The following is a 56600-nucleotide window of genomic DNA, read 5'->3' on the forward strand; positions in this document are numbered from 1 at the left end:
CGATCCTCTGGGAACCGCGGTTCGCCGCCTACCCACTCATACGGGAGCATACCTCCCACATCCACTACCGAGACCCACACTAGGTCTCAACCACCCACAGCCCAGAGACGCGTGTCTCTGGGCTTTTTTCATATCACCAACCCGACCAGCCACAGCACCCGCTAACCACTTCCAAAACTAGCAGTTTAGGCCGGTGAACCGCTCGTGTCGGGGAGCGCGAGACGGTGGTCAACGACTGTCCCGTCCGGATCGAGCGTGACTGTCCCGAGCGAGATGGTCTCACCGGTTTCGAAGCGCTCTGCGATGGTGTGTAGCGTCGATTCTTGATTGAGCTGCTCCCAGACAGTGTCGGCAACGAGCGTTTGGAACGTCTCTGGGTCGGTCCATCCCGAATCGATCTCTGAGGGAACGCGAACGACGAACTGGAGTTCGTCCTCAGTGAGGTGGATCCCCACACCGAACGTGTCTGCACACATATCTCTTGATTTGCCGGTGGCGTGTTAAGTGTCGTCGGTTCACTTTGATCGACCGCCGCTTATATGCGCGGAACGCTGGTCTCACGACCAGACACGTGTCTTGGCGTTCTCGGCAACGATATTTTTGACTCAAGTTTCAAATGGACTGGCGCAGACGAGTTGTCATGCACAGACGCTCTGTCGTCACGTTTGTCGGTGACGATCCGGGTGTTCGCGACTGCGTGGGGCGTGCGATCGAGTCCGCGTGGGGCGGGTCGCGTGTTCCGAAGTACCGGAATCTCGGAACGACTGAATTGACCGGAACGGGCATAGATAAGGACGAGCCGTTCCTACTAACGGACGCATGTGGGATTGTCACTACTGGCCGCGCAGTGGCAAACGACTCGGTCGCCGAGGAACTCGCGAGAATGCCCGAAGGCGTCCCCGTTATTGTCGTTCTTGAGGAGTCAACTACTGATGCGTTTCGCTCGGTTCTGCGAGTCAGCCCGTCCGATGTCATCACGCAAGCAGATCTGGGCGATCAGATCGAAGACGACGACGCCGGCACCGATCTGTTCGCACGACGGCTCGCGGAAAACATCTCGCCGCGTCGGATCCGATTTCGAATCGGAGACGCGGACCGTCTCCGCGCTGTTCTGCTAGATGCCGGGTCGACGCTGATGAGTACGAGAACCGACGAGGTCGACACGAAGATTACGTGGACGATGGCGAATGTCGGTGAACACGCCGAAGTCGACCGCATCGTCTGCTACCTTCGCGACGGCGACACCTTCGATCCACGCTACGTCTGGTGTCCTGACGGGTGTGATACCGCGAGGCGGTCACTCGACGAATTCCCGCAGTCGAACAGTCTTGCGACCTTCGAGAACGTGGTTCATTCCTCTGTCCAGTTGGAGTCGGAAGACCGTCCAGACGGTTGGGAACAGACGGCACATGAAACGCAGGGTGAACCGCCCGCAACAGTTCACATCCCACTCGTGGCCGATTGGGAACTGATCGGCGTGCTCTCGCTTGAGACGGACGCGTGGCGCACTTGGATCGAAGAGGAAGTTGATCTGTATCGGACGTTCGCCGACTTGATCGCCTACACGATTGCGCGGAACGAGCGCAGACTGGAACTCCGGCAACGGACCGAACAACTCGAACAGTTCAGTTCCGTAGTCTCTCACGACATCAGAAACCCTCTTAATGTGCTTTCGGGGTATCTAGATATGATCGACGATGATGTCTCACCGTCGACACACGGGCCGATGGATCGCGCCGTCACGCGGATGGAAACCCTCCTCGACAACTTGCTCATGTTGGCGAAACGCGGAGAGACGATCGGTAAGACGGAACCGACCCCGGTCTGTCAGGTTGCCGAAGATGCGTGGACGTCGATCCGTGCGCCCCGTGCGACGCTGACGATCATAGACGAAATTGGCGATGTAGAGGCCGATCCGCTCCGCCTTCGTCAGTTGTTCGAGAACCTGTTCCGAAACGCCGTCGAACACGCCGGACCGCGAGTCGACATCGAGATCGGACCGCGAGACGTCGCCGACGGGGTCGGAATGTTCATCGCCGACGACGGGCCGGGAGTGCCGGTGGACGAGGACGACTCGATTTTTGACTCCGGAGTCTCGATCGCGGACAGTTCCGGTATCGGACTCGCAATCGTCGATCGCATCGTCGACGCCCACGGATGGGACCTCGACGTCTACAACGACGACGGCGCGGTGTTCGATATCTCGTTCGGAGCCGAGACGACTGCCAAGTTCGCGTGAGATCGCGGTCTGACGCCCGTGGAAACCTACGGATCGAATCGATCGACGGTGCGGCGGTGTCTGTCTCGAAACATGCCCTCGAAGCCGACCTTCGCGAACGGACCGGCGGCGTCTCCGAGAAGACCGAGCGGGAGTCGATAGTCGATTGTATCGACGAGGAGCGTCTGATCCCCGTCTGCATAGAACGCGTGCGTGTGCGTCCACCGCCGAAAGGGCCCACCCTCCATCTCGTCGACGAATTGTGCGCTCTTCCCGACGGGCGCGTCACTGTCGGGCGTTCGTTCGACGATCCGCGAGATCCACCGCTGCCGCGGACCGACTTCGAAGGGACGGATCGACATCCGTATTCGCGACCCCTCGACGAGCAGTTCGGGCTCGGCGTCTCCCTCGGGTCCCTCTACGCCGTCGATTACGAGGTTCATCCAGTCGGGAGTGAGCGCTCGGAGGCCGTCGATCGTCGAGTGGAACACCCACACTTGGTCGATAGGAGCAGGAACGCGGGTCGTTCGGCGGTACGTCGGCATAGCGTGTGTATGGTCTGATCGGACAAAAACCTCTTCGCCCGATCGACCGGAGGTCGCTTCCCCGCTACCGAAACCCCGATACGACCGCGTCGCTAGGCAGTTGGTATGGAACGAGGCGCGGTCGACATCGCCGATCTTGCCGGGCCGTTCGATCTGCAGGCGACAGTCGAGAGCGGACAGAGCTACCTCTGGAACCGCGCTGACGGCGGCACCTACAACGAACTCCACGCCTACGGCGGCGACGAGTGGTACGAGTCGGTTGTCGACCCGGTTCCCGGTGTCGTCGACGAGCGGGTCCCCCTGCGGGTCAGACAGACCGGCGGCGCTCACGACGGAACTCTCCACTGGGAATCGTCCGTCGACGCCGTTCCGCTCGTGTATCACTTGTTCCGTCTTGACGACGACCTCGACGCAATCTTGGGATCGACGCCGAATCTCCCTCTCCTCGATCGGGCGTACGACGCCTACGAGGGAATGCGACTCACGCGCGATCCGGTGTTCCCCTGTCTCATCTCGTTCATCTGCTCGGCACAGATGCGCGTCGCACGCATCCATGGGATGCAGCGTCGACTCCGCACGACGTACGGCGATACCGTCACCCTTGACGGCACCGAGTATCACGCGTTTCCGACGCCGGATCAGCTCTCTTCGCGGACGGAAGCCGAACTCCGCGACCTCTCGCTTGGCTACCGAGCCTCCTATGTCCAGCGAACGGCGGAGATAGTCGCCTCCGGAGAGTCCCACCCGCGAGAGGCGGCGGACCACCCGTACGAAGAGGCTCGCGAGTCGCTGACGCGGTTCGTCGGCGTCGGCGACAAGGTAGCAGACTGCGTGCTGTTGTTCTCGCTGGAATTCCTCGAAGCGGTGCCGATCGATACCTGGATCCGGACGACTATCGAGGAGTACTATCCCGACTGTGAACGCGGGAACTACACCGAGACGTCGCGAGCTATACGCGAGCGGTTCGGCGGCGAGTTCGCCGGATACGCACAGACGTACGTCTTCTATCACCTCCGGGCCGGCGGCGACTGACCCGTGACGGTTCTGTCGGCCGAAGTTTCATGCTGATTCGTGTGGTACACTGACTCGTGATGGACTGTCGAGTCGTCGTCGAGGCCGCCGTTCCGGTGTACGATGTCGAGACGCCGGACGAGGCGGTCCGGATCGCGATCTCGAAGACGGGGCAGATGCTGAATCCCGACCTCAACTACGTCGAGATCGAGACAGGAACCCGGACCGCGCCGAGCGGCGAGGAGCTTGCGCCCGCGTTTGTTGCTGCTGACGAGGCGCTCGTCGCGCTTGCGCTTCAAATGGACGTATTCAACGTCGATCGCCCGGAACACGCGAGCCGTGTCGCCCGGAAAGAGATCGGACAGCGCCTCCGCAACATCCCGCTAAAAGTCCTCGATGTGGAAGTGATCGACGATAGTGAAGATCACGAGGCCGACAACCCCGAGTCGGAGACGGAACCCGATTCGGCGTGAGTCCATGTGACTCCCGGTCATCTGTGACTCGACAGGGAGGTTCGCCGTCGGCTATCGCGTCGCTACTCGGAAGTTGACGTACGGCTGCAAGTCGGCTGTGAAAGTCAGTCTGCGGTCGGGGCCAGCGGCTCCGACTCGGATTCGTCCATCGGCTCGGTGATTCCCTCAGTCAGTTTAAAAACGGCGGCTTTGTGGTCGGTCTTCGATTTGTGTATCGATGTCGGCTTCACGCCGAGTTCTTCGTAGGCGTCGAGGTCGACGTCCTCGTTCCAGAATTCGCACTGTTTTCGTACTTCTGCGAGGAGGCCGTGAAGATGGATGAGCTCCTGCTTCTTCATGAGTACCAGTTCTTTGCTACCGGAGGTTTATATTATTATCTTGAGTCACGTTATCATGGGTAGCTCGAATAGAACCGCTGTACGGCCGCAAACACCCAGTTCTGCGTTATCGATCGATATAGTTCTCCGAGGCTGTCTTCGTCCCGAGGCGGTCACTGGAACTGTTTGACCGCCTCGAGGTCGCGTTCGGTTCGCATGAACTCCGTCAGTCGGCGGGTGGCGTGACAGCCGGGACAGCTGAAGTTCGATCGGAGTTGCTGTAGCTCTGCGGGATTATCCTGCCACTCTTTACCACACTCTGGACAGACGAGCCTGACGAACGCGTCCACCATGTGCCGTGGTAGACGCCACCAGGTTAAAAACGTACGTGACGAATTGGAGCTCGCAGCCGGCCGGTATCGTCCGTGAGATATAGAGCGGGAAGCGCCGGCTTAGACCGTGATTTCCTCGCTCGTTTCGAGGAGTTCTTTGTATCGGTTCCGGATCGTCACCTCGGAGATGTCGGCGACGGCCGACACCTGACTCTGCGTGACCTTCTCGTTGGAGAGCAGCGCGGCAGCGTACACGGCGGAGGCCGCGAGCCCAACCGGCGACTTTCCGCTCGTGATACCCTCGCTTTTCGCGGCATCGAGGAGGTCGCGCGCGAGTCGCTGCGTCTCCTCTGAGAGGCCGAGCTTGGAGACGAATCGCGGGACGTAGCTCTCGGGGTCGGCGGGCTGGACGCGCAGTCCGAGCTCGCGGATCACGTAGCGGTACGTCCGGGTGAGTTCCATCTTGTCCACGCGCGAGACCGCGGTGAACTCGTCGAGGCTCCGCGGATTCCCGACCTGCCTAGCGGCGGCGTACAGCGACGCGGTCGCGACTCCCTCGATCGAGCGGCCGGGCAAGAGGTTCTCACTCAGTGCGCGGCGGTAGATGACCGAAGCGGTTTCCCGAACGTTCTTGGGGAGGCCGAGTGCCGAGGCCATACGGTCGATTTCGCCGAGAGCTTGTTTCAGGTTGCGCTCCTTCGAGTCGCGAGTGCGGAACCGCTCGTTCCACGTGCGCAGACGCTGCATCTTCTCGCGCTGGCTGCTTGACAGCGACCGGCCGTAGGCGTCTTTGTCCTGCCAACCGATGTTCGTCGAGAGCCCCTTGTCGTGCATCATGTTCGTCGTCGGGGCCCCCACGCGCGACTTGCTGTCGCGCTCGCTGGAGTCGAACGCCCGCCACTCCGGTCCGCGGTCGATACCGTCCTGTTCGACGACGAGCCCGCAGTCGTCACACACTGTTTCACCGTGTTCTGTGTCGGTGATCAGCGACCCGCCGCACTCGGGACAGGTCGTCGTCCGCTCGCCAGACCGCGCTGTCTCGTCTCCTTTTGTCTCCCGCTCGGTTGTTCGACCGTCTGCTGTACGTTCGCGTTTCGTCTCTCCGCTGTGGCTTCGTGTGCGTGTTTCTGTCATGGGTTCTCCGATCGAACTCCCGATAGAAATACTGGTGTCGGGCACGCCGATTCGTTAACTAACAGTAAGTCACGAGAGTATATAAATATGTCGCCACATTTACCTAGACTCGCATCACAGATCCGATGTACAGCGGATATAACGTCGTAATTCGTCTTCACCGTATTCGATCTATCGTCTGTCGATCCGCCTCGATTTCGATGAGGGTATATATACCTTGCTAGCCAGTCACACCGTTGAGGCGGGGAGTAGACCGCCACCGGCGGCGTCCCACGGATTCCAGCGGTCGGTCACCGGTTCCGACCGAGGGGGAACGCCACCCTGTCCGGTTCCTCGTTGAACCGCGCGAGTATCCGCGTGTACAGTTCGTTTTTGACGCGCTGCCCTCGACGCGGATGCGTGAGGTAGCGGAGGCGGAGTTCGACCCACGACTCCGCCTGTGTCACGTTCACCGTGGGGCCGTCGTGTACCTCCAGTTCGACCGGGGTCTCCGCGAGCGACTCGCGATACGCCGCGATTCCGTCCGCCATATCGTCGCCGAGCAGATCCGTCGCCTCCGTGACCATCACCGACCGAGCGAACGCGAGATCGGTCTCGTACGAGACTTGGATGCCGATCTCGTTCCAGACGTACGGCGATCCGCCGCCGCCGAAGTTGACGACGTTTGATGAGAGCACGACGCTGTTCGGCACCGTCACCACGCGTCCGGAGGGCTGGTTCGTCGTGACGAGGTCGCCGTTGATCTCCCACAGCGTCGTCACGAGGAAGTCGACCTCGATCACGTCGCCGTTCGCGTCGCCTATCCGAACGCGGTCACCGACGCCGTATGGCTGTTTGGCCGCGATATACACCCACGCGATCAGCGACAAGAGCGGCTGTTGGAGCGCGAAGGTGATAGCGAAGCCGACGACGCCGAGCGAGAACAACAGCCCGAGCCAGTTGGCCGTCAGCACAGCGAGCGTCGCCACGACCCCGACGAGTCCGAACGCCAGCCGAAGTAGGTTCCGTGTGTTGTGCGCCCGACGCTTGTTCGTTGAGCGCCACACCAGCCCGACCGCGAGCAGGTAGACGCCGGAGAGAATCCCGAGCACGCTCCCCACTTGGAGCCCCTTCGTGATCACTGCGTTCGCGGGGTAGCCGGCGAGGGGCGGCCATCCCGCGAGCGGGGCGGTGGCGTCGACGTACGCGCCGCCGATTCCGGCCGAAATTCCTAGGAGAACCGTCGCGACTGCGGCCGTGCGTCTCACAGTCGATGCTCGCCCGCCGCGGTCAAAACCGTTCCGCCGTCCGGGTCGAGTCCCAAGACACTTGCCGGTTCACTGCGTGCGCTGGATCGCAATGTCCCCGATACTGTTGCAGGGCGCGGCCGGCATTGTCGCCCTCCTGTTCAGCCTCCTCGCACTGCTCGTCCACCTCGGCATCATCGTCTGGGTCTACTCTGACGCGCAGAAACGAAGCGACCAGCCGGCCTTTTTGTGGGCGATCGTCGCCTTCCTCGCACCGCTCCTCGGGTTGGTGCTTTACTTCCTCCTCGGTCGGAGTCGCTGAACGGGCGCTGGAATCTCTCACACGCCCCTGAGAACCCCTGTCAGACCGACCGTCTCGGCGACGACCCAGCCGACGAACAGCAGGTACGCGGCCAAGAGCCCGTACGACTCGCGGCTCGTGAGCTTGAGATCGGTCCGGAGCAGCGTGAAAAGCAGGACGGTCGCCACGGTGAGGACGCCGAGCATCGGGACCGCCGTGGAGAAGTTGATCTCCGCGCTGCCGACGATCAACACGCCGATCGGAATCGCCACGAGCAGGTCGAACGTGTTCGATCCGAGGACGTTTCCGAGGCTCGTCGCGCCCCTGTTTTCGCGGGCGGTCCGGACGCTGACGAGCGCATCGGGTAGGCTCGTCGCGGCCGCAACGATCGTGATGCCGGCGAGGAACTCCGGGACGCCGAACGTCACGGAGAGCGCCTCGACCGACGCGACCAGCCGCTCCACCGTGACGACGATGACGAGCAGTCCGGCTGCGAGTTTCCCCCACTCGCGGCGGATGTCGACCCCCGTCTGGGTGCGGTCCATCGCGGCGTCGCCGACGTCCTGGTACTGGATGAATAAGTAAAGCCCGTACAGAAGCAGCGGGATCGCGGCGAGCGGCCGCGTGAGTTCGCCGACGATCGGGTCCGCGGAGACGGGGAAGTAGATGACCGCGAGCGCGAACGTGACGACGAGCCCCGAGACGGCGATCATGTAGAACTGCGCCTCCTTATACACGATGGCGCGGCTGGCTTCGAGCGAGTCGTCGGTCCCGAGTCCCGAAAGCGCCGGGATGACGAGGATGTTGAAGATGGCGGAGCCAACGAGCGCGCCGACGCCCATGTCGAACACGCCGACTGCGGCCGTGACGAGGACGCTCACGAGCTCCGGGAAACTGGAGCCGATGGCGACGACGATCGATCCCTGTACGACCGCCGGCAGCCCGTAGTACCCCGACAGCGTCTCCGCGGACTCTTCGAGCCATCCGCTGCCGACCCAGATCGCGGCCGTCGCCGCGACGATGACGAGAACGTGAACGAGTGGTGTGTCGGGAACGAACGGTGTGTCGGGAACGAGCGACGCGCCGACCGCGATCACTCCGACCATTAGCTCACCGGACGTGTTTCCCGGCCAGCTCCCACAGCCGGTCTGTGATCTCGTCGTCGAGCGCCTCGCGGGACACGCGCCACTCCCAGTTACCGTCGACCGTGCCGGGCTCGTTGAACCGGGCGTCGCTCCCGAGTCCGAGCAGATCTTGGACGGTCGTCATCGCGAGGACGGCCTCCGACCGCCACACCTCCTCGATGATCTCCCACTCGACGGCGCGGTCACCGTCCGCGCCCACGTTGTACCGGAAGCACTCGCGCTGTTCGCCCGGTAAGTCGTCGTAGTAGCCGACCCAAGTGTCGGTGTCGTGCGTCGAGGTGTAGCCGACCACGCTTTCGGGATAGTGCATCGGCTGGTACCGGTTCCCTTCGGTACACCAGTCGGCGTACTGCGGCACGCGCATGCCCGGAAACTCGAACTCGTGCAGTAGCTCGTCCATCTCCGGATCCTCGAAGCCGAGGTCCTCGGCGATGAACGGGGCCTCGCCGAGCTCGCGCTCGACCGTCTCGAACAGGTCACGACCCGGTCCGTCACGCCACTCACCGTCGGCCGGGTCGTCGCTGTCGGCGGGGATCTCCCAGTACCGAACGAACCCGAGAAAGTGGTCGAGCCGCGCCACGTCGGCAAGTTCGAACAGTCGGCGGAACCGCGCGATCCACCAGTCGTAGTCGCGCTCGGCCAGCCGGTCCCAGTCGTACACCGGGTTCCCCCATCGCTGTCCGTCGTCGCCCGGATTCGGCGGGACGCCGGCAACCGCGGTCGGCCGCCCGCCCTCGTCGAGGCGGAACGCCTCCGGGTTCGCCCACACGTCCGCGGAGTCGAGCGCGACGTAGATCGGCACGTCGCCGACGATCGAGACACCCTCGGCGTCGGCCACCTCGCGAAGGTCTCGCCACTGGCGGTCAAAGGTCCACTGCACGAACTCGCGGTAGCGGACCTCGTCTGCGTGGCGCTCGCGAGCCGCTGACAGCGCGTCCGGCTCGCGGGTCCGCAGGTCCGCGGGCCACTCGGTCCACGTCGCTTCGGGGCGCGACGCCGATATCGCGCGGAACAGGGCGTAGTCGTCGAGCCACGGCTCACGCTCGCGGAACGCCTCCACGTCCCGCCGGCCGCTCGCCGAGGCCGATTCTTCGAACCGTTTGAACGCCGTCCGCAACAGCGGCAGTTTGTATTCGCGGACCGCGTCGTACTCGACGCGGTCCTCGGGAAAATCCGGACTCGGTTCGAGGTCGTTCTCGTCGAGCCAGCCGTCGTCGACGAGCCCGTGCAGATCGATCAACAGGTGGTTGCCGGCGAACGCCGACGGCGACTGATACGGCGACTCGCCGGCCCCGGAGAGCGTCGGACCGATCGGGCAGATCTGCCAGTGGTCGATGTCGGCGTCGCCGAGGAACGAGAGGAACGCGCTCGCGCCGTCGCCGAGGTCGCCGATCCCGTGGTCGCCCGGCAGCGAGGTGAGGTGACAGAACACGCCGCCGGAGCGGTCGAATCGCATACGACCTCCTGTGGCCCCCACCGACTCAAGCGTTGCGTCCGACGGACCCGGCGGTGATCGTCGTCATCGGTCGCCACGGCTCTAGCCCGCGCCGCTCGTCACGTCTCTGCGCGAACGACCGCGACCTCGTCGACTCGGATCCGCTCGCGACCCTCGCCGTCGACGACGACGCATGACTCGCCGGTGACGAGGTCGCGGTTGCCGTGCGCAGTCTCGACGGCGACGCTCGCCGGCTCCGGCGCGAAGTTCAGCGCGACGATCAGCGATTCGTCGCCGTCGCTCCGATGGAACGCGACCACGTCCTCCGGATGCACGTCTCCGCTTGCGGCGATCGGCCGTTCGTCGAGGTCGCCGCTCGCGACGTGGTAGTCCACGCGGTCGAGGTCGCCGTCGGGACCGAGCGCCGGGTGCACCTCGCGGGCGGCGAGCAGCCGTTCGTAGCGATCGCGGACCTCCTCGCGGGCGTGCTCCCACGCGATCGCGTCCCTGCGTCCGCGCTGGCCGATCTCTTGGCCGGCGTAGATCATCGGGACGCCGGGAAGGACGAACGTCGCCGCGCCCGCCGCCGCCGCGGCCGCGTCGCCGCACTCGACGCGGTAGCGCGTCTCGTCGTGGTTCTCGATGTACTGGAGGAACCCGGCGTGGTCCGGGAACCCGATCTCCGCGCGTTGGGCGACCGCGTCGAGGACGCTCTTCGCCGGCGCTGCCCCCCGACCGACCTGCCTGAGCTGGAAGTACAGCGTCGCGTCGAAGTGCACGTCGAACATCCCCTCGTGGAAGTCGGGGATGTAGGGGATTGTCTCGTCCATCAGCAGGAACTCCCGGTCGATGTCTTTCACTCGGTCGCGAAGCTCCCGCCAGAAGGCATCCGGAACCGCCCACGCCATGTCGCAGCGGAACCCGTCGACGAGCGGGGCCCACTCGTCGATCACGTCGAGGAGGAACCGCCGGACGTGGAGGTTCGCGTGATTCAGGTTCGCGATGAGCTCCCAGTCGAAGTAGGTGCCCGGCTCGCCGGATTCCTGCCACTCGTAGCGGTCCCGGTACGGCGATTCCGGATTCCGGTACGCGTCCTCGAACCACTCGTGGTCGCGGGCGGTGTGGTTTGCGACGAAGTCGAACAGCACGCGCATCCCGTGGTCGTGGGCGGTCTCAACGAGCGCCTCGTAGTCGTCGCGGTCGCCGAGATCTGAGGCGGTGTCGAAGAAGTCGGTGATGTTGTAGCCGTGCGGTTTCCCGTCGTGTTGGAGCACCGGCGTGAGCCACACCGTGTCGACGCCGAGGTCGGCAATCTCGGGGATCCGCTCTGCGAGCGCGTCGAACGCCTCGCCCTCCTCGGTGTCAGAGAACGTCCGAACGTACACCTCGTAGACGGTAGTCTCTGCGGCCCACGACGGCGGATCGTTGAGCCGAACCGTCTCAAACGTCGACATCTCGGCGTCGAACGCGCCCCCATCGAACGCGTCCGCGGTCGTCCGCTTGACGGCGACCGCGTCGGCGACACTGACGCGCGGATCACCGCCCGGTTCGCGGGCGACGGCGACGGCGTGAACGCGCAGCCGGTCCGGGACCGCCTCGGCGTCGATCCGGAGCGTCCGTCCGTCGTCGGTCCGCCGCATAGCGTCTCGGGGGTTCGTGCGGCCGGTCGCCACCGCGGTTTCCACGTCGCGGTCGTCGACGACGAACCGCACGGCCAACTCCTCGGCGTCGAGCGCCGATTCGGGGTTCGGAGTCGGGGTCGCGCGAACGACGACCTCGGCGGCCTCCGCGTCGCTTTCGCTCCCGTCTCCGCCGCCCCGGTCGCTGCCGCTCCTGCTCTCGCCGGCAACGTCTGCGGACTCGTCGCCGAGCTCGACGGTCGCGTCGAGCCGGATCCGCGGGCGACCCTCTCCCTCGCGCTCGCGGTGGGCGGCGTAGCTGATCGCGTCGGCGTCGCCGGCGTCGGCGTCGCGGTCGCGAATCGCAGTTCCGCTTCCGCCAGCGACATCGACGCCCGCGTACTCGGCGGCGAACGCGCGGACGGTCAATCGGTGGTCGCCGTCGGGCGCGTCGAGACCGATCAGAAACCGACCGGGCACGTCCGGCGTGAACTCCGTCACCGGTCCCTCGCCGACAGTCGCGTCGCTGTCTGGCGGCGCGTCGGCGACGCGCCAGCGGTAGCTCGCGTCCGGGTCCGGGTCTCGCGGAGCCAACTCGGTCGTCTCGCCGGTCGAGAGGAACCGCGGCGGACCGGGGTGGTGCTGGCCGACCCGTGGCGCGCCCGTGTGTGGGTCTCCCTGCTGTGTCATGTCACACCCATCGACGCCCGGGGTCTTCGGTGTTGCTCTTCGATCGACTTCCCCACCCCGTTCCACCACTCCGCTCCCCCACCCCGTTCCACCACTCCGCTCCCCCACCCCGTTCCACCACTCCGATCCTCCTCCCTCTCACCCCGCTCTGCTCCGGTGGACCGCCTCGGTCGTCAAGACTTTTACCGCGGGTATCACAGGGTGACCATGCGACTGCGAACCGCTCTCACAGAGCACGAACGTCGCCGTGACGAGCGCTACCCGGCGGAGCGCCCCACAACCGCCGGCGCGTTCACGGGTGACGACGGGCGGTTGGTCCACATTGGGCCTGACGGCACCGTCCACGACTGTTCGTACTCCCTGTCGGGAGTCGGCGGAGCCGACCGGCTTCGCATGGGGATCACGGCCGGACGCGGCGTCCGCTGGTTCGACGAACTCACGACGACGCGCCAGCATTACGACGGCGACACACCGCTCGTCGAGACCGAGTACGACGCCGGTCGGTACACGATCCACCAGTTTGACCTCGTGGTCAGCGACACGCACCTCACGCACGTCGAACTCCGCGGCGCGCCGCCCGCGGGGGCGGAACTCGTCGCCGCCTGTGCGTTCTCCCCGAACATGGTCGAGGGACGCATCGGAAACCTCGTCCACGAGTCGGCCGGTCCCGACGACGGGAGCGTCGTCGAAGTGTACCACCGCACCGAACACGACTTCTTCACCGCCTCGACCGGCCTCTCGGCGGCGCACGGCCAGCGTCTCCGCACGATCCCGGAGCTTCTCGGCGAGAATGGCGACGGGTTCCCGCACCGCGGCGAGATCGACCAACGCGAGGACTCGCGGCTCACCCCTGACGTGGTCATGCGCGCGCCGTTTGAACGCGACGGCCGCATCGAACGTGTCACGCTCGCTAGCCGCGCCGTGATGGACCGGCGAGACGCTCGTGACACGGGCGAAGACGGGATGGACGCGCTCTCTGACGGTCCCGACCGCCAGCGCCGAATCGACGAGATCGCACGAATCGCGACCGCGTATCCCGACGCAGCCGACCTCCGCGAGGCCGCCGCTGGACGGGGCCCGACCGTCCCCGACGACGTGCCGCGGCGGGACCTCGTCGCCGGCGATCTCCGAACTCTCGACTTCCTCACGGCGGAGTCCGGCGCGCGGATCGCCGCCCCGGAGTTCGACCCCTTCTACTCGACGTCCGGCGGCTACGGATACACGTGGTTCCGCGACGAGGCGGAGGTGTCGATGGCGCTGCTCGACGCGAGCGAGGAGATCGGACTCGACGCCGACGAGGAGTTGCTCGCGACGGCCGTCTTCTTCTGCCGGACGCAGGACGCGGACGGCTCGTGGCCCCACCGAGTCTGGGCCGACTCCGGGAAGGTCGCCCCAGGGTGGGCGAACGCGCGCATCGAGGGCGCAAACGGGACGGTCGGACCGAACGACCAGCTCGACCAGCCCGCCTCAGTCGTCGCGTTCCTCGCCCGACTTCGGCGGACGACCGACCTCCCTGCGGAGTGGCGCGATCGGATCGACGCCACCGTCGCCGACGCGGTCGCGTTCCTCCGTGAGACTGTCGAGGACGACGGGCTTCCCCGCCGCTGTCAGAACTGCTGGGAGAACGCCCTCGGGCGGTTCACCCACACCGGCGCGACGTACCTCCGCGCGTTCGCCGCGGTCGCGCGCGCTCCGGTGGACGACGAGACGCGCGTCGCCGCGGCCGCCGCTGCCGACGAGGCGATCGCCGGTCTCGACGACCGGTTCGACCCCGAGACGGGGCGCTTCCCGCAGCGCGAGAGCACCGACAGTCGCGACGGTCGTGCCGACGCGAGCACGTTCGCGCTCGCGAGCGCGACGACTGAGTACGCGGCCCTGCGCGCCGAACGCACCGAGGTCGACGGCGCGGCCATTGACGGATCCGATGCGACGGTCGCAGCGGCTGACTTCGAGCGGTTCCTCGACCGCGTGCGAACGCACGTCGGGAACACGATCGACGCGCTCCGCCGAGAGACCGAGAACATCGAGGGGCTCGTCAGGTTCACCGGTGACGATTGGCGAACGGCTGAACAGGGCGCGGCGAAGGTGTGGTCGCTCGCGACGCTGTGGGGCGCGACGGCGGCAGCCGAACTCGGCGGACTCGTCGCCGACCGCGGCGGGGACGCGGCAACGCTGTTCGCAGACGCAAGGGACCTGTACTCGCTTTGCGAGTCTGACGGGCCGTTGGTCAACGATGCGGGCCTGTTCGCCGAGCAGGTGTTCGACGACGGCGACCTCGACAGCGCGACTCCACTCGGGTGGTCGCACGCGCTCCGGATCGACGCGACCGTGACGCTTGCGGCGCACGGCGCGCTCCCGGTCCCGCACGACCGACCCACGGGGCCGGACGAGGCCCCGCACTGGACCACCGGGCGGAAGTTCGGCGTCGGGACGCCGGCGGATCACCAGACTGAGCAGCCCGTTCCGGTCTGGTATACGCTGACGGAGGGGGCGCTCACCGAGGCGCGGTTCCCCCGAATCGACGTGATGAACGTGCGGACGTTCGACTTCCTCGTCGCCGATCCGGAGACGGGGTACACGATCCGCACCTTCGACGAGACGAGCCACGTGACGGCGACCGAGACCGTCGAACGCACCACCGAGCCGACCGTCGGCGACGCGCTCGTGTACACGCAGACGATCCGCGAGACCGGGGACGGTCACGGCCACCGATGGACGCTGACTGTCGAGTACGCGGTCGACACAGAGGGGAACGCGATCCTCGCCGACGTGGCGTTCGAAGGGAGCCGCGAGTATGACGTGTACGCCCTCGTCGACACGACGATCACGAACGTCGGCACGAACGACCGCGGCACCCGCGTCGGCGACGAGGAAGGCTATCATCTCCTCGCTCGCAACGACGACGCGACGGAGCGCGACACGGGGAAACTGGTCGACGACGACGGCGACTCGTTCGAGGTCGCGCTCGCGCTCGCCAGCGAGGGGCGCTTCGAGTGGGCCAGTGCGCTCGCGGCCGGCAGCCACGAGGCCGACGCGCTGTTCGGTGAGGGCGCGCGCGGCGAGGGGATCTCGGAAGCGGTCGGCAACGTCGTGCTGGCCGGACTCGTCGGGAGCGGCACCGATATCTCCGACACGCTCGCGCTCGGATTTGCCGAGGAGGCCGACACCGCGGCCGCGCTCGGCGAGGCGGAGGGGGCCATCTCGCGCGGCTTCGAGACGGTCAGCGGCGACTACGTCGAGACGTGGCGCGACTGGCTCGCCGACCGGGCGTTCCCCGACTCGGTCGCCGGCGACGCCGACGTGGAGACGCAGTATCGCTTCGCGCTGATGACGCTCGCGGCCGTCGAAGACAAACGGCACGACGGTGCGGGGATAGCGAGTCCGTCGGTACCGTGGGGCGAGACGGAGTACGCCGCTGAAGACCGCGGCTACGGCTACAACTTCGTCTGGTCGCGAGACCTCTATCAGGTGTTCACCGCGCTCGTCGAGATCGGAGAGGTCGAGCGTGGCGCGGACGCGCTCGCGTACCTCTACAACACCCAACAGGACGACGACGGATTCCTCCCGCAGAACACCTACATTGACGGGCGCACCCGCTGGGGCGGCGAACAGATGGACAACATCGCGTTCCCCTCGGTGATGGCGTGGCAGCTCCACGAGCACGGCGTCGCGCTCGACGACGCCGACTATACATACGATCAGGTCCGTCGGTCGCTCGGATACATCGCCGTCAACGGCCCCGAGACGGCCCAAGAACGCTGGGAGGAGGAGGCCGGATTCTCGCCGTCGAGTATCGCCGCCGAGATCGCCGGACTCGTCTGCGGGGCCGCGCTGGCGCTCTCGGAGGCCGACCGTCGCGACGCGCATGGGCGAAGCGCCGACGCAGGCGATCTGTTCGACCCCGACACGCTCCGCGCCGACGCGCTCGCGTGGCTCGCGCTCGCGGACGACTGGGCCGACCGCGTCGAGGAGTGGTGCGCGACCGCGACGGGGACGGAGCGACACGCCGAGACCCCCTACTACGTCCGGATCACCGCCAACGGCGACCCCGAATCCGGGCGGCCGCGGACGATCGCCAACGACGGCCCGACGTACGACGAGCGGGAGATCGTCGACGGCGGCTTCCTTGAGCTCGTCCGTCTCGGCGTGAAGCCCGCCGACGACGACGTCGTCCGAAACTCTGTCTCCGTCGCCGACGACTCGATCCGCGTCGACACGCCGCACGGTCCCGCGTGGTACCGCTACGTCGGCGACGCGTACGGCGAGATCGCGACCGGTGACCCGGGCGCGCCGTGGGCTGGGACCGGCGACGGACGTGGTCGCCTGTGGCCGATATTCACCGGCGAGCGCGGCGAGTACGAACTCCGTGCCCGCGCCGACGGCCCTGACGGGTTCGGCGGCACCGACGAGGGCGCGCTCGACCCCGACGCGCTCTTGGAGACGATGGCCGGGTTCGGTAACTCTGGCCGAATGTTACCTGAACAGGTGTGGGACCGTGAGCACCCGACCGACTACGGCTGGGAGTTCGGCGAGGGAACCGGGGGAGCGACCCCGCTGGCTTGGTCGATGGCGGGATTCATCCGTCTCGCTCACGGCGTCGACGCCGGCGAACCGGTCGCGACGCCGTCGGTCGTACGCGACCGCTACGTCGAACGCGATCAGTTCGACGAGCCCGCCCTCGACGCGACCGCGGAGTTCATCGCCGCCGACCTCGTGATAGCGGGCGAGACGTCCGCCGACGTGGTCGCCGTGCACACGCCGACCAGCTCGACGCTAGCGACGCCGCGGGACGGGTCGTTTGAGGTTCGGATCGACGCCGATATCGACGCACACAGCATCTCTGTCGCCGCTGCGGCGTCGGCCGACGATGTCGATCTCGGCGGCGACGCCGACGGCGACCATCCGCTCGCCGGGCTCCGCGACGCCGCCACCGCGATCGAGCGAATTCGTCTGTAGTCGCCCGACGTTTCCGTCCCGAGCGATCGTCTCACACCCTATTTTCAGCCGAGCGCGGTCACGTCGACCTCGTCGCTCGCCTCGGAATCGCTCGCGCCGTCGACATCGAGCGTCACCGCGTCGGCGATCGACCCGCGCACGCGTTCGCGCCACGCTTCGACCGCCTCGCCGTGGCGTCGCCGTCGGGTTTCCACGTTGGCATCCGGATGATCTGCGGCCGTCTCGTCGACCTCGGGGTACGCCGGTAGGTCCGCAACGAGGTCGCGAGGGTCGACGTGAATGGCATCCGACTCGGCGGCCGAAGCCGTCGCGTTTCTCCGTGATTCCGCCGCGTCAACGGCGTGCAGTCGCGCTCGCATCCGCCCGGAGAAGGGCGGGGTCACCCGCAGGACGACCTCGCGGTCGGTCCGGAGCGTCGCTTCGAGGGCGTTCGCCACGTCCTCGCGGTGGACGGCGATCGACCGGATGCGGGTCGGGTCTGCGGTGTCGCCGGTCATGCTCAGTTGTCGCCCTCCGACCACTCGGCGTCGGAGAGCGTTCGCTGGACCGCCTCCTCGCCGACGGCCCCGGCGAGGTGCTCGAACCCCGCACGGACCCCGCGGTCGCTCGCGTTCGCGACGAGCCGCGAGACGATGAACTCGGGCGTCGACTTCCCGACGGTGCCGAACCGCGGCTGGTAGTCGACACGCAAGGCGAGGTCGCCGGTGAGCCCCTCCGCGAAGATGCCGTCGATCCGCGCGGCCTCGGGCAGCGGGCTCAGGTCCTCCGCGAGGTGCGTCACGTACACGCCGAGCGCGCCGCGGTCGACGGTGAGCGTGACGAGACCGTTCAGGAGGTCGGCGGCGCGCCCCGGCTCCGTGATTGCTTCAAACTCGTCGACGAGCATGAGCGTCCGCCCGTCCTCGACGAGCGGGGGGACCACGGACTTCAGCGTCGACTCCAGCACGCCGGCGTTGAACGAGGCGTGCCGCCGGTGGAAGACGATTCGGTCGAACGAGCCGACTTCGGCCGCGTCCGCGGGCACCGGAAGCCCCATCGACGCGAGCAGCGCCACCGCACACAGCGTTTCGAGCAGGGTCGTCTTCCCGCCGGAATTCGCCCCCGTGAGCACGCTCACCCGGTCGCCGCTCGGGGGCGCGTCCCCCTTCGCGACGCCGGCGTCCTCCGCGAGCGAGTGGGTTCCGATCCCGTACGACACCGGCTGCACGTCACCGGAGACGAAGAGGTTCCGGGCGTTTCGAATCGCGATCCCGTCGTCGACGATCTGCGGCCGAACGAGGTCCCGATCGGCTGCGAACCGCCCGAGCGACAACAGAAATGCGGCGTCTGCGACCGCTCCTGCGGCGCGGGCCACGTCGCTTTCGGCCTCGCCGTGGTCGTCGCTGTCGTCGCTGTCGTCGCTGTCGTCAGAACCGACGCTGCCGTCGCTGCCGCCGATCGACTCTGCGCCGATCCGCGCTCGGATGTCGCCGGCCACGGTCGCCTCGCGCTCGTCGACGGCCGCCTCCAGTTCCGCTTCGAGGTCGCGGAGCGTGGCGGAGACGAAGTCGGCAGCGTCGAGCGCGTCGGACGGCGCGGCCGCCCGCACCGTCGCCCGGTCGACGCCGGTCTCCGTGGCGACGTGGTCGATCGTCGCCGACTGCAAGGCCTCGAAGTCCCGCAGAGAGCCGTCTCGAACCGCCTCCAGTACGTCGAACGCGGCGTTCGAGAGCTCGCGCGCGGCAGCGAGCTGGTCGCGTCGCCGGTCAAGTTCGTCGTCCGCACCCCGAGCCACGTCGATGTCGGCGTCGGGACCGCCGATCGCGCCCCGAACGTCGGCGAGCGCGTCGGCTGCGTCGCGGAGCGTCTCGCCGTCGAGGTCGCCGATCGCCGCGAACGGTCCCGAATCGACACCGACCTCGCGCAGGGCGATCGCTGTCTCGACCGCGGCGCGGTCGGCCCCGTCGGCGTCGTCGTACGCGTCGAACGCCGCGACGACGCGCTCGCGCTCCGCATCGTCGAGCACGGTCCACGTCTCTCTCGCGGCCATCACGTCGTCGAGCCGGGAGTCGACGGCGTCGCGGTCGGCGAGCGGCGTCAGCACTCGGATCCGATCAGCGGCGTGTGCCGTCACCGCCTCGCGGGCCGCCAGCGCGAGGAGGTCGTCATACACGGAGCGCGTGTCGCTCGTCGCGAGCACGTCCATCCCCGACTCGCCGTTCGCCCGGCGGAGGATCCGCGTCGCACGGCCGCGGTGGAGTCCGGCGTCGACGAGCGCGCGCACGTCAGCCGACTCGACCGCCTCGATCGCCCGCTCGGTGCCGAGGGAGCCGGCGAGCTGCTCGCTCGTCTTCGGTCCGATCCCCCAGTAATCCTCGAGTCGCATACCTCGTGGTGTCGTCCCGGCGTCTTTGCGCTTTCGTCGCCGCGACGGCCTACCGACGACCTACCGTTCGCCCGGCGTCCACTCGGCGTCGAGTTCGCGGTGCGTGTACGGGAGCGCGTCCTCGCCGGAGTAGCTCGCGACGAGGTGCCCGTCGCCTTCGAGGTAGTACTTGTACGTCGTCAGCCCCTCCAGCCCGACCGGGCCGCGGGCGTGGACCTTCCCCGTCGAGATGCCGACCTCGGCCCCCAGTCCGTACCGGTAGCCGTCGGCGAACCGCGTCGAGGCGTTGTGGAAGACGCTGGCGGCGTCGATCCCGGTCATGAACGCCTCGGCGGCGTCGAGGTCCTCGGTGACGATCGACTCCGTGTGCTTCGAGCCGTGTTCGTTGACGTGGTCGACGGCCGCGAACACGTCGTCGACGACGGCAATCGACAGCTCCAGATCGCCGTACTCGGTGTCCCAGTCGTCGTCGGTCGCCGCTCCCACGTCGACGATTTCTCGAACCGCCGCGTCGCCTCGGAGTTCGACTCCCGCGTCCTCGTATCGCTCGACGAGGCCGGGGAGGAACTCGGCTGCGACCGACTCGTTCACGAGCAGCGTCTCGACCGCGTTACACACCGCCGGATACTGGACCTTCGCGTCGAACGCCACGTCCTCGGCCATCTCCAGGTCGGCCGCCTCGTCGACGTAGACGTGACAGATCCCCTCGGTGTGCCCGAGAACCGGGATCTGGGTGGTGTCTTGGATGTACGAGACGAATTCCGAGGAGCCCCGCGGCATCACGAGATCGATCTGGTCGTCGAGTTCGAGGAGCCGGTCGACCTCCTCGTGCGCCTCGACGAGCCCCGCCCACCCGTCGGGGATGTCGGCTATCCCCGCGGTCGCCTCGCGGATCACGCGGTGGAGGATCCGGTTCGACTCGCTCGCCTCGCTGCCGCCCTTGAGGATGACCGCGTTCCCGGACTTCAACGCGAGCGCCGCGATCTGGACCAACGCGTCTGGCCGCGACTCAAACACCGTGGCCACGACGCCGAGCGGAACCGACACCCGATACAGATCGAGGCCCTCGTCGAGTTCGCGGGCCGCGAGGGTCCGTCCGAGCGGGCCGTCCTGTTCGGCAACCGACTCGACCATCTCAGCGATATCCTCGATTTTCGCCGCGTCGAGTTTCAGCCGGTCGACGAGCGCCTGCGTGTACTCGCCTTCTTCGAGCAGGTCCTCGGCGGCCGACACGTCGCTGGCGTTCGCGTCGAGGATCGCCGATTCGTTGTCGCGAAGCGCATCCGCGATTGCCCGGAGCGCGTCGTTGCGCACCGCCTCGTCCGCGTTCGCGAGACCCAACGCGGCGCGCTGCGAGTCTCGGACCAGTTCGTCTGTGTCGCGCTCGACCGCTGTCGTGTCACTCATCAGTCTCACCGGTGGGTGGGACGAATAGCGTTCCAGCGGATTTACCGGCTGCGATCCGCGCGAGGACATCGGGTTCGGCCGACCCGGCGATGATCGCGGGGCGACCGCTCTTGGCCACGTCGCGCGCCCCCTCGACTTTCGTCTGTATCCCGCCGAAATCGGTGGTCGTGCTGTCGCCGATAATCGATCGCACGTCGTCGTAGTTCGATCCCACCGCCTCGATCACCGACGCGTCGGGGTCGCGTTTCGGGTTCCCCGTGTACACGCCGGCCACGTCGGTCAGCGTGACGAGCAGGTCGACGCCGAGCGCCAGCGCGACCGAGGCCGACAGCATGTCGTTGTCGCCGATCCGCAGCTCGTCGGTCGCCACCGCGTCGTTCTCGTTGATCACGGGAACGACTCCCCACTCCAGCAGGGTCTCGACGGTGTTCTCGAAGTTCCGTAGCCGCTCGGGACTGTCGAGGTCCTTGCCAGTCACCAGTATCTGTGCGACCGACTGGTCGAAGCGGTCGAAACTCTGCGTGTAGTGTCGCATCAGGAGGCTCTGTCCGACCGTCGAGAGCGCCTGACTCTCCTCTATCTCGTCGCTGTCGCGGTCGAGGTGCGTCTGTTCGAGGTGACCGATGCCGGCACCGACCGAGCCGGAGGAGACCAGCACGACGTCTTTGCCCTCGCGCCGTAAGTCCATCACGTCGCCGACTAACTTGTCCAGTTTGACCCGGTCGAGCTTCGATTCGTCGTCGGTCAGGGAGTTTGTCCCAACCTTCACTACGACGCGGTCGGCCGCCGCGGCCCGCTCGCGTGCACGTTCGACGACGTCTCCGTCGAGCGACTCGACCGTTGCCGTCGTCGTCTTTTCGGTCGTCTCACTCGTCATCGAACGCCTCCGCGAGCTCGCGTGAACGCTCTTCGGCCGCCGCCACCGCGTCCGCGACCGCCGCGTCGGCGTCGCTGTCCCAGAGCACCTCCATCCCCTCGATAGTCGTCCCGTTGGGCGAGCAGACCGCGTCGATCAGCTCGTCGACGCTCCGGTCGTCGCGGAGGACGGTCTCCGCGGCCCCCTTGAACGTCTGCGCGGCCAGCGTCTCGGCCTGTTCCGGTTCGAGGCCGCCGTCGACGCCGCCCCGTTTCATCGCGTCGATGAGGTAGAACGCGAACGCGGGGCCACTCCCGTTGACCGCCGTCGCGACGTCCATCAGCGACTCGTCCACCTCGACGAACTCGCCGAGGTCGCCGAGCAACTCCCTGACCTCGTCCGTGAGGCCGTCCGTCGTCGCCGCCGCGGCCATGTCGCCGGTCTCGGCCGCGAGGTTGGGCATGATCCGGACCACCGACGCCGCCGTCCGCTCGGCCACGAACTCCCGGGGGAGTCCCGCCGCCAGCGTGACGAGCTGCTGGTCCGCGGAGAGGTCGAGATCGGCGAGCACCGGCTCGGCGATGTCGGGCTTCACCGCGAGGACGACGATATCGGCTTCCTCCGTGCCGGCGTCGGCGTCGTCCGTCGTCTCGTCGGCCGCGTCCGCGACGCTTTCGCGCGCCTCCGGGTCGAGATCGATCGCGGTCAGGTGATATGCGTCGGTCCGGGCGAGTCCGCGGAGGAAAGCACCCCCCATGTTACCACAGCCGATAACGCTCACGCGTGTCATGTTGGCTGTAGAGAGCAGGTTCAGGCTCATACCAACTGCGGTTTCGGTGAACGGCGATGCCGACCGCGATTGGTCGCTCCGTCGGGTCGCGCGCCCTCGGGTCCCCGACGTCTCGCGGGTCGCCCGTGACGTGCCGCGCCTACGCCACTCGCTCGTACAGCGAGCGGTAGCGCTCGGCGATCGCGTCGAGCGAGAACGCCTCGCTCCGGGCCGCCGCGTTCGCACCCAACTGTTCACGGAGATCCGGATCCCGGAGACGGCGAAGAGCGTCGGCAAACGCCGCTATCTCCCCGTCTGCGTCCGTTTCTGCCGTAGAGACTTTCAGACAGTCCGTGCCGTCTTCGAGCCAGTCGAACGTCTCGATGTCGCGGACCACGACGGCTTTTCCGGCGGTCATCGCCTCCAGCAGCGCGATTCCCTCGTTTTCCTCGTGGGTGGGGAACAGGAACACGTCGCCCGCGGCGAACGCCCCGCGAACGTCGTCGATGTATCCAGTAAACGTGCAGTTCTCCGGCGATTCCTCGATGAGCCGGGTCGTCTCTCGCCCCTTCAACGACAGGTCGAGGGGGCCGAACCACGCGAAGTCGATGTCGGGAAGCTCGCGGGCGAGGTCGACGAACGTCTCCAATCCCTTCCGCTTGATCACGTGACCGACGAGGAAGACGGTCGGCGGATCGAGACCGTATCGCTCGCGGTACTCGGCCTCGAGCGACTCGAACCCGTCGAGCTTCTCGCGGTCGACGCCGTTCGATATCACGGTCGTCGGCGCGTCGGTATAGTCGGCGATCACTCTCTCGTTGTACTCGGAGGGGCACACGAGCGCGTCCGCGAGCCCGTACGCCCGACTGAGATACGGTTTGAGCGGCTTCGCGAGCGCGTTGGTAAAGCGGAAGCTGTCGCCGAAGTCCTCCGCGGTGACGTGAGTGTGTGCAACCACCGGCACGCCGCGGTCGCGGGCGCGCTTCGCGTACCACACCGATCGGGGCCCCATCAGGTTGCAGTGGAGCACGTCGGCGTCGAGCGTCGGCTCCGTCGTGTACTCGATGTCAACGCGGTCGAGCATCGTCCGCTGGTGGGCCACGGACTCTGCGATCCCGCCGGTGATCCGGTCTTCGAACTCGAAGTAGTGACTGACCCTCATTGCGACGGAGTAGACGGGTCTCCGCTGTCGGCCCCGGTCACTCGACTTCCAGCCACGGGACCTCCATCAGCGGCGGAATGTGCGTCTCGATGTGGTGTTCCCAGACGCCCTCCTCGCCGAACGCCTCGCCGTGGTCGGCGGTCACGACGACGGTCCCGTCCAGTTCCTCGACGAGTTCGGCCACGGATTCGAGCGCGATCCGGAGGTTCTCCTCGTACAGCCGGAGCGCGGTGACGCGGGTGCCGTCTTTCACGAGATCCGCGGGGTCGAGTTCCAGCCACAGCCCGGCCTTCTGTGCGAACTCGCTGTCGTCGAGCCGGCTCTCAATTTTCGGCCGGATCGAGTCGCTGAGCGAGGACAAGAGCCCGTCGTCGTCCGTGCCGTCGCCGCCACCGTCGCCGTCTGCGGCCGCTTCCTCTTCCTGCCGCTTGATCCCCTTCTGGATCTGTTTGAGCTTCTGTCCCTTCCCGCGCGAGAGGTACGGCGCGTGCGGCTGCATGTAGTGGAGAACAGTCCGGTCGGCAGCCTCGACGGCCTCGGCGTTGTTTCGGAACGCCTCGGCGAGCCCGTCGGGCGGGACCGTTCCGAGGTCGTCGTCCCAGCCGGTCTTCCAGACGTCGTGGATGTCGCTGATGTGCTCGGAGGCGGTCCACTCGTAGTCGCAGCTCGCGCCCCACTTCAGCTCGTTCAGCGGGATTCCGAGGTCGTTAATAAAAGGGTTTCCGGAGAAGTAGGCGATGTCGTGGTCGCCGGTGAACGTCCGATAGGCCCACTCGGGCGTCGACGAGCCGATACTCCAGCGTTTCTCTAAGTCGCCGTCGAGGTACTCGTCGTACACGTCCTCGAACACGTCGTAGCGGCACGCGTCGAGGACCAGACAGTAATCCCACTCCGACTCGAGGAACCGCTGGTCTTCCATAGGTTGTCCGCTCGTACCCGGTCGACGGTTGTATTCTTATTGGTACGGTCGCACGCTCGCGTCCGATCGACTCCGACAGTCCGCCCCGACACCACCAACCCGGCCGCGACCAGATGTTTCAAGGCCGACAGCGCCGCAGGGTGGTCATGGACCGAAATCCGCGACGCGGGATCATCCTCGGTGGCCTCGCGGCCTTCGGGATCCTCGCGGTTCTCTTCGTCGTCGTGGGGGCCGGCCGCGTCGTCGACACGCTCGTCGCCGCGGACCGTCGGCTGGTCGCCGCAGCCTTCGGGTTCGCGCTCTGTTGGCTGCTCGCGTGGAGCCTCATGCTCCGGACTGTGCTCGGGTCGCTCGACGTCTCACTTTCGGTTCCGACCGCCTTTCTCGTGTACGCCGGCGCGGTGTTCGCCAACAACGTCACGCCCTTCGGACAGGCCGGCGGAGAGCCGGTCGCTGCGGCGCTCATCTCGCGCGTGTCGGGCTCGCGCTACGAGACGGGGCTCGTGGGGATCGCGAGCGTCGACGTGCTCAACGTCGTTCCGTCGATATCGCTCGTCTTCCTCGGCGTGGGCTACCACGCGACGACGACCGCCATCGGCGAGCGCCTGAGCGTCGCGGTCGCGGTCGCGGTTGCCCTCATAACGACGATCGTCATCGTCATCGCGCTCGCGTGGCGGTATCGCCGAGGCGTCGTCGCCCGTCTGCCCGCCGGCGTCGCCGGGCTGCTCGGTCGGCTGGACCGGTTCGATCCCGCCTCGCTCGAAGACCGACTCGCCGAGCGGCTCCGGAATTTCTTCGAGGACATCGAGCGCGTCGGGACCAGTCCGGGGCGACTCGCGACGGCCGTGGGGCTCTCGCTTTCGGGGTGGGTGCTTCAGGCGGCGGCGCTCACGGTCGCGTTCGCGGCGGTCGGCCACGAGATATCGCCGGCTATCCCGCTTTTCGTCGTCCCGCTGGCGTACGTCGCGGGTGCCACGCCGCTCCCCGGGGGACTCGGCGGGATCGAGGCCGCGTTCGTCGCGCTGCTCGTCCCCACGACCGGCGTTCCCGCCTCGACGGTCACCGCGGCCGTGCTCGTGTTTCGGGGGGCCGTCTACTGGATGCCCGTCGCCGTCGGCGGCGTCTCGGCGTCGGCGCTCGGCGTTCGCGCGATGCGGTAGCCGGATCGCCAATTGTTCGTCGCGCGGACCGAGGCGCTAGACGTAGCCTTCCTCGACGAGTAGCTCGCCGTTTAACAGGGAGGCACCGGCCGCGCCGCGGATCGTATTGTGGGCGAGGCAGTTGTACTTCGCGCCGTCGTCCGTGGTCTGGACGCCGCCGGCGACGATACCCATCCCGTCGGCGTACGTCCGGTCGAGACGCGGCTGCGGGCGCTCCGGTTCGTCGTCGCCGTACACCTTGATGAGCTGGTCTGGCGAACTCGGCAGGTCCGCACTCTCGAACGACCGCATCGCCTCGCGGAGGTCCTCGGGGGAGGGGGCTTCGGCGAACTCCGCGAAGACGTTCTCCAGGTGGCCGTCGAGCGTCGGGATCCGGTTACACGAGGCGGCCACGTCGGCGTCATGGAGATGGACCGCTGCGCCGTCGAACTCGCCGAGCAGCTTGCGGGACTCCGTCTCCATTTTCTCCTCTTCGCCGCCGATATGCGGGATGGCGTTGTCGATGATCTCCATCGAGGTGACGCCGGAGTAGCCCGCGCCGGAGACCGCCTGCAGGGTGGAGACGTGGATGCTTTCGAGACCGAACTCGTCGATCGCCGCCAGCGTCGGAACCATGGTGATCGTCGAGCAGTTCGGGTTCTTCACCAAGGCTCCGTCCCATCCCCGCTCGTCGCGCTGGACCTCGATCAGGTCGAGGTGGCCCGGGTTGATCTCGGGAATGGTGAGCGGCACGTCCGCGGCCATGCGGTCGTTCGAGGAGTTCGACGAGACGACATATCCCTCCTCCAGAAAGTCCGGTTCGACCTCGCTCGCGACGCTCGAGGGAAGCGAAGAGAAGAGCAGGTCGACGTCGGCGTCGGCGACTCCGGCCGGCGAGGTCTCAGCGACTTCCATCCCTGCGACATCGTCCGGAATAGGCGTGTTCACGCGCCATTTCGCGGCTTCGCGGTAGGTCTTACCCGCGCTCTCCGAGCTCGCGGTCACCGCGGCGAGGTCGAACGTCGGGTGGTCGTCGAGCAACTGGATGAATCGCTGCCCCACCGCACCGGTGGCACCGAGAATACCGACTCGTACAGACATTGCACGGGGGTCAGTCACAGGGACGTAAGTGCGTTCGGATACGCGCCGATTCCGCCGGTCGTCGACAGCACGGCAGCACTGCCACCGCAGCACGCGACGTTTATATACATCCCCGTGTCAGTACGTGTCAATGACCGACTTCGGACTGCTGTCCGTCGTCCCGCCGGTGCTCGCGATCGTGTTAGCGGTGATCACCCGAAAGGCCGTGTTGTCGCTGTTCCTCGGCATCTGGTCCGGGGCGGTGATCGTCACCGGCGGGCTCGGGATCGTCCAGACGTTCGAGTGGATCGTCGCGGCGATCTCAGACGAGTTCCAAGCGACGATTGTCGTGTTCACCCTGCTCCTCGGATCCGGCGTCGCCATGGTGTGGAACCTCGGCGGAACCGCTGCCGTCCGGGACTGGGCGCTCGACCGACTAGACTCCCAACGGAAGGCCGGGCTCGTCGCGTGGGGGCTCGGGATCGTCCTCTTTTTCGACGACTACGCCAACACCGCGATCGCCGGGTCGGCGATGAAAGACGTCTCCGACCGGCTCCGGATCTCCCGAGAGAAGCTCTCGTACATCGTCGACTCCACTGCGGCCCCGGTCGCGACGCTCGGGATCTCCTCGTGGGTCGCGTTCCAACTGTCGCTCATCTCGGAGGGGTACGATTCCGCCGGCGTCGACGCCGCGAACCGCCCGGGCACGTTTGAGGTGTTTGTCTCCTCGATCCCGTTCAACATGTACGCGATCTTAGCGATCGTGATGGTGCTTCTGATCGTGGGGTCGGGGCGCGACTACGGCGAGATGCTGACCGCGGAACACCGGTCGTGGACCGCCGGGAAGGTCACCCGCGACGGAGCGGTTCCAATGCAGGACGTGGCCGGCGAACTCGGCGAACCGCCCGCGTCGACGCCCCGACTCGCCAACTTCTTCGTGCCCGTTGCGGTCCTGATCGCGGTGACGGTTGCGACCGCGCTCTGGACCGGTGAGCTCTCCCCGGCGGGATTCGCGGGCGACCTGTTCGCCGCCGAGTTCGGCGCGGCCGGCGGGCAGCTGTGGGACGCTGCGCTCAACGCCTCCTACGAGGTCGCGCTGATGATCGGATCGTTCGCGATGGTCGCCAGCGGCTTCGCCCTCGGGAAGGCGTACGGGATCTTCGGCGTCGGCGACGCGACCGAGTACACGATCGACGGGTTCGGAATCATGCTCACCGCGGTCTCCATCCTCGCGCTCGCGTGGGGACTCGGGGAGGCCATCGACGCGCTCGGTACGGGCGACTACGTCGCGACGCTGACCGTCGGCACCGTTTCGCCCGCGCTCCTCCCCGCGCTGGTGTTCATCGTCGCCGGCGTCATCGCCTTCTCGACCGGGACCTCGTGGGGGACCATGGGGATCGTCACGCCCATCGCCATCCCGATCGCGTGGGAAGTGAGCGGCGGCGGCGCGGCGGGCCACACCCTTGTGGCCGCGATGGTCGGCGTCATCTTCTCGGGTGCCATCTTCGGCGACCACAGCTCGCCCATCTCCGACACTACCGTCCTCTCGGCGACATTCACTGGCGCGGACCTGATCGACCACGTCCGCACCCAGATCTACTACGCGTTCACCGTCGCGGCGGTCGTCGTCCTCCTGTTGGTGGTGTGGGGGTACACCCGAGTGACGCCGCTCGCGCTGCTCCCGCTCGGTGTCCTGCTGCTCGCCGGGCTCGTCTACCTCCTCTCCGAGATAGACGCCTCCCGTCGGGGGATCGACCCTGTCTCGGTGGCGGAGCCGCAGACGGACGACGGCGAGCGCGTGGTCGTCGCCGGTACCGAGCAGGAGGAGTGACCGGCCCAACGGACCGTTTAAATCGCTCGGGCGGCTACCCGGGGACGCGCGCCCTCAAGTCCCCGCCCGAGTACTCCCCGATGGGAGCGATGACCGCGCGGAGAACCCAGGCGCGCGACATCCGGTCGCACACGCGACCCGCCCGTCGCCGCGCAGGCGACCGCCCGCCACGAGGGTTTCCCGGTCGACGCGGCACGCCGCCGGAGATGAGACCGGACGTTAGTGTCGCGGGCGACATTTCAAATGTACTACTAGAACCACCTATGAATAATATAAATCTTGAGTTGCGGTCTGGTGTTCACAGCCAGTTTCGACTAACGTATTCGAGCATCACGTCGGACTGATCAATATACTCGGAGAGTTCGTGTACGATGTCCCCGACTTCTCGGGCCGAAAGCGCCTGATCCTTCTGAAAGAGAATTCCAGCAGTGTCTTCGACAGCTATCCGAGTGAAAAAGTCATCATCTTGAGTGAGAATGAGGCGGTTCGCCTCGCGTCCATATACGGCAATCTCCTCGTCATCAGCACCGAGGCCGAGTGCTTCGACATCATCGATCCGTTCGACATCGTGCCCGAGTTTCCGCAGATAGTTGATCGTCGCTTGCTCGACGTTTTCGTCAGCAAGAATTCGATACCCCATTACTCACGCACTTCGTCGGGGTCTGTTGTCAGGTGTGCGTGTTCTTCGATTTCAGATTTCCGCTGGCGTTCGACCTGACGCATCTCCTCGGGATGGTCATGGTAGTACGTGAGCGCCCGGTAGACATCAGCCACGTCGAGATCGTGACGATCGGCGACCGTCCTCGGATCCAGTCCCCGTTCTTCGATCTGTTCTTTGACGAACTGAACGGTGATCCGCCGGCCTTCGAGATGTGGCTCGTCGTGGAGTTCCTGCACGATACGTCTTGTCACCTGGCTCATACTCGACACTACACCGCCACCATACTTGAACGTCTGGACTGGGATCCAGCCGATCTTTCACTTTCACAGAGCCTACGAGTAGATAGTCGCCCGGTAGTGTTGCGGGCGTACATCGATCTTTTGCGCTGCGCGAGCGACTGTGTCGCTCGCTCGGCAAAAAGCTCGACCAAAAGCACTCCTCCTTCGCTTCACTTCCTTCCGCTCAGTCGTCGGCCTCACGCTCACGGCCGTTCGCGCGAGTGAACCGGCGATCTACCGGGCTCTACGAGCCGCTCGGTCGCCGGATGCTTGTACTCCAGCTTGTTTCTCTTCCACGGAGCCTACTAGTAGAAACTCGTCAGGCAGTGACGCGGGCGTACATTTCATATTTACGGAAGTACAAGGAGAAAGCCTCGCGCTTCAGCGCGGGGATGAATCCGATACCGCCAGCACAAGCTCTGATCGGCGTGGGTAACGGATATTTTTAAGTAATCACACACCGCATGAACAAGTATCCGAGGCGGTCTATCCGCCCGATTAATTGGACAGTATCGGGATTCCCTCACCCCATCGCAGAAACACCCTTTCTGCGGGACTGGTGTGGATGTCGTCAAAAGTAACTCCGAATCCCATACCGGGATAGGAGTACCGGCTGATTGGCACAGCCAGTAGCTGTCCATTCGGACAGCTACAAACCACAATATCCCACCCCAGCGGCGCGGTGCCGTGGGAATCCTCGCGCTTCAGCGCGGGGAGGATGTCAACATGGAATTATCTGTGAGGAAATTGCTGCTGAGGAGGAGCATGGAATGATGACCGCCGAGAGTGGTTTGTTTCTGTAGCGCTCGATCGTACTGAGTCAGAATAGCCTTGATCGTATCGGCATTTAGAACCCTTCGTCTACAGATGGACCCGAGAGAGCATCCGGGGAAGTCTTTAGTACATCTAATACAAAATAGTACAGATATGCCAATCAGTGCTGATCGGTTTGAGGAGATCGACAACGATGAGGGACAACCGAGGCCCGAGACGAATGCTGCCAGAATACTCGAATTTCTCGAAGAGCGTGCAAGCGAGGCGTTCACCCAGACCGAGATCGCAGAGGCGACCGAGGTCAAGCGCGGCTCGGTCGGACCGACGCTGGTGCGGCTTCGGGAACGCGCGAGAGTAGACCACAGGGGACAATACTGGCGAATCAGTGATCACGGCCGGAGTGTCGACGCTGCAACGAACCACACTAGTGAAGTCGCAGCAAGTCACGAAGAAACCCCGTTCGAGTACGACGAGTGGCAGGAGTACGCGGTCGACCCGCGTGAACAGCGTGAGTGACGCCTATCGCAGGGGGGATGTCTTCTGGGCTCCCGATCCTTTCAGAAGGGGCTCAAACCCTCGACTCTGGTTAACTCTGGTCGCAGAGCATCTACCGTATCCCGGCGAAGAGTACGTGTGTGCTGCACTCACCACGAGCGATCTTCCAGCGAACTACGAAGTCGGCGATGCGTGGATCACGGGGCGAAATCCCGATAAAACATCGTACTGCTCTCCGTGGGTCATCGGAACCGTCAAACACCGTGCAGTAGCGAGCCCGCAGGGACGCGTCACGACGAAGTTCACCGATCAGATAGTTGAACAGAGTAAGGCAGTTCTTGACGGCTCCTGGAAACCGCCGGAGTAGCGCGAGACGTCCGTTCAGGCGTTCTACTTTCATCCAGCCTACGAGTAGAAACTCGTCCGGTAGTGTCGCGCGCACGATTCAAAAATGTAGTAGAACCCTCTACAGTTTGTTTCCGTCAGTCGGCGTCTACTCGGCCAGCTCATCGTATTTGTCGCTGAATTCGCGGATAAACCCACCGTCAGCGGGGAGAAGATTCGGCAGCGTCGTCGGTGGTGTCCGAATAACGTGCTCGCCAGTAGCCTTGGGCGTATGCGCCGAGGAACATCCCGAGAAGCGCCCACAAAATCGGATAGTTCCCGATGCCGACGCTCGCGTACGCCGCCCCCGGACAGATCCCCGACACGCCCCAGCCGACACCGAAGATCGCCCCGCCGACGACGACGTTGCGGTCGAACGCTTTCACCCGGCGCGTGTACTCGCTGGCCGTTACTGGTGCTCGATCGAGGTACCGCGTGGCGACGGCGAAGGCAAGGCCCGTCACGACGGCCGCACCACCCATAACGAACAGGAGACCGAAGTCATCGAACTGCAGGAAATCCAGCACGACCTCGGGACGAGCCATGCCGCTGATCGCTAGGCCCACCCCGAAGATCAGCCCACCTGCGTAGATCACCGGCATAAACAACGGACTGCGCTTGGGGTTGCCTGCGGGTCGCTCCTCTCTGGTCGCACTTTTCGAAGCCTCTCGCTGGTCATTCGTGCCACTCATGGAGCCACCCCTACGGCCTGCACGAGTTGGGCCGTTCCGATCGCAATAGCGAGGAACGTCGCAACGTTCACGAGTGAGGTGTTCGAGAGCGATCCGACGCCGCAGACGCCGTGACCCGACGTACACCCCTTGCCGAGGCGGGTTCCGACGCCGACGAGAAAGCCGCCGCCGAGCAGACGCCACCACTGGACCTCTGTCGTCCAAATCCCGCCCTGAAAGAGGGCTGCGTACACGGCAGCGCCGCTGACGATACCGGCCGTGAATACGAATCGCCAGTTCCGTGACTCGACGTATTTGAATCGGTTGAACCGGGGCACATCGGAGATGTACGATAGCGTCGATTCTAGGAACGTGCTCGCACCAGCGATGATTCCCGTAGCGAGATAGATGACCGCGACACCGAGCCCGACGAGCAGTCCACCGAGGAGATACTGGGCGACTCCGCGCGGGAAGAACTCGGTGAGCGGAAGCACTGGGATACCCTCGATCATCTCAGTTCGTCAACGCCGTTTCGCTCGCTGCACAGTTGTTCGGCCCGAGTTCGAGTTCGAACGCCTCCTCGTCATCGGGTGATTCCTGCCCGAGGTTAGCGGCGATGATCTCCTCGTAGTTCGCCGGGCGCGGTGGCATATCCGAGACGATGAACTCGACGAACGCCGCTTCGTCCACCGAGAGCGCATCCATCGCGTTTCGCAGCTCACCGAGCACAGCGGTGTACGTGCCATCTTCGTTCGGCGTTGCGGATTCGCTGAAGTGGGCGGGTGCAATAACCGTCTCGTCAGGCTGGGTCAGGACCGTCTCGGTGAGTGACTCGTAGAGCGTCCTCGCAGCGTCTCTTACCGCTCCGGGGTCTTCGAGATCGGGACGGGCGACGCTCTCGGTGAACAGTCCGTCGCCGGTGAACAGGACGTTCCCGACCTTGTATGCGGTCATCCCCGTCGTGTGACCTGGCGTGTGGAGCACGTCGATCTCGGTGTCGCCGACGGTGAGCGTGTCGCCGTCTTCGACGGGTTCGTACTGATGGTCGTACGCGACGCCACGCGCTGCAGCGGCGGCGGGCACGACCGGGGTCGCGTCCGTCCGCTCGGCGATTTCTCGGATTCCGGAGATGTGATCCGCGTGGATGTGCGTGTCGAGCGCGTAGGTGAGTTCAGCCCCGAGGGTTCGAGCGTCTCGGACGTAGTCGTCGGCGAACGCCCGGAGCGGGTCGATGACCGCTGCTTCACCGTCGGAAACGACGAGATACGCGAGACACCCGCTCGACGGACGCTGGTACTGTGCGATCGTCGCGTCGCTATCGACATCTAGTTCGGTGTATTCGTAGATGCGCGCCCAGCCCTTCATTCCGCGTTCGAGATGGTTGACATCGAACCCCTCCGCTCTGAGGTTCTCGGCGATCATCTCGCTGGATCCGCCCTTCGCACACAACACGGTTATCTTCCGTTCGTCGGGGAGATCCGCCAGAAGATCCCGCGGAATCCCGTCCAGTAACTGGAAGTACGGATAGTTCACGATCTCGACGTTCTCGCTTTCGATGTGCCACTCCTCGAAGTCGTCTCCGGAGCGCACGTCGAGGACGAACACGTCCTCGCCGCTATCGATCCGCTCTTTCAGCCGCTCTGGTGTAACCAATTCAACATTTTCTCCGGTAGCGGGACTGCCTTCATCGCTCATGGACATCCCTCTCTACAAACCAGTCGCCAATAAAACTTTGCATAGTAATTCTACTACTACACAAGGCTAGTTTAGGAAACCCGATTATAATCACGCATAGGAGCGTATAGCGTGAAAGTACGGATTATGATAATGTATTATCTGTGGTTTACTATCGATGCACTTTTAGCGGAGGACATAGTATTGGGGAGCGTAGTCAATATCATGGCCAAGTACGAAATAACCGAGACGCTCGACGTGAAGGGACAGAATTGCCCGATGCCGGTCGTCAAGACCAAACAGCACATCGACGAACTGGGAGAGGGTGCGGTTCTGGAAGTCCTCGCAACGGATCCCGGAAGTATGAGCGACATCGCCGGGTGGGCGGAGACCACCGAAGGTGTGGCGCTCGTCGATCAAGATGAGGGTGACGAGGTCTTCACCCATTACGTTCGCAAGACGGAGAGACGATGAGTACGGACGCACCACGAACGGCCACTGCTGACGACGAACCCCCGAGCCGCGCAGAACTCGAAGCGCGAATTGTGGAACTAGAGAATCGACTCGGCCACGTCGAGTCCGAACGCGACGACGAACGGCCGAAGATGTCGATCATAGCGACGAAGGGAACCCTCGATATGGCGTACCCGCCGCTCATCCTCGCCAGCACTGCCGCCGCGTTCGGATACGAGGTGACTGTCTTCCACACGTTCTGGGGGTTGGACATCATTCACCAGGAGAAGTCGAGGGATCTGAAGCTGAGCTCCGTCGGCAATCCCAACATGCCGGTTCCAAACGTGATCGCCGCGCTCCCGGGGATGGATCGTATGACGACGAAGCTGATGGAACGACAGATCGAAGACAACGACACGGCGTCGATCGAGGAACTCATCGACACGTCGCTCCAGATGGGCGTCGAGTTCCAAGCCTGTCAGATGACCATAGACCTGATGGACTACGACGAAGACGACTTCTATGACGGTGTCACCGTCGGTGTCGGGGCCGCAACGGCAATTCAGGATATGGCTGAATCCGACATCCAAATTCTGGTCTAACACTGACAGTTCAAAATGTCACGACCATCAGCAAAGGAGATCGACCCGACCGACGCCGAACACAGAGAGATGGGTGAGGGCCTGTTGGAAGAGAACATGGGTCCGAGCTCGGCGACGGCGCACCTCTACCGCGGTGAGATCCACCGTATGAAGTTCTGGCGCGAGCGTCTCGATCGCACGACGAACTGGGCCGTTCTCGTCATCTCTGCAATCATTACGTGGGCGTTCTCACGGCCGGATTCGCCCCACTATATGCTGCTTATGGGTATCGCGACGCTCTCCGTGTTTTTGCTGATCGAGGCACGTCGGTATCGGGGATACGACATCTGGCGGAGTAGAGTCCGGAAATTACAGGAAAACGTCTTCGCGTACGGGTTGGATCCGTCCGCCGGACTCCCCGACCCGGAGTGGCGTGAGACCCTGAGTCAGGATTACCGAGAACCGACGCTTAAAATCAGTACGGAAGAGGCGATAGCTCACCGACTCCGACGGGTGTATCTCCCGCTGTTTTCCGTGTTGCTCGCCGCGTGGCTCGCGCGTATTACTGCTTTCTCGCCGGAGCCAGTACTGAGGAGTGCCGCCGTCGGGATGATACCCGGAGCGGTCGTTGTCGGAACCGTATTGCTGTTTTATCTCAGTGCAGTCGCTGTGGCGATTCGGCCGCGGACGTGGCACGCGAAGGGCGAACTGCGCTCTGAAGACCTGCGACGACGGTGAATCTGGAAATCTGCGACCACAGACGGACGCGGAGCTTGTGATCGTGCACCGCCGCTCGGCTTACCGGGACGAAAACATTTAGACGGCTATCCCGAGTCGAACCGTGTGATGGGAGCGTTGTCTCGGCCGGGATCGTTTTTGATCGGAACCCTGTCAGATATTCGGGAAGACGGACCGGTGTCGATCCTGCTCGTCGTCTCGCTCGGATGGTTTCTCACGCTCGGCGTCCGGATCGTGTACCCGGCGTTGCTACCGCAGGTGACTGCCGAGTTCGGCGTCAGCAACGCCACGACCGGCGCGTTCATCGGCCTGCTCTGGACGACATACGCGCTGTTGCAGTTCCCGGGCGGTGCGATCGCCGACATCGTCGGCGAGCGGCTGGTGCTCGCCGGCAGCATCCTCCTCTCGGCGGGCGCGGTGAGCGTGATCGTGCTCTCGACGACCGTCGAGACGTTCGTGCTGGCGACGGTGCTGCTCGGCCTCGGCACGGGACTGTTCGGTACGACGCGGCTCACGGTCATCTCGGCGCTGTTCGACCAGATGCGAACGACCGCAATCAGCGTGAACCAGGCCGCCGGGAACGTCGGCAACGTCGTTCTCTCGGCGAGCGCCGGGTTCGTGAGCGTCTACCTCGGCTGGCGGTGGGGGTTCGGCTTCTTGCTACCCATGATGGTCGCGTGTGCGATCGGCCTGTGGATCGCGTTGCCTCGACGGGCCTCCCCCGCGACCGGCGATGAGTCCTTTCGCCAGACGATGCGGAAGGTCGCGGCGGCGGTGCGGCGACCGCCCGTGCTGGCCGTCACGGCGCTGCTTTCGCTCAACATGTTCTTGTACCAGAGTCTGACCGGCTTCTTACCGACGTACCTCGTCGCGCAGAAGGGTGTCGACCCCGGCTCGGCCGCGACGCTGTACAGCCTGTTTTTCGCGGCCGCGATCGGCGTGCAGTTCCTCTCTGGAATCGTGGCCGATCGCCGCGGAAATCGTGTCGCTATTATCGTGTTTATCAGCCTCAGCGTCCCCGGGTTCGTACTGTTGACGGTCGTTGAAACGTTTTCGGCGCTGGTCGCCGTCACCGTCCTGTTGAGCTTCTTCCTCGGCGCGATGCCGCCAGTCAACGCAGCGGGTCTCGCGTCGCTGCCGCCGGAGATTCAGGGTAGCGGGTTCGGACTCCTCCGAACCGGCTATATCGCGTTCGGAGCGCTCGGACCGCCGGCGGTCGGTCTCTTGGCGGACGCGGGTCGATTCGACGCCGCGTTTCTGGCTCTCGGCGTCGTCGCGCTCGCGACGAGCGCGTGGGCAATCGTCTTCGAGCGCGTCGGCCGCATGCTCTCGTAGCTCACCGTCCCGCGGTCGCCGTCACTCCCAGTTCACCGCCCGTCTCGAAGCACCAGCGGTCCGATAGCGAGCGTTCGCTTCGCGAGCGTGAGAACCCTGAGCACGTACGAGACGAACAGCACGAACGGTAACAGCGTGACGGCGAACGCACCACCGACTACGACCGTGAGGTGATCGACGCCGAGCGTGCTCCCCGGGAACGTCCCGGCGTCGACGACAGCGAGCATGAGGCCGGCGACGAGAAGCGCCGGCAGGGCGGCGTAGAGGATCAGCCGGGAAAGGTCGATGAGCGCCCACTGGAAGTACAGCGTCTTGACGTGTTCGCGAGCCGGCCCGAACAGCGCGAGCGACTCCCGGAGTTCCCCAAGCGCGTCGTTCTCCGCCTCCGTGAGGCGATCTCCGTACTCGGCTTGGAGGCGGTCGACGCGATGTATCTTCCGGCCGTAGTTGAAATCCAAGGCGGCGAACACCACGTCGAAAGAGCCGAACTGCGCACCGTCGAGCTGGTCGCGCACGGTGTCTGCGTTGCCGGCGACGCTCTCGGCGAGTTCGGCCACGTCGTCTCTCACCGCCTCGTCGCGCTCGTCGTCCCCGGAGACAGACGCTCGAAGCGCCTCTGATCGATCCGCTGCGACGCCGAGGATCGCGTCGAGGAAGCCGGCTGGATCCGTCGGAGCCGGCGAGCCGGTGAGCGCGGCAACGGACTCGCGCACGTCCAGCGTGCCGGCCATCCGCTCCTGCTGGTCACCGAGCGGGCCGTTCTCTTGGGTGAGAACGAGCTGTCCGATCGTGACGACGAGCGTCGCACCGGTGACGATCGCCGTGATCATCGCCGAGAACATCGTCTCGATCACGTCGCTCGACCCGACCTTCTCGGCGAGTGCCGGAGAGAACGCGGCCGCGACGGCAACAAACGCGACGAACAGGCCCACAGTCACGAGGCCGGCGACGAGAGCGCGGTTCGCCCGCAACAGGAGCCAGAGTTTCACTCCGCTCTCGTCGGCACGGTCGCGCATGGTGTCTGCCGTGCCGGGGTCTGACTCCGTGTTCTCGTCCATGCCTCATCACGCTGGGGTATCGTCATAAGGCCACTGTCGGGGTGGTCGGCGGTGTTCAGATACGGTTTGAAAGGTGAGGCAGTGCGTTTTCAAAGTGATCTATGCCCGAAAACGACCGCCTCAGTGGCTGTTTAGACGAAATCAACGTAGACTTTGTGGAGCGAGAGGCAACACCGCGACTGTTGATGAAGCTCAGTATTCAGCTCCATTTAGCTGGACTCTCGCTTTCGAATATTGTTTCGTTTCTTGAGATATTCGGTGTTAATCGGGTTCGATCCACCGTTCATACCTAGGTTCATAAGGCCGATCTACAGCCGGAATCTGGTCGGAGTCCGAATCACGTTGCGGTCGATGAAACGGTGATTCGACTTGATGATGAACAGTATTTGCTGTACGCTGCTGTCGATCCAGAAACAAACGATCTGCTCCACACACAGCTTGAACAACCGATAAATAACGCCCTCGAAGATCGGTTTTTTGCTGATCTCCGTGACAAACACGATATCGATAACGCAGCTGTTCTCGTCGATGGATCAGCCTCACTTCAACGAGCCTGTCGCAAACACGACCTCGATTTCAGGTGCGAACGACATGGAAATCGGAACAGCGTTGAACGTATCTTTCGTGAGATAAAACGTCGAACTACCTGTTTCTCAAACTGTTTCGGCAACGCCGAAGCAGAAACTGCTAACGAGTGGCTGAGATCGTTCACTTTTGCATGGAATCAGCTTATGTGAACACTACCTTACACCGGACGGTCGCCGCGACGAGTATCCCACCGATGGATCGTGATCGGCGCGTTCGGCGTCGACGACTCCGGGATCGAACTGTACCCCGTGTACGTGCTCACCGACCAGTCCGGTGGCGACGTGTCGATCGAAGACAACGAGCCTCGCGGTGCGGTGTTCGACCCCCATCTGCCGGCTCTTCCACTTCTCCCTTCGGTCGTCGTCAAAAGGTCCGGGTGCGAGAATCGAACCCGATTGCGAGACTCGCTAACGCTCGTCTCGCGCGGTTCGATTTCGCCTTCCAGCTTTCTTCGTCACTACGTTCCTCAGAAAGTCCGGGTGCGAGAATCGAACCCGCGTCTCAGCCTCCACAAGGCTGAAGGATAGTCCACTACCCTAACCCGGACACGCACTCTCACGTACCCCGTTTCGACTGATAACCGTTACGACTCGCCGCAGTCCGTGCGAGCAGTTCGCGCGGAGGGCCGCAGCGACCGTGGCCCGACCACCCGATCTCCACCGAATCTCAGACGGCCCCGACCGCACCGCTTTAGGCGCGCGACGGCGTACCTAGGCGTAATCCGTGGCGTTCACCGACAAGATATACGTGAAGAACCACCGCCAGCTCGCCTCCCAACTGGAAACGAACATTCCGAAGGGAGCGTTCGCCGGTGCGACGCTCGACATCCTCTACAGCGGCGATGGCCTCTCGAAGCTCGACTCGACGACGCGGGACCGCATTCTCGACTTCGCCGAGGACTTCCTCGACTGCGACTGCGACGCCAATCCCTACTGCGGCTGTCCCGAGGAGAAGTTCATGCGGTACGTCCTCGAACTCCGCGCCGAGGGGCTCGGCCCGCAGGCGATCGTCGACGTGATGACCGACGACTACATGGTGTACGCGTACACCGGCGACGTGCTCTCGTTCCTCGACAACTCGGTCCGAAACTTGGAGGCGATCGAGACCCTCGCAGACGTCGAGGGCAACGAGGAGATGTCCGATAAGGCGCGACGAGCGAAACGGGAGCTGTCGGGCTGAGGTGTCGGCGGCTGAGGTGTCGGCGGCTGAGGTGTCGGCGGCTGACGGGTCTATTCGATGTACGTCGCCGCCGTTCCCGCTCACACGGATCGTGCGAACGGTCTAAGTACGCGCGAGCCCGAATACGGCCAATGAGTCTTCGGCCCGCGTGGCTCTCGTTTAGGCGATACGCGGCGACGACGACGGGAATGACCCTCGTGTTGTTTTCGCTCGGGGTCTACACCGCAGCGACCGGGTCGGGACTGGCGTGTCAGGCCCAGTGGCCGCTCTGTTCCGACCAGCTCATCCCCACGCTCACGATCAACCCCGACTTCATCGAGTGGTTCCACCGCGTGTGGGCGATGGTGACCGGCTTCCTCATCGTCGGCGTCGCCGGATGGACCTGGCTCGGTGGGTTTGACCGCCGCACGAAGCTGGCCGCGACGCTCGCGGTGGCGATCCTCCCACTGCAGATCACGGTCGGTGCCATCACGGTCACCGTCGGCGGGCTCGTCCCCGGCGGCTACACCGTCTCGACGCACGCCGCGCACCTCGTCGTGGCCCTCTGTATCTTCACGCTGCTCGCGCTCGCGACGATCTGGGGCGACGGTCGCGGCTCGCCGCGACTCCTGCGGATCGCCACAGCGATCGCCGTCGCCGGCATCGTCGCCAGCGCGGTCTTCTCGCGGGCGGTCCCGTTCGTGACTTACTCGCCGGGCGCGCAGGCCGGGTTTTACATCACCGGACTCGCCGGACACCTCGGATTAGTCGCGACGGTCGCGTACGCGACCGAGGCCGTGCGAGGTGGCTACGCCGGCTTCGACCGCTCCACGGCGCGGATCGTGCGCGCGTTGGCCGCGGGATCGATGGTTGCGCTCGTCGGTACGCTGCTTCTGGGCCGCGATCTCGTGTTGTACACCGGTGTCTGGCAACGGATCAACCTCGTCGCGCTCGCAGTCGCCGTTGTGCTGGCCGTCGGTGCGGCGTGGACGGTCCGCGGTGCAGGCGGAACGGGACAGCTCACGGCTTCAGTCAGGGGCGACTGACTGGCCTCTGCCGTGGTCACCCGACCAGTCGCTGTCGGCCGATCTCCACGACGCGTCTCGCGTCGGTACTTTCGGCTTCGAAGCCGATGGAACGCGCCGGTAACCGCGTCTCCTTACCAGACCTGATGTCGCCCGCGAGCGGTAACCGGTCCCAACATAATGTTATTCGAGAAAGGTTTAATAGTCTACATTGCGGGTTGCGATCGTGTGCCACTCGATGGAGCGGCGACCCGGTATCGCGTATCGCCGCCCCGATGGCGACCCCGACCGGTTCGTCCCCGAAGTGGTCGGCGAATCTCGGCTGAACGCCGCGAACCTCCCACAGACCGAGTGGTCGACGGCGGTCGCTGATGCGGACTGCGACCGATTTCGCGCTGCCCTCGATGAGGGGCGAGTCGATATCACCTATCGTCTCACCCTCGATGACACGCAGACGTGGGTTCGCGAGCGCGGGGTTCGAGACGAGACGGGTGACATCGTCGGATACCTCTTTACCGCCGGCGATCGCGTCGAGCGCAACCGCCAGCTCGAACGACAGCGCGAGCGCCTCGAAGAGTTTGCGAGCGTCGTTTCACACGACCTGCGCAATCCCCTGTCCGTCGCCGTCGGCAACATCGAACTGGCGACCGAGTTCGAGGGAGATGCCAGTGCCGAGCGTCTCGATCGCGCACTCGACGCGCTCGACTGGATGGACGATCTCATCTCGGATCTACTGGCCCTCGCGCGCGAGGGGCGGTCCGTCGAGGAGCCCACGCCGGAGGATCTCGCGGTCATCGTCGACGAGGCGTGGCGGACCGTCGGAGCGACCGCGGACGCACGGCTCGTGGTCGAAGCCCCGCTTCCGCGCATCGAATGCGACAGACGTCGTCTCCGACAGGCGTTAGAGAACCTCTTCCGCAACGCGATCGAGCACGGCACGGACGGTGACGCCGGTGATACGTTCGGTGACCGAGACGGATACGGCGCAGCCGGCGACCGATCGGACCGCGTCCCGCCCGGCACGTTCACCAGCGGAGCCGACGGTGACGCCCCGATCGCGGCCGATGAGTCAGATCTCGATCCGGCGTCTGACCCCGAATCTGTGGCCGAGTCCGCCGCCGACCCGACGATTCGGGTGTTCGTCGGCAGACTCGACCGCGGATTCTACGTCGCAGATGACGGCGACGGGATCGATCCGTCGGACCGCGAGTCGGTGTTCGAACCGGGACACACCACCGCCGAGGGCGGTACCGGCTTCGGGCTCGCCATCGTCGATCGAATCGCCGGGGCCCACGAGTGGGAGGTTTCACTCACCGAGAGCCGGACCGGCGGCGCGCGATTCGAGTTTGACGATGTCACGGTGATCGATTCAGTCCGCTCTCCCGATGCGGATGAGATCACGGACGACGACTCTGTCTCCTGATTGTAGCGATCACACGAAATCGCCGAGTCCCGCCTGTCCATCGTCGCCGGTCTCGTCGTCCCCGCTCGCGTCACCGTCGGTCTCTGTGCTGTCGGTCCCGTTTCCGCTAGCGTCTCCTCCTGTAATCCCTCGATTGCCGCCGCCCTCCGTATCCGAATCGCTCCTCTCATTGGCGGCATCACCGTTTCTCCGCCCGGGGCTCGCGGCGAACGCGCCGTCTGCGTTGTCCTCCATTCGCTCGTCTCGTAGCGCCTGTGCGTCCTCGACGATCGACTCTACCTTGTTGGTGGACTCGCCAGAGCCGGTGACGAAGGCGACGCCCGCCTCGTCGAGGTCGTACGCGGCCGCCATCGCGACTGTCGGCTCGCGCGGCTTACAGTGGTGCGTTATCGTTTGCAGGAACGGTAGCACCTCACGGCGAGCGGTGGCGACGCTACAGCCGCTTGCGGCGGCGATCTGTCCTACTACCTTGTCTGCGGTCGCGTCCGATGAGGACCAGAACTGCGGGCGGCCGTAGCGCGTCCATCCACCTTTCGTCTCGTCGCGTGCGGCCGCGACGCCCGCGGCCGCGTTGTCAGTCGCGTACCGCCAGTACGTGTAGTTCTGCGTGGCGCGCACGCGACCGAGCCAGACGTCCGCGTTGGCGAGGGAGTCGTACGCTCGGACCGCCTCTCGGGAATCGTACACGTCGAGGACGTTGTTCTCGATCCACTTCGTCAGGTCGTCGGGCGTCTCGTCAACGGCGTACGCCGACTGTAACGCCTCTTCTGCGGACTCCTCTTTGAGGACCGCATCGAGGAACGGGAAGAGTCCGAGCGCCTTGTCGCGGTCGCCAGTGACCACGTCGTCGACGGTGATCGCGTCGCGCCCTTCCGCCGCGGCCTGGAGGTCGTTGACCGCGCCGCGGAGATCGCCGCGGTTGCGCTCGGCTATCTCGGAGAGGGCGTCCGACTCGAACTCGATCCCCTCCTTCCGACAGATGTCGCGGAGGACGGGGACGATGGAGCGCGCGGAGACATCGCGGAACTCGACCTCTTGGGTGGCGTCGCGAAGCCCGCGAGACATGTCGTAGTAGTCGTTGGCGATGAGGACGATGGGCTGGCCGGACTCTTTCACCAGCTCCGTGATCGCGCTTGCGCCGCCGCGGTCGTAGTTGCCGTGGATGTTGTCGGCCTCGTCCAAGATGACGAGTTGGCGCGACGCCGTGTCGCCGCCGGCGGCCCCGCCCCCGGCCGCGCTCCCGCCGAGCGTGGCGTTTCGGGCGGCCCGTCCCGCGTAGCGCTCGATCACGTCGGCGGTACGCTGGTCGGACGCGTTCAACTCGACCGTCTCCCATCCCATGTCGTTCGCGAGCGCGTGCGCCGCGCTCGTCTTTCCGACGCCGGGACTCCCGTGGAGGACGACCGCCTCGCGGTGGTCGTCCCACGAGCGCGCCCACTCCGCGAACGCGTCGCGGGCCTTGTCGTTGCCGCGGACCTCTGAGAGCGTGTGCGGACGGTACGTTTCGGTCCAGTCGGCCATTGCCGGCGGTAGGCGTGTGCGGCGTTTAGTGGTTCCGGAGCGGTGTGACCGTGCCCCTCTACGACTGCTACCTCGCCGTCGAACTCGACGGGAACGAGTTAGCGTGATCCGCTTCGGCGAGTCGGCGAGCGGCCGCCGCGGAGATGGTCACTCGGCCGTCGCCGACGCTCACGGACTCGCCGGTCACGTCGGCCACCACGTCGCGGAGGTCGTCGAGATACGCTCGCGACCGGTCTTCTTGGATCACCCGTGTGGCCTTCGTGTCGTACGTGAGCGCGCGGTGCCCGACGTAGATCCGCGCGAAGGACTTACGGACCGGTCGCGGCACCTCCCACACGATCTGCGGGAACGAGTCGAGCCCGGTTTTGTCTCCGATCGGTGCTCCGATCGCGACGAGGCACCGACCGAGGACCGAGGCGTCGGTGGTCGGTATCACCTCCGTCGCGCGGTTGTCGATGTCCTCGTTGCGGGTGTGACTATCAACGTCAAGGGCCTCGAAGACCGCGCGCACGTCGTCGGTCGTCACCGACTCGTCGACGGTGACCGCTGGGACGAACGCGTCGTCGATGCTCCCCCCGGCGAGGACGTGTGCGAGGAGGTCGACGAGCGCGGCGGTGATCGCCTCGTCGGAATCGAGCCACCCGTGATCGATCGCGGTTTGGATACCGTGGACCGAGTCGGGCATCCCGCCGTTGAGCCATCCTCGAACGCGACCCGGCGGGAGATCGAGCGCGTTGCCGACGCGCGTGCGGCCGTGGTTCGGGTGTGCCGCGACGTACTCGCGAACGCGCCGATAGTCGAGAACTTTCTGCCACGGATCGGGATACTCGCGGTCGCTGTAGGTCCGGGAGAGGGCCTGCGCCGTGGGGGACATACCCACTAATCGGCTCGGTGACACCTTGAACGTAGCGGAGTAGTTTTCAACGCTGAGATTTGGGCCAACACGTACATATACCGAATCGGCGTACTGTAGCGTAGCCAGCAGCCCGACGGACGCGACCGCACGCAGGTCGTACTCGCGTCTTCGGCCGACGCTGGGTTCAACCATGAAATCATTCAACCAAAACACATCGGACGATCGTGCCGTGAGTCCCGTTATAGGGGTCATACTCATGGTCGCAATCACTGTCATCCTCGCGGCCGTCATCGGGACCTTCGTGCTCGGACTCGGCGATCAGTTAGGTGACAGTGCGCCGCAGGCGAGTTTCGAAATCGAGAGTGCAAACAATTCAACGGTTGACGTTACCAAAACTGGAGGACAATCGATTGAGACGAGTGATCTCACTGTCTCCATCGGTGGTGAAAGATTTGACGAAGCTAACTTTAGTGAACCAACCACTTGGCAGACTGGTGAAACAAAAAGCATCACCGGTTCTGACTTCGGCACCAATGAACAGACAGTTCAGCTCATCCACGATCCGAGTGGAAATGTGATATTCGAAGGTCGTGCCGACTTCGGCAGCTAATTGAGATCACCTCACCGCTAGCGGCTTTCTATTTGGGTTCTGCACTGCAACCCAATCTTGTCGGTGGGGCATTGCTAGGTCGGCGTTGGATCCAATTCGTTGCGGGCGTTGCGAACATTTTCTTCCGACCCGAAGTCGAGATATTACGGCGGTGTTGTCACGGTCGGTTTGAGTCTGTGACCTGGAGATCACGAACTAGACAAATTCCGGAGAGACGCCCACCGGAGTCATTCGCAGGAGGCAGATTTCGGCACACCGTGTGTCTCCGTGAGAACCCTTCGGTTGGGTCCAGTTGAGTCGGGAACTACAGCAATCGCTCCGTCATCTATTTACTCGCGCTGACGTGTGAATTTGATATCACATGAGTCAAGCGACGCTCGGGAGTGGTCCCTACCGAAACTCCGATCTCTTCTCTGGCTACTATCTCGACGAGCGCGTCGCCGACCTCGACGCGTGGGACTGCGACGAGGAGGCCGCAGAAGCCTTCGAGCAGATACGCGACCTCTGGAACAAAGAGGGCTCGCTCCTCCCCTCCTACAACGAGGACGAACTGATCGATACGTGGATCGCCGAGATCGTCGACGTTCTCGGGTACGGCACGAGTTCCGAGGTGACCCTCCCGGACGGTGGCGGGTACGTCGACCGGCTGCTCTTCGAGAACGACGACGTGCGCCGCGAGGGGGCAAAGCGAGCGCTCGACGGCGATCACGAGGGACTGTTCTCGCGGGCGTCGGCGATTCTCGAAGCCAAACAGTGGGATGCAGACTTCGAGGCGCGCTTCGCCGAGCAGCGCTCCTACCGCGACGCTTCGCATCAGATCAAGTACTACCTCGAACGGACGCCGAGCGACCTCAAGTGGGGCGTGCTCACGGACGGGAAGAAGTGGCGACTCTACGGGACGAAAGACTACGAGACACAGACCTACTACGAGATCGACCTCCCGGAGATCCTCGAAAGTGGGAACCTAAAGGCGTTCAAGTACTTTTACGTCTTCTTCCGGCCAGAGGCATTCGTCGAGACGGCCGGAAGTTCGTTCCTCGACGACGTGTGGTCGGAGTCCGAAACGGCCGCACAGGAACTCGGTGAAGACCTCCAAGACAACGTGTTCCGGGCGCTGCGCGTACTCGGAAAGGGATTCGTCGAATCGAACGATCTCGACATCGATCCCGATGACGAGGCGGCTCGCGACGAGCTGAAAGAGCAGTCGCTCGTGCTCCTCTACCGGTTGATGTTCGTCCTCTACGCGGAGTCGCGGGGGCTGATCGATCCGGATGATTCCGACGCCAGCGAGGAGTATCACGAATACTTCAGCCTCGAAGCGAAGCGCGAGGAAATCATCGACGAGGTGGAAGGGCTTGATGTCGAGTCGGGCGACGCGTTTGACGACGAGTTCAGTCAGTACTCTTCGTCGATTTGGGGGCGGCTCTCCGAGCTGTTCGAGCTGATCGACGAGGGCGAGGAGGACCTCGACATTCCGCCGTACAACGGGGGCCTGTTCAGCCAAGACGATCACGCGTTCCTCGACGAACACGAGGTGAAAGATCCCTACATCGCGGAGGTGATCTTCTGGCTGTCGACGACGGAGAACGAAGAGGGCGACCACGTCCCCGCGGACTACGCCGACCTCGACACGCGGCACCTCGGGTCGATCTACGAGGGGCTTCTCGAACACGAGTTCCGGATCGCGGGCTCGGAGGGCGTCGCCGCGGTCTCGGAGGACGGCGGACAGGTGTGGAAGTCGGGCGGCGAGGTGTCGGTCGCGGACGCGGTCGAGGTCGTTGACGAGGGCGGGCTGTACGTCGTCAACGACGAGGGCGAGCGCAAGGCCACGGGCGCGTACTACACGCCCGACTACGTGGTCACCTACATCGTCGAGGAGACGGTCGATCCTCTCATAGCAGAGATCGACGCGGACCTCCGCGAGGAGGGGCTCGAACCGAGCGATCAGGAGTACTTCGTCGAGTTCTACCAAGAGGTGAAGGATCTGACGATCCTCGATCCGGCGATGGGATCCGGGCACTTCCTGACGAAGGCAACGGGGTACCTCACCGAGCAGGTGATGGCGGTCGTGCGTGAACAGGAGATCCAGTCGTACGACGAGCAGGACATCCGTCGGGAGATTTCCAAGGAGGTGATCTACGGCGTCGACCTGAACGGGATGGCGGTCGAGCTGTCGAAGCTCTCGATGTGGCTCGAAACGCTTGCGGCCGACCAGCCGCTCGCATTCCTCGATCACCACCTGAAGGCGGGGAACTCACTCGTCGGAAGCGACATCACGGAAGTGCTCTCGGAAGACGGCGGCGACGACGACACCGGACAGATCACGCTCACGCAGGCGTTCGCTCGCGTGCGACAGGACACGCTCGAACACGTGATGGATCTGATGGCGGATCTGCTCGCATTCGACAACGACTCCTTAGAGAGCGTGAAGTCGATGGAGGAACTGTACGACGAGATCCGCGACGATCCGCTGTATCAGCGCCTCTTCGAGTTGGCGAACGTCCATACCGCCGAGGAGTTCGGCTGCGACGTGCCTGACGACGCCTACGAGCAAATGGCCGGCGCGATTGAGGACGAAGACGACTGGGCGGAGATCAAGGAGACGGACTGGTTCAAGCCTGCGCAGGCGACCGCCGAGGAGCAGAACTTCTTTCACTGGGAGTTGGAGTTCCCTGAGGTGTTCTTTGATCTTGATGGCGAGAAGCTGGCGGGGGCGGGGTTCGATGCGGTTGTCGGGAATCCGCCGTATGTACGGCAAGAGCAGATAACTCAACTTAAGCCGTATCTGAAAGACTCCTACAGATCGTACGATAGCTCTGCCGATCTGTACGTGTACTTCATTGAGAAAGCAACGAGAACTCTCTCTACATCTGGCAACTTGGGATATATCACTTCAAATAAATTTATGAGAGCAGAATACGGCCAGAATATTCGAGAGTATCTAGCCAATAATGTGGGAATATCGAATCTATTGGATTTCGGTGAACTACCAGTATTTTCTGATGCGTCTACGTTCCCACTGATTTTTATTGGCAAAAACCATAGCCCAGAAAGGCAATCGGTTGCAGTTACCCGAGTTCGAACATTATCCTTCAATTCTCTCAAGGAATATGAGCAGGATCATCAGTATGAAGTTTCAGATACCGGGCTGAAAGCGACTGGCTGGTCACTCGCACCACAACGGATCGCTAGCATACACGATAAGATCGAACAGCAAAGCACAACTCTTGGAGACTATATTAACGATGAAATTCATTGGGGTATAAAAACGGGACTTAACGCGGCATTTGTGCTTGATAGCGAAACTCGGAACCAACTCATTTCACAACATAAGCAGTCCAGAGAATTGATTGAACCGCTTGTAGTTGGTGACGACATTCGTCAATACAATGTAGAATACAGCGACCGGTATCTACTTGTTATCCGATCTGGCTGGACCAGAAAACAATCGAATTCCGCCAATGAGAAGGATGCGTGGAGATGGTTTTCAGAACAATATCCTGCTATCGCAGATCATTTATCTGAATTTGAGGAGGATGCAAGGAAGAGATACGATCAAGGTGAATTCTGGTGGGAATTGAGGCCATGTGATTATTATCATGAATTTGAGGGGACGAAGATAATATATCCGGAAATAGCAATGTCACCCAGATTTGCGATTGATGATCAGAATTATTATCCAAATAATAAGTGCTACATAATACCTGAGGAGAACTACTTTTTATTAGGCGTACTTAACTCAGAGCTTTTATTTGAATCTGCAAAACTGAAAGTTTCTGTTCTCGGGGATGAACAAGATGGTGGCCGATTGGAGATGCGAACAGCACATATAAAGAACCTGCCAATTGTAGAGATATCTGGAGACGCCAATAGTGGTGACTTTACGCATTTGCAGGAGCAGTTAGAAGATCGTGATTTTGACTGGGATCCAGAGTTTTCTGATCAAGTTCGGGCGAATGATGATAGTATTCTTAGAGAGTATGTCGGGTGGTTAGCGCGTCAACTCTCAGAGTTCCATTCACAACGATTCCGGCTGAATACCAATCTCCGTGATTATATTACTCGGCAGGGGAATATATCAATAACTGATTCTGGGCTCCCCCAACCAGTTTCCAGAGCAGATAACCGTCTTACAGACACCGCGGGTTCATATCCAAGCCTCCGAATCGGCACCGCCACCGTCGATCGCGAATCCCCCAACACGGTCCTGATCAAGGCGACTGCTCGCTACAAGCCCGACGATGAGGACCGCGAGAGCCGACCAGAGGGAGGCTCTCGGACTGCCGGAACGGTCGAAGCCCGTGGAGGTGCCCTCGAGACCGACCGTTGGGGCTACACCGAGACGGACTACCTGCCAGCCTTCCGAATCACGGACCTCACGGATCGGGAGGCGGACCTGATCGAACACTTCGTGCCGGTCGCTGTCGACGAGGCGGGCGGCTTCGCGAACTTCCGGGAGACGGCGACGAAGACGAACTCGCTTGTCGATCGGCTGAAGGCGATCGAGTTGCCTGATGTCGACGACGTGGCCGACGACCTGGAGAACTACCTCCGGACGGTCGAGCGCGCCGAGGAACTTGACGAGAAGATCGAGAAGACTGACGACCTGATCGACGAGATCGTCTACGAGCTGTACGGTCTCACCGACGAGGAGATCGAGATTGTTGAGGAGGCGGTCGGAGAGTAGAGTTCGAACGCGAACGAGCAAAGCGAGTTCGCGCTTTTTGGTCGAGATTTTTCCGTGAGTAGTCGCGAGCGAAGCGAGCGACTCGACTCGGAAAAAGGTCGGAGTGAGGCGGTCGGAGAGTAGGGTTTGAACGCGAACGAGCAAAGCGAGTTCGCGCTTTTTGGTCGAGCTTTTTCCGTGAGTAGTCGCGAGCGAAGCGAGCGACTCGACTCGGAAAAAGGTCGGGCTGAAAGGACCTCCAATGGCCACAAGAGCGTCTCACCCCGCAGGATGTCCGATCGGTCTAGAACTGACCGTTTCGACGTTTCCCGCACCCCTGTCTCGGGTAGTTCCGCGCTGACGACGAAGCTTGGTAAGTAGCGACAGAACGCTTATTCCGGCGTGCTCACTACTGGCAGGTATGAGCACGGGACGCGAGATCCGCCTGATCGAGGAGGACGAGGGCGGGTGGTCGGCTATCGACGAGGATCTCGGTGTCGCCTCCTGCGGAGATACTCGTGAGGAGGCGTTGGAGATGCTCGACGAGGCGGTCGCGCTGCACACTGGTGAGGCCGGCGAGCCCGTTACTGACGAGGACTTGGAGGAACTGGGCCTCGATCCTGACGAGGTATCGGATGAGGTCGGGGTCCCTGACGCACCGTGGTTCGACGATGCGAACGAGACGGCTTGACAGTGGTCCGCCAGCGATTCACCGGTCGGGATATTGTCTCTGTGCTGACCGACATGAACTACACGCCCGTTGACCGGACGGGAAGCCACCTCAAACTCCGATACGTCCACCCCGAAACATGCGAGACGCGGAACGTCACGGTCCCGCTCGGGCACGAGATCAGCGGCGACACCCTCCGAAACATCGCCGACCAGTGCGGTGCCGACGACTTCCACGCGTGGTGTGAGTGGATCGACGAGCATCGCTGATCACTCGAAGACGACTTCTCCGGGCTCGACGAACTCGCCCGTCTGCTTGTCACGAACGTAGCTGTACGCGGGATGGATGTTCCGCGCGGCACAGCGACTACAGTACCAGTGGTCGGTTCGAGACTGGACCGACGTGCCGCTGTGGCCGACCGGACACTCCAGTCGCCACGAGTCAGCGACCGAGGTGTTCGAACCGCCGTCGAGATGGTTCATAGCGCATCCCCCGAACGCGTTTTTCGGGAGCTAGACGGCGCTGAAACTACTGATAATGGAATCCAGTAAGAATTTTGATGGGACCGCTGAGAGTCGAACTCAGGTCCTACGGACCCCATCCGCAGAGGATACCACTACCCCACGGTCCCGAAGTGCATCCGGAAAGATGAGAGTCCGGTAATTAAGAACTTCGTTTCGCACGTCGCATCGCGACCACAGCTCTCGACTCCAGTACGGTCAATCGATCAGACGAGCACGCGCTCCAACGAGACGACGACGCCGGACTCCGCGTCCGGGTCGCCGACGAGCCGGCCGAGACACACCGCGGCTCCGTCGGGCGTGAAACAGGCGACGAGGGGGCCATCGTCGTCGGCGTCGGCGGCGTCGGCTCCGTCCGGACTCGGGGGTTCGGCGACCGCCTTCGCTGCGGGATCGTCGACACTGATCACGCCGGGCGCGTACACGGGCGCACCGGTCGCGACGTTCCGGGCCGCCGACGGTGCGATGGTGACCGCCGGGAGGTGAACCAGCGCGTCCTCGGCCGGCCGAACGACCTCTCGAAGGAGCGCGTCGTCGCCGTCTTCCGCCCACGCAAGGGCGTCGACGAGGTCGTGCAGCGTGTGGAGGTCGCGGTCGTCGAACGGGTCGGTCGCGCTCCGGCGGAGGTGTCCCATGTGCGCGCCCACGCCCGTCGCGAGTCCGAGGTCGTGACACAGTTTCCGGATGTACGTTCCGGACTCACATCGAACCCGAAGCAACGCCTGCCGCCCGTCGATCTCCAGCACGTCAATGTCGTCGACGGTTCGCGTTCGGAGCCGGCGCGTCACCGCGCTCTTTCGCGGAGGCTTCTGATATATCTCCGCCTCGAACTCGGCGACTACCTCGCGGAAATCGTCGGGCGCGGGGCCGTGAAGCTCCAGCACCGCGACGTACTCCTTGCGGCCTTCGAGAAAGACCTGTGCCGCCCGCGTCGCGGTGCCGGTGAGCGCGGGCAGACAGCCGGTGACTTTCGGATCGAGGGTCCCCGAGTGCGCGACGCCATCGATCGACTCGCCTTCGGGATCGATCGCGGCCAACGTGTCGTTGATCGCGTCCCGCGTCCACGCGGAGACTTGGTGTGAAGACGGACCAGCGGGCTTGTCGAGGTTGACAACGCCGAACCGGAGCAGCTCCGGGACGGTCCGCTCCTCGGGGGGAGCGCGAAGGCGCGTGGCGTCCGTGTCGTCTGGATTGCGGGTCATGATCGAGATCTGGTCGCGCGCTCAGAAGTCGTAGCTGACGCCCTCGATGGGTGCCTTCCCCTCGTCCTCGTCGGGATCGTACGCGTCGATCGTCGCGACGAGGGCGTCGATGAAGCGGTCCGGTCCCCAGCGGGCGGTGTTATAGGCTGCGTCGTAGATCGACAGGTCGTCGATGTCGATGTCGTAGTACGCTTGGTATCGCTTCCGCTCGGACGCCTCGCGGCGTTCCGTCTCGGCTTTTGCGCGATCGACCGGCTTGTCCTCTCGGTCGGCGATCCGTTCGGCTCGGATCGCGATCGGCGCGTCGAACCAGAAGCGGAAGTCGGCCGCGTCGTCGGAGAGCCACCCGGCCAGCCGCGATTCGAGGACTACGTCGTCGTGGGTCGTGGCGATCTCGTGGAGCCGGCGGTCGAGGTCGCGGTCGATCTGCGGGTCCTTCTCAGCGAATTCGTTGAACTCGACGGGTGTCATGTCGCGTTCGGCCGCCATCTCGCGGAAGATGTCGCCGCCGGAGACGTGACCGAGACCGAGCCGGTCGGCGAGCGCCGTGGCGTTCGTGCTCTTCCCGCTTCCCGGCGGGCCGGAGACGGTGATCAACATATCGCTACTCCGCGGGTATCGTTCAAAACGGTTGTCGTTCGCCGCTCCCGACGAGCGCGGCGAGCGACGGCGGTCCCCGTTACTGGTCCCGAGTCGCCGCCGTCATCGACCACACGGCGACGAGCCCGAGCAGGATCGCGGGAACAAGCGGCAGCGCGAGGTACGTCGCGAAGAATGTGAACCCGAACGCGCCGGCGGCGTACGGATACACGTAGATGATCCCGGGGATAACGAGGACGCACGTGAAAAGAACCGCCGTCAGCGCCCACCCCTTCCGTCCGAATCCGTCGGCGTCGGGCTCATTGGTGGCGTCGTCGGCGTCGGGATCAGAACTCACTGTCGGGTTTTACCACCACCTTGCCAAAGCCCTCACGGTTCTCTATCAGTTCGTGCGCGCGAGCGGCCTCGCTCATCGGGAGCACCTCGCGGATCCGCGGTTCGAACGTGCCGTCCCAGACGAGCTGCAATGCGTCGTCCACCTCGCCGGGAGTCGCCATCGTCGAGCCGATCACCGACAGCTGGTTCCAGAATATTCGGTTGAGCCCCGCTCCCGGGTTCGGGCCGGTGGTCGCCCCGCACGTGACGAGCCGTCCGCCCTTCGCCATCGACTTCAGCGAGTCAGGATACGTCGCCTCACCGATGTGATCGACCACGACATCGACCCCGCGTTTCCCGGTCATCTCGGCGATTTCGTCGGCGAAGTCGTTCGCCTCGTAGTCGATGACGTGGTCGGCCCCGCAATCTTCGGCGTGCGAGAGCTTGTCTTCCGTGGAGGCGGTCGCGAACACCTCACAGCCCGCGTGGTCGGCGATCTGGACCGCCGCGTGGCCGACGCCGCCCGACGCGCCGAGCACGAGCACTTTCTCGCCCGCCTCGATATCAGCTCGCGTGTGGAGCATCCGCCACGCGGTCTGGAAGACCAGTGACGCGGAACCGGCGACCTCCCAGTCGACGCCCGACGGGACGGGAACGAGATTTTCGGCGGGCACCGCGGCCGTCTCGGCGTGCACGCCCCGGACGTGTTCGCCGATGATGTGGAACGAGGCGCAAAGCGACTCCTCGCCGCTTCGGCAGAACTCGCACTCCCCGCACGAGACGCCGGCGCTCACGGCCACGTGATCGCCCGGCTCGAACCGCGTCACTCCCTCGCCGACGGCCTCGACGACTCCCGCCGCGTCGCTGCCGGGGATGTGCGGCATTTCTAGGTCGATACCGGGCATGCCGCGCCGGGTCCAGATATCGAGATGATTCAACGCGCCCGCCTTGACGTCTACGAGCACCTCGCCGCGGTCGGGCTCCGGGTCCGGGAACTCGCCGTACTCGATCACGTCGCGGTCGCCGTGGGAATCGAATTGGACTGCTTGCACACTGTTTACCACCCGCGGCACCCACTAAACAGTACGCCAACCGGCCGTGATTTCGTCCCACGGTACATCCTCTCATCCGCGCGGTATCGGCGTATTCACCCGCGGCTTTCGTGATGTTTAAGTACCGAAGGCGGGTCCGTACGGATGCACGAACTGCAGGGGTACCGGGCCCCGAGTCCGAGAGGGCGATGATACGACGCGAGTTGCGGTAGCCAAGCTTGGCCCAAGGCGCAGGGTTGCTAACTCTGTGGCGTCACTGCCTCCGGGGTTCGAATCCCCGCCGCAACGCTCGAACGGACCGAGTACCGCCGGAATCGCGCCGGCAGGGCTCACGACAACCAACACATGAGCACGGAAGAATCACAGGACGACTCGCCGGAGGAGGAAGAAGACCTCCAGTACTTCGTCCGGATCGGGGGCGCGGACCTCGACGGGACGAAGACGGTCGAGCGAAGCCTGTCCGAACTCGACGGCATCGGCACGCGCACGGCGCGGCTGGTCGCCGAGAAGGCCAACGTGGACCGCAACGCCACGTTCGGTCTCCTCGACGAGGGTGACATCGACGCGGTGGTCGACATCGCAGAGAACCTCGAAGACCACGTCCCGTCGTGGATGACGAACAGACAGAACGACTTCTACTCCGGAGAGACGACGCACCTCGTCGGCACCGACGTCAGCGAGAAGCGTCGTCACGACATCAACCGGATGAAGATCATCGAATCGTACAAGGGCGTTCGCCACAAGCGCGGCCAGAAGGTACGCGGCCAGCGCACGAAGTCCACGGGCCGCTCCGAGGGCACCATCGGCGTCAACGTCGAAGAGATCCGCGAGGAGATGGCGGAAGACGAAGCGGGTGACGAGGAATGAGCACCGGCAAGAACACCAAAGGCTACGAGACGCCGAACCACCCGTACCAAGGCGAGCGGATCGCCGAGGAGTCGGACCTCCTCTCGCGGTACGGCCTGAAGAACAAAGAGGAATTCTGGCGCGCCCAGTCCGAACTGCGCAGTATGCGCCGCGAGGCGCGGCGACTGCTCGGCGAGGCTCAGGGCGACGTCGACGCCGCCCAGGAGGCCGGCTCGGAGTTCGTCGCACGGCTCCGCCGCATCGGCATCCTCGGCGACAACGACGACATCTCGACGGTCCTGTCACTCGACGTGACGGACCTGCTCGAACGCCGTCTCCAGACGGTCGTCTACCGGCAGGGTCTCGCGTCCTCGACGCAGCAGGCCCGCCAGTTCCTCGTCCACGGCCACATCACCGTCGACGGGGCGCGCGTGACGCGCCCCTCGGTGAAGGTCGACGTGGCCGACGAGGGAACCATCGACTTCGACGAGAACAGCCCGCTCGCGGACGATCTCCACCCCGAGCGCGCGGAGTCACAGGAGTAACTAACCATGAGTGAATCCGAGGACGGAAAGTGGGGAATCGCCCACGTGTACGCATCGTTCAACAACACGCTCATCACGGTCACCGACGAGACGGGAGCCGAGACGATCGCCAAGTCGTCCGGCGGCACCGTGGTGAAACAGAACCGCGACGAGGCGTCGCCGTACGCCGCCATGCAGATGGCGGAAGTCGTCGCCGAGCGCGTCAAAGACGCCGGCTTGGAGGGCGTGCACGTTCGCGTGCGCGGCCCGGGCGGCAACCTCAACAAATCCACCGGTCCCGGTGCGCAGGCGACGATCCGAGCGCTCTCGCGCGCTGGCGTCGAGATCGGCCGGATCGAAGATGTCACGCCTATCCCGCACGACGGGACGAAGGCACCGAAGAACAAGCGAGTCTGACATGAGTGACGCAGATTTCGACGTTGAGTACGTCGAACGGGACGAACGCAGCGCGCGGGTGTTGATCCGCGGGCTCACTCCGGCGTTCGCGAACGGCATCCGCCGCGCGATGATCGCCGACGTCCCGACGTTCTCGATCGACACCGTTCGGTTCGTCGAGAACTCCTCCGTCATGTTCGACGAGATGATCGGCCTGCGGCTGGGGCTCATTCCCCTCACGACCCCGCTCGACGACTTCGAGGTCGGCGACGAGGTCACGCTCGCACTCGACGTCGAGGGGCCCGCGACGGCCTACTCAGGCGACATCGAGAGCGCCGATCCGCTGGTCGAGGTCGCAGACGACAACGTCCCGATCATCGAGCTGAAGGAGGGACAGCGGCTGGAGTTCGAGGCTGACGCGGTGTTAGACACCGGAAAGGAGCACGCCAAACACCAAGGCGGCGTCTCCGTCGGCTACCGACACCTCCAGCGCATCGCCGTCGATGGCGACCGCGGCGAGTTCGACGAGGACGAGTCGCAGATCCTCCGTGGCGTCGTCGAGACGCCAGAGGGCGACGTCGTGCTCACGGACGAG

53 protein-coding genes, 3 tRNA genes and 2 pseudogenes (1 of these 58 running past the window's edge) are annotated in these 56600 nt (G+C 64.3%); 25 read left to right on the plus strand and 33 right to left on the minus strand.

Annotation, left to right across the window (positions count from 1 at the left end; all coding sequences use genetic code 11):
* Positions 1-185: 185 nt before the first annotated feature.
* On the minus strand, positions 186-476 hold the full coding sequence (locus tag NO887_RS12285; protein WP_256418584.1) for a DUF8124 family protein: 291 nt from the start codon (positions 474-476) through the stop codon (positions 186-188).
* Positions 477-640: 164 nt separating this feature from the next.
* On the opposite strand from NO887_RS12285, the gene NO887_RS12290 reads away from it, so the two are divergent.
* Positions 641-2239 (plus strand): GAF domain-containing sensor histidine kinase, encoded by a 1599-nt coding sequence (locus NO887_RS12290; protein WP_256418585.1) that lies wholly within the window; start codon positions 641-643, stop codon positions 2237-2239.
* Between the two features lie 26 nt (positions 2240-2265).
* On the opposite strand, the gene NO887_RS12295 is transcribed toward NO887_RS12290, so the two are convergent.
* Positions 2266-2763, minus strand: coding sequence for an SRPBCC family protein (locus NO887_RS12295; protein ID WP_256418586.1), 498 nt, complete (start codon positions 2761-2763; stop codon positions 2266-2268).
* A 105-nt stretch (positions 2764-2868) separates the two neighbouring features.
* On the opposite strand from NO887_RS12295, the gene NO887_RS12300 reads away from it, so the two are divergent.
* Both NO887_RS12300 and NO887_RS12305 read left to right on the plus strand, forming a co-directional pair.
* Complete coding sequence (locus NO887_RS12300; RefSeq protein ID WP_256418587.1) at positions 2869-3795, plus strand: DNA-3-methyladenine glycosylase family protein; 927 nt, start codon at positions 2869-2871, stop codon at positions 3793-3795.
* Positions 3796-3854: 59 nt separating this feature from the next.
* Positions 3855-4247 carry a DUF555 domain-containing protein gene (locus tag NO887_RS12305; RefSeq protein WP_256418588.1) on the plus strand — a complete coding sequence of 131 codons (393 nt, stop codon included), beginning with the start codon at positions 3855-3857 and terminating at the stop codon, positions 4245-4247.
* A 104-nt stretch (positions 4248-4351) separates the two neighbouring features.
* Here NO887_RS12305 and NO887_RS12310 read toward each other — a convergent pair whose 3' ends face one another.
* The 4 genes from NO887_RS12310 to NO887_RS12325 all read right to left on the minus strand — a co-directional run bounded on the left by NO887_RS12310 (position 4352) and on the right by NO887_RS12325 (position 7277).
* Entirely contained in the window at positions 4352-4585 is a 234-nt protein-coding gene (locus NO887_RS12310) for a UPF0058 family protein (RefSeq protein WP_256418589.1), read from the minus strand.
* Positions 4586-4737: 152 nt separating this feature from the next.
* Complete coding sequence (locus NO887_RS12315) at positions 4738-4917, minus strand: DUF7836 family putative zinc-binding protein (protein ID WP_256418590.1); 180 nt, start codon at positions 4915-4917, stop codon at positions 4738-4740.
* Between the two features lie 99 nt (positions 4918-5016).
* The gene (locus tag NO887_RS12320) at positions 5017-6030 is read right to left on the minus strand and encodes a transcription initiation factor IIB (RefSeq protein ID WP_256418591.1); all 1014 of its coding nucleotides are present in this window, start codon (positions 6028-6030) and stop codon (positions 5017-5019) included.
* 290 nt (positions 6031-6320) lie between these two features.
* Positions 6321-7277: a mechanosensitive ion channel family protein gene (locus NO887_RS12325; RefSeq protein WP_256418592.1), complete on the minus strand. Its 957-nt coding sequence runs from the start codon at positions 7275-7277 to the stop codon at positions 6321-6323.
* Between the two features lie 91 nt (positions 7278-7368).
* Here NO887_RS12325 and NO887_RS12330 point away from each other — a divergent pair, with 91 nt between their 5' ends.
* On the plus strand, positions 7369-7578 hold the full coding sequence (locus tag NO887_RS12330; RefSeq protein WP_256418593.1) for a PLDc N-terminal domain-containing protein: 210 nt from the start codon (positions 7369-7371) through the stop codon (positions 7576-7578).
* Between the two features lie 17 nt (positions 7579-7595).
* Here NO887_RS12330 and NO887_RS12335 read toward each other — a convergent pair whose 3' ends face one another.
* The 3 genes from NO887_RS12335 to malA all read right to left on the minus strand — a co-directional run bounded on the left by NO887_RS12335 (position 7596) and on the right by malA (position 12446).
* Positions 7596-8663: a sodium:calcium antiporter gene (locus tag NO887_RS12335; protein ID WP_256418594.1), complete on the minus strand. Its 1068-nt coding sequence runs from the start codon at positions 8661-8663 to the stop codon at positions 7596-7598.
* A 4-nt stretch (positions 8664-8667) separates the two neighbouring features.
* Entirely contained in the window at positions 8668-10158 is a 1491-nt protein-coding gene (gene malQ / locus NO887_RS12340) for a 4-alpha-glucanotransferase (RefSeq protein WP_256418595.1), read from the minus strand.
* A gap of 98 nt (positions 10159-10256) precedes the next feature.
* Positions 10257-12446: an alpha-amylase MalA gene (gene malA, locus NO887_RS12345; protein WP_256418596.1), complete on the minus strand. Its 2190-nt coding sequence runs from the start codon at positions 12444-12446 to the stop codon at positions 10257-10259.
* Between the two features lie 207 nt (positions 12447-12653).
* Here malA and NO887_RS12350 point away from each other — a divergent pair, with 207 nt between their 5' ends.
* A complete protein-coding gene (locus NO887_RS12350) occupies positions 12654-17402 on the plus strand; it encodes a DUF7997 domain-containing protein (RefSeq protein WP_256418597.1) in 4749 nt (1582 codons plus the stop codon).
* 44 nt (positions 17403-17446) lie between these two features.
* Here NO887_RS12350 and NO887_RS12355 read toward each other — a convergent pair whose 3' ends face one another.
* The 7 genes from NO887_RS12355 to NO887_RS12385 all read right to left on the minus strand — a co-directional run bounded on the left by NO887_RS12355 (position 17447) and on the right by NO887_RS12385 (position 24880).
* A complete protein-coding gene (locus NO887_RS12355) occupies positions 17447-17899 on the minus strand; it encodes a DUF8009 family protein (protein WP_256418598.1) in 453 nt (150 codons plus the stop codon).
* Between the two features lie 2 nt (positions 17900-17901).
* Positions 17902-19767, minus strand: coding sequence for a MutS-related protein (locus tag NO887_RS12360; RefSeq protein WP_256418599.1), 1866 nt, complete (start codon positions 19765-19767; stop codon positions 17902-17904).
* A 60-nt stretch (positions 19768-19827) separates the two neighbouring features.
* On the minus strand, positions 19828-21174 hold the full coding sequence (locus tag NO887_RS12365) for a glutamate-5-semialdehyde dehydrogenase (RefSeq protein ID WP_256418600.1): 1347 nt from the start codon (positions 21172-21174) through the stop codon (positions 19828-19830).
* Positions 21167-22051: a glutamate 5-kinase gene (gene proB, locus NO887_RS12370; RefSeq protein ID WP_256418601.1), complete on the minus strand. Its 885-nt coding sequence runs from the start codon at positions 22049-22051 to the stop codon at positions 21167-21169. The genes NO887_RS12365 and proB overlap by 8 nt, the downstream gene beginning before the upstream one ends.
* Positions 22041-22820 (minus strand): pyrroline-5-carboxylate reductase, encoded by a 780-nt coding sequence (gene proC / locus NO887_RS12375; RefSeq protein WP_256418704.1) that lies wholly within the window; start codon positions 22818-22820, stop codon positions 22041-22043. Before proC ends, proB begins: the two co-directional genes overlap by 11 nt.
* 139 nt (positions 22821-22959) lie before the next feature.
* Positions 22960-23961 (minus strand): glycosyltransferase family 4 protein, encoded by a 1002-nt coding sequence (locus NO887_RS12380; protein WP_256418602.1) that lies wholly within the window; start codon positions 23959-23961, stop codon positions 22960-22962.
* A 37-nt stretch (positions 23962-23998) separates the two neighbouring features.
* Positions 23999-24880 carry a hypothetical protein gene (locus tag NO887_RS12385; protein WP_256418603.1) on the minus strand — a complete coding sequence of 294 codons (882 nt, stop codon included), beginning with the start codon at positions 24878-24880 and terminating at the stop codon, positions 23999-24001.
* A gap of 146 nt (positions 24881-25026) precedes the next feature.
* Between NO887_RS12385 and NO887_RS12390 the strand changes: the two genes are divergently transcribed.
* Positions 25027-26040, plus strand: a complete 1014-nt coding sequence (locus NO887_RS12390) for a lysylphosphatidylglycerol synthase transmembrane domain-containing protein (protein WP_256418604.1) — start codon at positions 25027-25029, stop codon at positions 26038-26040.
* Positions 26041-26076: 36 nt separating this feature from the next.
* Here NO887_RS12390 and asd read toward each other — a convergent pair whose 3' ends face one another.
* Complete coding sequence (gene asd, locus NO887_RS12395) at positions 26077-27120, minus strand: aspartate-semialdehyde dehydrogenase (RefSeq protein ID WP_256418605.1); 1044 nt, start codon at positions 27118-27120, stop codon at positions 26077-26079.
* Positions 27121-27250: 130 nt separating this feature from the next.
* On the opposite strand from asd, the gene NO887_RS12400 reads away from it, so the two are divergent.
* A complete protein-coding gene (locus NO887_RS12400) occupies positions 27251-28930 on the plus strand; it encodes a Na+/H+ antiporter NhaC family protein (RefSeq protein WP_256418606.1) in 1680 nt (559 codons plus the stop codon).
* A 298-nt stretch (positions 28931-29228) separates the two neighbouring features.
* Here NO887_RS12400 and NO887_RS12405 read toward each other — a convergent pair whose 3' ends face one another.
* Together NO887_RS12405 and NO887_RS12410 are read right to left on the minus strand one after the other, a co-directional pair.
* On the minus strand, positions 29229-29570 hold the full coding sequence (locus NO887_RS12405) for a DUF5615 family PIN-like protein (RefSeq protein ID WP_256418607.1): 342 nt from the start codon (positions 29568-29570) through the stop codon (positions 29229-29231).
* On the minus strand, positions 29570-29851 hold the full coding sequence (locus NO887_RS12410) for a DUF433 domain-containing protein (RefSeq protein WP_256418608.1): 282 nt from the start codon (positions 29849-29851) through the stop codon (positions 29570-29572). The genes NO887_RS12405 and NO887_RS12410 overlap by 1 nt, the downstream gene beginning before the upstream one ends.
* 945 nt (positions 29852-30796) lie before the next feature.
* On the opposite strand from NO887_RS12410, the gene NO887_RS12415 reads away from it, so the two are divergent.
* Positions 30797-31159: a MarR family transcriptional regulator gene (locus NO887_RS12415; protein ID WP_256418609.1), complete on the plus strand. Its 363-nt coding sequence runs from the start codon at positions 30797-30799 to the stop codon at positions 31157-31159.
* Positions 31160-31683: 524 nt separating this feature from the next.
* Here NO887_RS12415 and NO887_RS12420 read toward each other — a convergent pair.
* The 3 genes from NO887_RS12420 to NO887_RS12430 form a co-directional block, all read right to left on the minus strand.
* The gene (locus NO887_RS12420; RefSeq protein WP_256418705.1) at positions 31684-32124 is read right to left on the minus strand and encodes a YeeE/YedE family protein; all 441 of its coding nucleotides are present in this window, start codon (positions 32122-32124) and stop codon (positions 31684-31686) included.
* Between the two features lie 86 nt (positions 32125-32210).
* Entirely contained in the window at positions 32211-32705 is a 495-nt protein-coding gene (locus NO887_RS12425; RefSeq protein ID WP_256418610.1) for a YeeE/YedE family protein, read from the minus strand.
* A 1-nt stretch (position 32706) separates the two neighbouring features.
* A complete protein-coding gene (locus tag NO887_RS12430; RefSeq protein ID WP_256418611.1) occupies positions 32707-33888 on the minus strand; it encodes an MBL fold metallo-hydrolase in 1182 nt (393 codons plus the stop codon).
* 204 nt (positions 33889-34092) lie between these two features.
* Between NO887_RS12430 and NO887_RS12435 the strand changes: the two genes are divergently transcribed.
* The 4 genes from NO887_RS12435 (at position 34093) to NO887_RS12450 (ending at position 36974) form a co-directional block, all read left to right on the plus strand.
* On the plus strand, positions 34093-34341 hold the full coding sequence (locus NO887_RS12435) for a sulfurtransferase TusA family protein (protein ID WP_303652328.1): 249 nt from the start codon (positions 34093-34095) through the stop codon (positions 34339-34341).
* A complete protein-coding gene (locus NO887_RS12440) occupies positions 34338-34922 on the plus strand; it encodes a DsrE/DsrF/DrsH-like family protein (RefSeq protein ID WP_256418612.1) in 585 nt (194 codons plus the stop codon). The genes NO887_RS12435 and NO887_RS12440 overlap by 4 nt, the downstream gene beginning before the upstream one ends.
* 15 nt (positions 34923-34937) lie before the next feature.
* A complete protein-coding gene (locus NO887_RS12445) occupies positions 34938-35639 on the plus strand; it encodes a DUF2270 domain-containing protein (RefSeq protein WP_256418613.1) in 702 nt (233 codons plus the stop codon).
* 108 nt (positions 35640-35747) lie between these two features.
* The gene (locus NO887_RS12450) at positions 35748-36974 is read left to right on the plus strand and encodes an MFS transporter (RefSeq protein WP_256418614.1); all 1227 of its coding nucleotides are present in this window, start codon (positions 35748-35750) and stop codon (positions 36972-36974) included.
* A gap of 32 nt (positions 36975-37006) precedes the next feature.
* Here NO887_RS12450 and NO887_RS12455 read toward each other — a convergent pair whose 3' ends face one another.
* Complete coding sequence (locus NO887_RS12455; RefSeq protein WP_256418615.1) at positions 37007-38032, minus strand: DUF7972 family membrane protein; 1026 nt, start codon at positions 38030-38032, stop codon at positions 37007-37009.
* 101 nt (positions 38033-38133) lie between these two features.
* Here NO887_RS12455 and NO887_RS12460 point away from each other — a divergent pair.
* A pseudogene (locus NO887_RS12460) lies at positions 38134-38769 on the plus strand (IS6 family transposase).
* 3 nt (positions 38770-38772) lie between these two features.
* Here the strand turns inward: NO887_RS12460 and NO887_RS12465 are convergent.
* Together NO887_RS12465 and NO887_RS12470 are read right to left on the minus strand one after the other, a co-directional pair.
* Complete coding sequence (locus tag NO887_RS12465; protein ID WP_256418616.1) at positions 38773-38949, minus strand: hypothetical protein; 177 nt, start codon at positions 38947-38949, stop codon at positions 38773-38775.
* 144 nt (positions 38950-39093) lie between these two features.
* Positions 39094-39166, minus strand: a tRNA-His gene (locus NO887_RS12470).
* Between the two features lie 177 nt (positions 39167-39343).
* Here NO887_RS12470 and NO887_RS12475 point away from each other — a divergent pair.
* From NO887_RS12475 to NO887_RS12485, 3 genes are all read left to right on the plus strand, one after another.
* Positions 39344-39799, plus strand: coding sequence for a DUF5814 domain-containing protein (locus tag NO887_RS12475; protein ID WP_256418617.1), 456 nt, complete (start codon positions 39344-39346; stop codon positions 39797-39799).
* Positions 39800-39987: 188 nt separating this feature from the next.
* Positions 39988-40824, plus strand: a complete 837-nt coding sequence (locus NO887_RS12480; protein WP_256418707.1) for a COX15/CtaA family protein — start codon at positions 39988-39990, stop codon at positions 40822-40824.
* Positions 40825-41041: 217 nt separating this feature from the next.
* A complete protein-coding gene (locus NO887_RS12485) occupies positions 41042-42226 on the plus strand; it encodes a sensor histidine kinase (RefSeq protein WP_256418618.1) in 1185 nt (394 codons plus the stop codon).
* A 9-nt stretch (positions 42227-42235) separates the two neighbouring features.
* On the opposite strand, the gene NO887_RS12490 is transcribed toward NO887_RS12485, so the two are convergent.
* Together NO887_RS12490 and NO887_RS12495 are read right to left on the minus strand one after the other, a co-directional pair.
* Complete coding sequence (locus tag NO887_RS12490; protein ID WP_256418619.1) at positions 42236-43747, minus strand: replication factor C large subunit; 1512 nt, start codon at positions 43745-43747, stop codon at positions 42236-42238.
* A 67-nt stretch (positions 43748-43814) separates the two neighbouring features.
* A complete protein-coding gene (locus NO887_RS12495; RefSeq protein ID WP_256418620.1) occupies positions 43815-44621 on the minus strand; it encodes a hypothetical protein in 807 nt (268 codons plus the stop codon).
* A gap of 172 nt (positions 44622-44793) precedes the next feature.
* Here NO887_RS12495 and NO887_RS12500 point away from each other — a divergent pair, with 172 nt between their 5' ends.
* The 4 genes from NO887_RS12500 (at position 44794) to NO887_RS12515 (ending at position 50818) form a co-directional block, all read left to right on the plus strand.
* A complete protein-coding gene (locus tag NO887_RS12500; RefSeq protein WP_256418621.1) occupies positions 44794-45213 on the plus strand; it encodes a type IV pilin domain-containing protein in 420 nt (139 codons plus the stop codon).
* Positions 45214-45574: 361 nt separating this feature from the next.
* Entirely contained in the window at positions 45575-49900 is a 4326-nt protein-coding gene (locus NO887_RS12505; RefSeq protein ID WP_256418622.1) for an Eco57I restriction-modification methylase domain-containing protein, read from the plus strand.
* 400 nt (positions 49901-50300) lie between these two features.
* The gene (locus tag NO887_RS12510; RefSeq protein ID WP_256418623.1) at positions 50301-50570 is read left to right on the plus strand and encodes a type II toxin-antitoxin system HicB family antitoxin; all 270 of its coding nucleotides are present in this window, start codon (positions 50301-50303) and stop codon (positions 50568-50570) included.
* 2 nt (positions 50571-50572) lie between these two features.
* Positions 50573-50818, plus strand: coding sequence for a type II toxin-antitoxin system HicA family toxin (locus tag NO887_RS12515; RefSeq protein ID WP_256418624.1), 246 nt, complete (start codon positions 50573-50575; stop codon positions 50816-50818).
* On the opposite strand, the gene NO887_RS12520 is transcribed toward NO887_RS12515, so the two are convergent.
* From NO887_RS12520 to NO887_RS12545, 6 genes and pseudogenes are all read right to left on the minus strand, one after another.
* Complete coding sequence (locus tag NO887_RS12520) at positions 50819-51031, minus strand: hypothetical protein (protein ID WP_256418625.1); 213 nt, start codon at positions 51029-51031, stop codon at positions 50819-50821.
* Between the two features lie 78 nt (positions 51032-51109).
* Positions 51110-51180 (minus strand) — tRNA-Pro (locus NO887_RS12525).
* 96 nt (positions 51181-51276) lie between these two features.
* Positions 51277-52272, minus strand: coding sequence for an RNA-guided pseudouridylation complex pseudouridine synthase subunit Cbf5 (locus NO887_RS12530; RefSeq protein ID WP_256418626.1), 996 nt, complete (start codon positions 52270-52272; stop codon positions 51277-51279).
* A gap of 21 nt (positions 52273-52293) precedes the next feature.
* Positions 52294-52872 (minus strand): (d)CMP kinase, encoded by a 579-nt coding sequence (gene cmk / locus NO887_RS12535; protein WP_256418627.1) that lies wholly within the window; start codon positions 52870-52872, stop codon positions 52294-52296.
* A gap of 79 nt (positions 52873-52951) precedes the next feature.
* A pseudogene (locus tag NO887_RS12540) lies at positions 52952-53182 on the minus strand (DUF7977 family protein); the annotation flags it as partial.
* Between the two features lie 16 nt (positions 53183-53198).
* On the minus strand, positions 53199-54239 hold the full coding sequence (locus NO887_RS12545; RefSeq protein ID WP_256418628.1) for a zinc-binding dehydrogenase: 1041 nt from the start codon (positions 54237-54239) through the stop codon (positions 53199-53201).
* A 202-nt stretch (positions 54240-54441) separates the two neighbouring features.
* On the opposite strand from NO887_RS12545, the gene NO887_RS12550 reads away from it, so the two are divergent.
* From NO887_RS12550 to NO887_RS12570, 5 genes are all read left to right on the plus strand, one after another.
* Positions 54442-54527, plus strand: a tRNA-Ser gene (locus tag NO887_RS12550).
* A gap of 57 nt (positions 54528-54584) precedes the next feature.
* On the plus strand, positions 54585-55106 hold the full coding sequence (locus NO887_RS12555; protein ID WP_256418629.1) for a 30S ribosomal protein S13: 522 nt from the start codon (positions 54585-54587) through the stop codon (positions 55104-55106).
* Positions 55103-55630, plus strand: a complete 528-nt coding sequence (locus NO887_RS12560; protein ID WP_256418630.1) for a 30S ribosomal protein S4 — start codon at positions 55103-55105, stop codon at positions 55628-55630. The genes NO887_RS12555 and NO887_RS12560 overlap by 4 nt, the downstream gene beginning before the upstream one ends.
* A 6-nt stretch (positions 55631-55636) precedes the next feature.
* Positions 55637-56026: a 30S ribosomal protein S11 gene (locus tag NO887_RS12565; protein WP_004046448.1), complete on the plus strand. Its 390-nt coding sequence runs from the start codon at positions 55637-55639 to the stop codon at positions 56024-56026.
* 1 nt (position 56027) lies between these two features.
* Positions 56028-56600, plus strand: the 5' portion of a protein-coding gene (locus tag NO887_RS12570; protein ID WP_256418631.1) for a DNA-directed RNA polymerase subunit D. It continues 180 nt past the right edge of the window; 573 of the gene's 753 nt are visible here — the first part of the coding sequence; its start codon is at positions 56028-56030; its stop codon lies off the right edge, out of view.

The organism is Halorubrum laminariae, from assembly GCF_024494655.1.
In the GTDB taxonomy this organism is placed as follows: domain Archaea; phylum Halobacteriota; class Halobacteria; order Halobacteriales; family Haloferacaceae; genus Halorubrum; species Halorubrum laminariae.

Bases quoted from the DNA above. Each gene is read 5' to 3' on its own strand.
- NO887_RS12285 (WP_256418584.1), bottom strand. From the start codon at position 476: ATGTGTGCAGACACGTTCGGTGTGGGGATCCACCTCACTGAGGACGAA.
- NO887_RS12290 (WP_256418585.1), top strand. From the start codon at position 641: ATGCACAGACGCTCTGTCGTCACGTTTGTCGGTGACGATCCGGGTGTT.
- NO887_RS12295 (WP_256418586.1), bottom strand. From the start codon at position 2,763: ATGCCGACGTACCGCCGAACGACCCGCGTTCCTGCTCCTATCGACCAA.
- NO887_RS12300 (WP_256418587.1), top strand. From the start codon at position 2,869: ATGGAACGAGGCGCGGTCGACATCGCCGATCTTGCCGGGCCGTTCGAT.
- NO887_RS12305 (WP_256418588.1), top strand. From the start codon at position 3,855: ATGGACTGTCGAGTCGTCGTCGAGGCCGCCGTTCCGGTGTACGATGTC.
- NO887_RS12310 (WP_256418589.1), bottom strand. From the start codon at position 4,585: ATGAAGAAGCAGGAGCTCATCCATCTTCACGGCCTCCTCGCAGAAGTA.
- NO887_RS12315 (WP_256418590.1), bottom strand. From the start codon at position 4,917: ATGGTGGACGCGTTCGTCAGGCTCGTCTGTCCAGAGTGTGGTAAAGAG.
- NO887_RS12320 (WP_256418591.1), bottom strand. From the start codon at position 6,030: ATGACAGAAACACGCACACGAAGCCACAGCGGAGAGACGAAACGCGAA.
- NO887_RS12330 (WP_256418593.1), top strand. From the start codon at position 7,369: ATGTCCCCGATACTGTTGCAGGGCGCGGCCGGCATTGTCGCCCTCCTG.
- NO887_RS12335 (WP_256418594.1), bottom strand. From the start codon at position 8,663: ATGGTCGGAGTGATCGCGGTCGGCGCGTCGCTCGTTCCCGACACACCG.
- malQ (WP_256418595.1), bottom strand. From the start codon at position 10,158: ATGCGATTCGACCGCTCCGGCGGCGTGTTCTGTCACCTCACCTCGCTG.
- malA (WP_256418596.1), bottom strand. From the start codon at position 12,446: ATGACACAGCAGGGAGACCCACACACGGGCGCGCCACGGGTCGGCCAG.
- NO887_RS12350 (WP_256418597.1), top strand. From the start codon at position 12,654: ATGCGACTGCGAACCGCTCTCACAGAGCACGAACGTCGCCGTGACGAG.
- NO887_RS12355 (WP_256418598.1), bottom strand. From the start codon at position 17,899: ATGACCGGCGACACCGCAGACCCGACCCGCATCCGGTCGATCGCCGTC.
- NO887_RS12360 (WP_256418599.1), bottom strand. From the start codon at position 19,767: ATGCGACTCGAGGATTACTGGGGGATCGGACCGAAGACGAGCGAGCAG.
- NO887_RS12365 (WP_256418600.1), bottom strand. From the start codon at position 21,174: ATGAGTGACACGACAGCGGTCGAGCGCGACACAGACGAACTGGTCCGA.
- proB (WP_256418601.1), bottom strand. From the start codon at position 22,051: ATGACGAGTGAGACGACCGAAAAGACGACGACGGCAACGGTCGAGTCG.
- proC (WP_256418704.1), bottom strand. From the start codon at position 22,820: ATGACACGCGTGAGCGTTATCGGCTGTGGTAACATGGGGGGTGCTTTC.
- NO887_RS12380 (WP_256418602.1), bottom strand. From the start codon at position 23,961: ATGAGGGTCAGTCACTACTTCGAGTTCGAAGACCGGATCACCGGCGGG.
- NO887_RS12385 (WP_256418603.1), bottom strand. From the start codon at position 24,880: ATGGAAGACCAGCGGTTCCTCGAGTCGGAGTGGGATTACTGTCTGGTC.
- NO887_RS12390 (WP_256418604.1), top strand. From the start codon at position 25,027: ATGGACCGAAATCCGCGACGCGGGATCATCCTCGGTGGCCTCGCGGCC.
- asd (WP_256418605.1), bottom strand. From the start codon at position 27,120: ATGTCTGTACGAGTCGGTATTCTCGGTGCCACCGGTGCGGTGGGGCAG.
- NO887_RS12400 (WP_256418606.1), top strand. From the start codon at position 27,251: ATGACCGACTTCGGACTGCTGTCCGTCGTCCCGCCGGTGCTCGCGATC.
- NO887_RS12405 (WP_256418607.1), bottom strand. From the start codon at position 29,570: ATGGGGTATCGAATTCTTGCTGACGAAAACGTCGAGCAAGCGACGATC.
- NO887_RS12410 (WP_256418608.1), bottom strand. From the start codon at position 29,851: ATGAGCCAGGTGACAAGACGTATCGTGCAGGAACTCCACGACGAGCCA.
- NO887_RS12415 (WP_256418609.1), top strand. From the start codon at position 30,797: ATGCCAATCAGTGCTGATCGGTTTGAGGAGATCGACAACGATGAGGGA.
- NO887_RS12420 (WP_256418705.1), bottom strand. From the start codon at position 32,124: ATGCCGGTGATCTACGCAGGTGGGCTGATCTTCGGGGTGGGCCTAGCG.
- NO887_RS12425 (WP_256418610.1), bottom strand. From the start codon at position 32,705: ATGATCGAGGGTATCCCAGTGCTTCCGCTCACCGAGTTCTTCCCGCGC.
- NO887_RS12430 (WP_256418611.1), bottom strand. From the start codon at position 33,888: ATGAGCGATGAAGGCAGTCCCGCTACCGGAGAAAATGTTGAATTGGTT.
- NO887_RS12435 (WP_303652328.1), top strand. From the start codon at position 34,093: ATGGCCAAGTACGAAATAACCGAGACGCTCGACGTGAAGGGACAGAAT.
- NO887_RS12440 (WP_256418612.1), top strand. From the start codon at position 34,338: ATGAGTACGGACGCACCACGAACGGCCACTGCTGACGACGAACCCCCG.
- NO887_RS12445 (WP_256418613.1), top strand. From the start codon at position 34,938: ATGTCACGACCATCAGCAAAGGAGATCGACCCGACCGACGCCGAACAC.
- NO887_RS12450 (WP_256418614.1), top strand. From the start codon at position 35,748: ATGGGAGCGTTGTCTCGGCCGGGATCGTTTTTGATCGGAACCCTGTCA.
- NO887_RS12455 (WP_256418615.1), bottom strand. From the start codon at position 38,032: ATGGACGAGAACACGGAGTCAGACCCCGGCACGGCAGACACCATGCGC.
- NO887_RS12465 (WP_256418616.1), bottom strand. From the start codon at position 38,949: ATGGGGGTCGAACACCGCACCGCGAGGCTCGTTGTCTTCGATCGACAC.
- NO887_RS12480 (WP_256418707.1), top strand. From the start codon at position 39,988: ATGACCCTCGTGTTGTTTTCGCTCGGGGTCTACACCGCAGCGACCGGG.
- NO887_RS12485 (WP_256418618.1), top strand. From the start codon at position 41,042: ATGGAGCGGCGACCCGGTATCGCGTATCGCCGCCCCGATGGCGACCCC.
- NO887_RS12490 (WP_256418619.1), bottom strand. From the start codon at position 43,747: ATGGCCGACTGGACCGAAACGTACCGTCCGCACACGCTCTCAGAGGTC.
- NO887_RS12495 (WP_256418620.1), bottom strand. From the start codon at position 44,621: ATGTCCCCCACGGCGCAGGCCCTCTCCCGGACCTACAGCGACCGCGAG.
- NO887_RS12500 (WP_256418621.1), top strand. From the start codon at position 44,794: ATGAAATCATTCAACCAAAACACATCGGACGATCGTGCCGTGAGTCCC.
- NO887_RS12505 (WP_256418622.1), top strand. From the start codon at position 45,575: ATGAGTCAAGCGACGCTCGGGAGTGGTCCCTACCGAAACTCCGATCTC.
- NO887_RS12510 (WP_256418623.1), top strand. From the start codon at position 50,301: ATGAGCACGGGACGCGAGATCCGCCTGATCGAGGAGGACGAGGGCGGG.
- NO887_RS12520 (WP_256418625.1), bottom strand. From the start codon at position 51,031: ATGAACCATCTCGACGGCGGTTCGAACACCTCGGTCGCTGACTCGTGG.
- NO887_RS12530 (WP_256418626.1), bottom strand. From the start codon at position 52,272: ATGACCCGCAATCCAGACGACACGGACGCCACGCGCCTTCGCGCTCCC.
- cmk (WP_256418627.1), bottom strand. From the start codon at position 52,872: ATGTTGATCACCGTCTCCGGCCCGCCGGGAAGCGGGAAGAGCACGAAC.
- NO887_RS12555 (WP_256418629.1), top strand. From the start codon at position 54,585: ATGAGCACGGAAGAATCACAGGACGACTCGCCGGAGGAGGAAGAAGAC.
- NO887_RS12560 (WP_256418630.1), top strand. From the start codon at position 55,103: ATGAGCACCGGCAAGAACACCAAAGGCTACGAGACGCCGAACCACCCG.
- NO887_RS12565 (WP_004046448.1), top strand. From the start codon at position 55,637: ATGAGTGAATCCGAGGACGGAAAGTGGGGAATCGCCCACGTGTACGCA.